Consider the following 57,671-nt stretch of genomic DNA (forward strand, 5'->3'; position numbering starts at 1 on the left):
TGCTTGTGTTTCATCATCATCACTACAAGATGTGAACACTGATGCTCCAATTACCAATGCACAAAGTGCAAGTTTTGAAAATTTAGTCATAGCATTTATATTTAAAGATTAATTAAAAAATTGATTGTACTAATTTGGTAAACTTATAACTCAAGCCATCTTTTTTGATAACTGGACACACTTGCTTGTTGGCAAGATTGGCTGGTAATACAAAACGTTCTGCTTTATAATTGCCTTTACTCATTAATTCGTTATACACTTTTTCTGAGTTGGCTATGGTGTTGTCGTGAAAGTAAACTACCACATTGTTTTTAACAATAATGTCACTTTTTACACCTTTAATAGCGTGTAGTTTTTCTCTTATTTCAACTGTTCCGATAGAATCAAATGGTTTGTCAAAATCAATTCGACTGATTTGGATGGTTGCATTTTCAATAGGTCTAGCATTAGCTATGTGATAGACTAATATTGCAAAAAATAATAGTCCGATTCCCAGAAGACTGAGTAGAGCGATTTTTACTTTCTTGTTAATTTTCATGACGTTCTTGATTTGTTTATAGAGTCATGTACGAGAATAAAAAAGTTTTGGTTTTATTGGGTATAAAAAAAGTTCCAATTAAGGAACTTTAGTTTTTAGTTTTTCAATCAGCGCATCTTCTATTGGCGCCTTTATTTTTGTAACTTCATCAGAGTTGTCGTTGGGTATGGTCATGGATAAAACGTAGTGCTTTATTTTCCAAGTGTTTTTTACTTTTACGAGTACGCCAGAACCTCTACAGATTTTCATTTGGGTGTTTAAAAGTTCGTCAAACCAAGCTGTTTTTCCGTCTTTTGAGAAATAGATGTTTCTTTCTAATGCTGTGAAACTCCATGCGCGACCTTTATCGAAATAAGGTTTAGCGAACGCCTGAAATTGTTTTTTATTCCAGTTTTCTGTAGCATCGGTTCCTATGTAGATAGCGTCATCGGTTAGGTAACTGAAGTAGCTGTCAAATTGAACGTCGGCTGCTGCTTTGTGCCAATTGTCTAACATGGTGTTTATTGTTTGCTTGTCTTGGGCAAAGGACAATTGTGTTATAAGTGCTAGTGTGAAGAGTAGTTTTTTCATGGGATTTGTTTTTGATAAAAATAGGAAAAATTTTATCAAATACACTTATTTTTTTGGAACACAGATTAAAGAAATTATAATAATTTTAAAAATTTCTTTAATCTGTGTTGCGATCTTTTAATTTTGAGTTAGAACTTCTCACCATGCTGAGATAAGTCTAACCCTAAGTCTTCTGATTCTTCTGTGACGCGGATTGGGATGATGAGGTTGGTTAGTTTGAAAAGTAAATAGGCACCACCAAAAGTGAAGGCTGAAACTAAAACCAAGGCCATCATGTGGTGACCAAAAACACTCCAACCGCCGTGCAGTAAGCTTGCGTTTTCTCCTTGAGCGAAGATGGCTGTTAGAATCATACCCATAATTCCGCCTACGCCGTGACAGGCGAAAACGTCTAGCGTGTCGTCTATTTGCTTTAGCTTTTTCCAGTAAACCATTTTGTTGGAAACTATGGCGCCAATGAATCCGAAGAAGATGCTTTGTGGAATGGTTATGTAACCTGCCGATGGTGTGATGACTACTAAACCAACTACTGCACCAATACAAGCTCCGAGTGCGGAAACTTTTCTTCCGTTTAATCTATCAAAAAATACCCACGTCATCATTGCTGAAGCTGACGCGATGGTGGTTGTTGCAAATGCCATGGCTGCTGTTGCGTTGGCTGCAAGTGCCGAACCTGCATTGAAACCAAACCAGCCAAACCATAGCAATCCGGTTCCTAGAAGAACGAAAGGAATGTTGGTTGGTATGTGTTCGCTGTTTTTTCTTTTGCCCAAAACAATGACTCCTGCTAATGCTGCGAAACCTGCGCTCATGTGCACCACTGTACCTCCTGCGAAATCCTTTACACCGAAATAGCTACCTAATAGGCCGTGAGGATGCCAAATCATGTGGCATAACGGTGCGTAAATACAAACTGTAAACAAACAAATAAACAAGAGGAAAGAGATAAAGCGAATACGCTCGGCTAAAGCGCCGGTTATGATTGCAGGCGTAATCACAGCAAATTTCATTTGAAAAAGGGCAAACAATATGAAAGGAATACTAGAACCTAACGCCTTGTGAGGCAAAAGTTCTACTTGATCGAAGAAGGCAAAATCTAGCGGATTGCCTATAATACCATAATAAGTTCCGTTGAGGTTGATTCCTATTGGGCTTCCGAAGGAGAGACTGAATCCTACGGTTACCCATAGTAAACTTATGACTCCAAGGCAGATGAAACTTTTGAGCATGGTAGAAATAACGTTTTTCTTACCGACCATTCCGCCATAAAAAAAAGATAATCCAGGTGTCATTAATAAAACTAAGCACGATGCTGTAAGTAACCAAGCTACATCGGCAAAGTTAATGGTGTTGGCTTCGTTGAAATTGGTAGTTGGCGGTTGGTGTTGCCAAAACAAACCTGTCACTGCTACTACAGTAATAATTACAAAAGCCGATATCCAACGTTTTTCTAAACCCATTTTTATTTATTTTTACAATATACCCTAAAAATAATAGGGTAAAATTATAAAAATAGTAGTATTTTAATTCTAAATTGATTAAAAAAATAGGGTTGTAATTTTATTTTTATTAAATAATGAGTTATAACGCTCTTTTTTTAAAATTAATAAAATTATATTGGGTAATTTTGATAATGCGTTAAGTTTTAAGTTGTTTGGTGGTTTATTTAGGGTACCACAACCATGCCTTTGCTATACCTCTTCTATACTTCATCCATACTTCTAGCATACACTCGGCATACATAAAGGATACACTCGCCATACACTAAGCATACACTAAGGTATTATTTATGAATTATGAATTATGAGTTATGAGTTAATTCTTGTACTAAACGTTAAATAAAGACTTTACTGGTTTTTATAGCACTACCTTTCGGCATCTTGTCTAATCAAGTTTGGGGAATGTAGTATGGATGCGAATTTTGAAACCTTGATTGCGAGTTATATTGCAGATAAAGTAGGCATTGCCGATCATTTTTTGAGTGATGATTTGTGTTATCATTTGAAAGCCAATTTGCTTGCTTTGAGTGAAGACCAACAAATGATTACGGCTGGTGTTGGCAACGACGGAAAAATGGTTTTTGACGATTTGATAAGAAACGACAAGATTTATTGGCTAGACAAAGCCCACAACAACCGCCACGAAACGGAGTTTCTAGAAAAGATTGAAGCCTTTATTGAGTACTTAAACGAAAGTTGTTTTACCAACATAAAAAGCTATGAATTTCATTACTCGCTGTATGAAATTGGAAGTTTTTACCGAGCGCATTTAGACCAATTTGAAGACGACAATAAACGCCAATTCTCGATGGTGAGTTACCTGAACCCGCATTGGAAAACCCAAGATGGTGGCGAACTCTTTATACACCAAAAACCCAAAAACCAAGCCATTGCACCCATGCAAGGTAAAACCGTTTTCTTTAAAAGCGACGAACTGCAACACGAAGTTTTAGTTACCAATGAAAGAAGGTTTAGTGTTACAGGTTGGTTGAAGAGAGGTTAGGTATAAACTAAATAGTCTTTAATAAAATCGTTTTCTATCTCATTTTTTGAATCAAATTTCAATATGAATTTTATCATGAAAAAGAAAAATTATAGTTAAGTTTATAAAAAAATTTAATGATGATTAATGTTACATGCGCAATCATTTTAATTGAAGATAAAATTTTAGTAACTCAACGAAGTGAAAAAATGAAATTGCCATTAAAATGGGAATTTCCTGGAGGAAAATTAGAAGAGGATGAGAATGAAATTGATTGTATACAAAGAGAAATAAAAGAAGAAATAAATATTGAAATTGAAATTTTAGAGAAATTATCAAATAGTATTTATGATTATGGTACTTTTAAAATCAACTTGATTCCTTTTATCTCAAATTATGTTTCTGGAGAAATCATTTTGTCCGAACATAAAGATTATAAACTACTTGATAAATCAGAATTATTAAATTTAGATTGGGCAGAAGCAGATTTGCCAATTGTGGAAGAATTTTTAAAACTTGAACTATGAACCAAGGATTATATGAAGAATTAGTCACGAAACTAATTAACTATAAATTAAACGAATTAGATAAAGATACTTTTCAAGTTAAGAAAACTTCAATTGATAAAGCCGAAGCGGCTCAATTATTATCTCAACATATTGGTAAAACCATAAAACAAGCTTTTAACTTAATTAAAGGCGAAGATATTCTTGAAACTCAAATTGCGATTGCCAATAAAATTATTCTTTTTTTAAAAGAAGAATTGAAAAAAGAAGAGTTTGAAGATGATTTAATTGAAACTGAGGGTAAAATTTTGAAAGCAGTTTTCACTAAAGTTGACAGCCATTTTACAGATTTAGATTTACACTTAAAAGAAATTACACCTTATACAAGATTAATTCATAGTGAACTTTTTACTGGCGGAAATTCAGGAACAACTTTAGAAAGTGAGTTGCGAAAAGAAATTTTATCATCTGATGAAATCGATTTATTAGTTTCTTTTATAAAATGGAAAGGAATTAGAATTCTTGAACGTGAGTTAATAGAATTTACGGAGCGAGGCGGAAAATTAAGAGTAATTACAACCACATATATTGGCGCAACAGATGCAAAAGCAGTTGAATTTTTATCTTCATTAAAAAACACAGAAGTTAAAGTTTCTTATAATACTGGAAATGAAAGGCTACATGCAAAAGCTTATTTGTTTCAAAGAAAAACAGGTTTTCACACTGGATATATTGGTTCTTCAAATTTTTCTCGTTCTGCATTAACAGATGGATTAGAATGGAATCTAAAAATAACAACCAAAGAAGTTGGCCATATTATAGATAAATTCAAGAAAACTTTTGAAGCTTATTGGCAAAATTCTGAGTTTGAATTATATGATAAAAATATTCATTCAGTAAAGTTAGTTGAAGCTTTAAAACAAGGAAAATTTTCTAAAGAATACACTTTTACAACATCTTATTTTGATTTAAAACCGTTTCATTATCAGAGTGAAATCCTTGAAAAATTAGAAGTTGAAAGATCAGTTCATAATAGATATAGAAACCTTTTAGTTGCCGCAACAGGAACTGGAAAAACAGTTATTTCTGCTTTTGATTATAAAAATTTTAGAAATAATAATCAATCATCAAAGTTACTTTTTGTCGCTCATAGAAAAGAAATTTTACAACAAGCGAAAGCAACTTTTCAAGGAATTTTAAAAGACAATAATTTTGGTGATTTATGGGTTGATGGATTAGAACCAAACTCAAATGAATATGTTTTTGCTTCGGTTCAAACTTTAAATAATCGACTTAAAGAAATTAAACTTTCACCAGAGTATTATGATTTTATAATTGTTGATGAAGTTCATCATATCTCGGCATCAACATATAGACCTATAATAAATTACTTTAAACCTAAAGTTCTTTTGGGATTAACAGCAACTCCTGAAAGAATGGATGGAGAAGATATTTTAGAAGATTTCTGTAATCGTATTGCTGCTGAAATTAGACTTCCTGAAGCTTTAAATAAGAAATTATTAAGTCCGTTCCAATATTTTGGAATTACAGATAGTATAGATTTAACAAATGTTAAATGGGAAAAAGGAAAGTATGTCGCAAGTGAATTGACAAGTTTATATACAAAAAATGATGTGCGTGTTGGTCAAATAATTTCAAATCTTGAAAAATACACAAACGACCTAAATGATGTTAGAGCTATTGGATTTTGTGTTACACAAGAGCATGCTCTTTTTATGACAGAAAAGTTCAATTTAGCGGGAATAAAAGCAGAATGTTTGACAAGTAAAAATTCAAATGAAAGAGAAAGAATTAGAGCTCAATTCAAGAAAAAAGAATTCAATTATTTGTTTGTAGTTGACATTTTTAATGAAGGCGTAGATATTCCAGAAATTGATACCGTTTTATTTTTAAGACCTACAGAAAGTTTAACAATTTTTCTTCAACAATTAGGTCGTGGATTGCGTTTGGCAGAAGGAAAAGATTGTTTGACAGTTTTAGATTTTGTTGGAAATTCAAGACCTGAATATGATTTTGAAAGTAAATTTAGAGCATTAATAGGAAAAACAACAACATCAGTTCAAAAAGAAATTGAAGATGATTTTCCTCATTTACCTTTAGGATGTTCAATTATTTTAGAAAAGAAAGCAAAAGAAACGATCCTTGAAAATATCAAAAGAGCTACATCATTGAATGTAAATCAATTGATAAAAAAAATTATTGACTTTCAACATCAAACAACATTACCATTCTCGTTGAAAAATTTTATGGAGCTCAATCATATTTCAATTGAGATGATTTATTCTAAAAAAGAAACATGGTCAAGATTATGTCAAAAAGCAAAAGTTATTGTTGATTTCGAAAACACGAATGAAAAGCAGATTTATTCCGGTATAAGTAAAAAATGGTTATCTACAAATTCAACCAGTTATTTCAACTTTATTTTAAAGATTGCAAAAAAAGGTTTCAATATTAGCATCAAAGATTTTGACGAAAATGAAAAAACCATGTTACTTATGCTACATTATGATATATGGCAAAATGCAGGTGGATTTAATTCTTTGGAAGAAAGCATAAAACAAATTGGAAAAAATAAGACACTTGTTAATGAAATCATTGAAGTATTAGAAATTTTAATTGACAAAATTGGATTTAAGGAAATTGACATTAAACTTCCTTATGAACAGCCATTAAAGTTACATGCACGATATACAAGAGATCAAATCTTAGTCGCTTTTGGCTTGAGTACTTTTGATAAAAAATCATCTAACAGAGAAGGTGCGGCTTTTAATGAAAGATTGAATACAGAAATTCTTTTTATTAATCTGATAAAATCAGAAGAAAATTTCTCACCAACAACAATGTATGATGATTATGCAATTAGTGAAACTTTATTTCATTGGCAATCTCATAATGCTTATGGTCCGGAAACGCCAAAAGGATTATCATACATAAATCATCATAAAATCAATAAAAAGATACTTCTTTTTGTTAGAGAAAAAGCAAATGATGAAAACGGAAATACTCTTGGTTATGTTTTTATAGGTGAAGCTAATTTTAGAGAAACAGAAGGATCAAAACCAATGAGTATTAAATGAGAACTTAATGAACCAATGCCTAATTATTTGTGGAAAGAATCTGCAAAAATGTCAATAGGTTAAAACAAAAAAAACCTCCAACTTTTGTCAGAGGTTTTTAAAAAGGTAGTGTTTTCCACCTCGTCCTTCAGACACTCCACCAAAGGAGGAGAATGTTGAGGAAGTATTTTTTATTGGTATTGTATATAAATCGGTTTTGGTGTGAATTGAAGTAATTCTTGTGGTGTGTACATTTCGGCGTTGCCTTCGTTGTCGTTTTTGTAGAAGAGTTTGAAGCCCGTGAATTGTACTGGTTCTGGGTAGATGGTTCGCATCCAAGTGGCTTTTTTTAGTTCTTTGCTGCCAAAGCCGTCCATATCTATTACTACTTGTACTTGAGCGGTTGGTTTTATTTGGTCGTAGTCGGTAATCATTTTTTTGGTAAAACGATGGACTACCAATACTTTTGGTGGTAGGTTGTTTTCTGTAACCAACGTAGTAAGAAAATTGATAGCATCATTGATATCGGTAGCCGACATAGTTCCAATTTTGGCACCAGGAACTTCGCCACCTTTCATAGAAAATTCGGGATCAATACCTAAGTGAACGTTGGGAAGTTTTAAATAATCGGTTAGTGTTGCAATTTCTTCTTTCACAGTGCTGTGTCCCACTTGAACGTCTAGAAAAACTAAGGCATCAATTTCTTTTGCCCAAGCCATCACGGTATCAATTTGTTTGAACGGCATTCTTAGTCGGTAGTTGCTACCGCTACCATTTTTGCCTTGAGCGGTAACAGCAATATAATGCAACGCAGGTACAGTTTCTACAGTAGAATCGGCTGCTTTCCAAAGTGCTACTTCTTCTTTTAGTTTGTTGAGCATTTCTGTTTTAGGAAGTTCGCCTAATATTCCCATTCGTTTAGAATAGAGATTTCCGTAAAAAGCGATGATGCGTTTGTAAGGCAAAAGTGCTCCAGGCAAAGGATGTACGGTTTTTACTGGCCATTTTCCTGTGGTGTCGCCATTGCTTAATGCTACCATTCTCTTTTGATAATCGACGGTATCTAAAGTGATGACTTTGGCTACTTTGACAGTATCTACTTTGGCTTTTGCTGGCTTATTTTCCTTAGATTGCGATTGGTTGCAACTTGAGGTAAGTACAAGTAATGACAAAAGCAGCAGCGTGTATTTGGCGACAGACATAGTATTATTTTAGGAGGTATAAATATAGTGATTTTTTAGCTGGAGTAACGATTAGAATTTTTTAAAATGACAGCCAGTTTGTTGTTTTGTTTTATAAAACTTGTATATTTGATGTTATCAAAAAAAGTATTGTTATGAAGAATATAGTATCATGTATAGTTTTAGTGGCTTTAGGATTTGTTTCATGTAAGCAGGAAGAGGAAACTAATGTAGTTTCTACTAATCCAGAAACCTCTGCCTTTTCGGATGATTTTAAAGGTCCAACTGCTGAGCCTACAACGCCATCAACTGCTGCTGCGCAACCTGGTGCACCTATGATGACTACACCAAATGGCATGGTAACGCCAACAACGGCTCAACCAGTAAAAGTTGGAAAAGGAATGAATCCGGCGCATGGTCAACCAGGACATCGTTGTGATGTTGCTGTTGGTGCTCCATTGAATTCGGCTCCAGCCAAAACTACAACAGCTTCAACGCAATCGGCAACTATTACTTCGGCAGGTTCAACACCTGGTACGGTAACTCAAAATGGTGCTACAATTACAACTACAAATAATAACATACCTGCAACTATTGCGGCTCCAGTAGAAACAGCTCCAGGAATGAATCCACCACACGGTCAAGAAGGACATGTTTGTTCTGTTGCTGTTGGTGCGCCTTTGCCTAAGAAGGAGTAGGGTTTAGTGTTCAGTGTTCAGTGTTCAGTGTTCAGTGTTCAGTTTTCAGTGTTCAGTGTTCAGCACTAAGTTAGTGTAATTAATTTCATTTTGAGTGTTTTCTGATTTTTAAAATGATGTTTTATCTAAGAAAATCAAAAGCCACCTCGGCTTTCAGCCACTCCTCCAAAGGAGGAGAAATCTAAAAAAGACATTTAGTTTTATCAGTGCTGAGTGTTCAGTTAACATAAATACTGAACACTGAGCACTGATTACTGAATACTGACTAAGGAAGTTTTGTTATTCCCATATTGTATAGTGTGAAAGCCATAATATCTACACTTTCTTGGATGGATGCTGCTACTGATTTTCCAGCTCCGTGTCCGGCGTTTATGTCTATTCTTATTAATGTTGGATTGTCACCGGCTTGTTTGTCTTGCAACTCGGCAGCAAATTTAAAACTGTGTGCCGGAACTACTCTGTCATCATGGTCGCCAGTGGTTACCATAGTTGCAGGATATTTGGTATTTGGTTTTACGTTGTGTACTGGTGAATAGCCTTTAATGTATTCGAACATTTCTTTACTGTCTTCGGCTGTTCCATAATCGTATGCCCAACCTGCTCCTGCAGTAAAAGTGTGGTAACGTAACATGTCCATTACACCAACCGCTGGCAGTGCAACTTTCATTAAATCTGGTCTTTGCGTCATGGTTGCGCCTACTAGCAATCCGCCATTAGAACCACCACGAATGGCTAGGAAATCAGAAGAAGTATATTTTTCAGATATTAGATATTCTGCAGCAGCAATGAAATCGTTGAATACATTTTGTTTTTGCATTTTAGTTCCGGCTACGTGCCATTTTTTTCCGTATTCGCCACCACCACGAAGGTTGGCTACTGCATAAATACCACCATTTTCCATCCAAACAGCATTTGAAATACTAAAACTTGGTGTCAAACTAATATTAAAACCACCATATCCATAAAGAATAGTTGGATTTTTACCATCCAATTTCAATCCTTTTTTGTGGGTAATAATCATTGGGATTTTAGTACCATCTTTGGAAGTATAAAACACTTGTTTAGATTCGTAATCGTTGGAATTGAAATCAATTTTAGGTGTTTGATATACTTTAGAATCACCAGATTTTGGGTCAAATGAATACGTTGAACCCGGCGTAGTATAATTTGTAAAAGAGTAATAAAGTACCTTTTCTGTTTTTTTACCGCCAAAACCACCAGCAGTTCCTATTCCTGGCAATTGGATGTTTCTTACTAATTTTCCAGAATAATCATATTGTTTGATAGCCGAAACAGCATCAATCATGTAGTTGGCAAAAAGATAACCACTTCCTGTTGAAACATTAAGAACGTTTTCGGTTTCTGGAATAAGGTCTTTCCAATTTTCAGGCTTCGGATTGCTAACATCAACGGTTACAACGCGTGTGTTTGGAGCATTTAAATCGGTAGCAATAAATAATTTAGAACCTTGATTGTCAATGATAGAATTATCGCTATTGAAATTATCTACAATAGTCACAATCGGACTGTTTGGTTTGGTTAAATCTTGAATATACAATTCATTTCCATAAGTGGATGTAGAAGCCGTAATCACTAAATAATGATTGTCTTCTGTTACATAACCACCAACATATCTTCTTTTTTGGTCTAAGCCAAAAATTACTTTATCGTCTTTTTGACGTGTTCCTACTTTGTGATAATACAATTTGTGTTGGTCGGTTTTTGCCGAAAGTTCGCTTCCGTCTGGTTTGTCATAACTTGAATAATAGAAGCCTTCGTTTCCTTTCCAAGACACGCCACTGAATTTAATGTCTTCCAAAGTTGGTTCCAATATTTTTTTGGTAACGGCATCCATAACGATTACTTTTCTCCAATCGCTACCACCTACAGAAATAGAGTAGGCCACTTTAGAACCATCTTCTGAAAAATTTACACCACCAAGTGATGAGGTTCCGTCTTTAGAAAAAGTATTTGGGTCAAGAAATACGCTTTCTTCTCCTTTAGCATCTTTTCTGTAAAGCACCGATTGGTTTTGAAGTCCGTTGTTTTTATAGTAATACGTAAAGTTACCTTCTTTGAAAGGCGCGCTTATTTTTTCGTAGTTCCATAGTTTCTCAAGTCTTGATTTTAGGGCATCACGGTAAGGAATTTTACTAAGATAATCGTAAGTAAGACGGTTTTGTTCTTTTACCCACGAGCCAGTTTCCTCAGACCTGTCGTCTTCAAGCCAACGATAAGGATCGGCTACTTTTGTATCAAAATAAGTATCGGTTACTTGACCTTTTTTTGTAGTTGGATATTGCATTTTGTTTTGACTCATTAGTGTAATTGGGAGTGCCAAAGCCATTATTAGAATTGATTTTTTCATTTTTTGATTGTGTTGAAGTGTTTGCAAAACAAAAATAGTGAATTTATTTGTTAAGATTTTTTTAATTTTCCTGTTAGAATTTAAAGCTAAAAAACCCAACATTGCTGCTGGGTTTTATTATTGATTTGAATTTGATTACCAAATTTTAACTCGTTTCTCTGGAGCTAAATAAAGCGAATCTGTTGGTTTTACGTTGAATGCTTCGTAGAATTCTGGGATGTTTCTAACCACACCATTAATTCTAAATTTAGCAGGTGAATGAGGATCACTAGCTACTTGATTTCGCAATGCCTCTTCACGAGTTTTGTCTAACCAAACTTGTCCCCAACCAAGGAATACTCTTTGAATTCCTGTGTAACCGTCCATTTTTGGAGCTTCTTTTCCGTTAAGTGACATTTTGTAAGCTTTAAGAGCGATGCTCAATCCACCTAAGTCACCAATGTTTTCACCAAGAGTAAAACTTCCGTTAAGGTTTAAATCTGGAAATGCTTTAAAACTGTTGTATTGGTCAACAAGCGCTTTTGTTCTTGTTTGAAAAGCTGTTAAATCTTGTGGAGTCCACCAATTTCTCATTACACCTTCACCATCAAAAGTACTTCCTTGATCGTCAAATCCATGACCGATTTCGTGTCCGATTACAGCTCCAATTCCACCATAATTTACTGCATCATCAGCTGCCAAATTAAAGAAAGGTGGTTGAAGAATTGCTGCTGGAAAAACAATTTCATTAAGTGTTGGATTGTAATAAGCATTCACTGTTTGAGGTGTCATTCCCCATTCAGCTCTATCAACAGGTTTTCCTAATTTGCTTAGCATACGGTTGTATTCAAATTCGGTAGCTCTAGTTGCATTTCCGTACAAATCGTTTTTAGCAACTTTTAATGCTGAGTAGTCTCTCCATTTGTCTGGATATCCAATTTTAATCATGAATTTATCTACTTTAGCAAGAGCTTCTTTTTTTGTATTAGCACTCATCCAATCTAATTCTTTGATGCTTGCTGCGTATGCTTTAAGTAGATTTTTCACCATAGCTGTCATGCGTTCTTTAGCTTCTGGAGTAAAGTGTTTTTTTACATATACTTTACCAACAATTTCGCCTAAACCACCATTTACAGCACTAACCGCTCTTTTCCAATCTTCTTCTTGTTGCTCTGTTCCGTATAATGTTTTTCCGTAGAATTCGAAGTTTTGTTTATCTAAAGCAGTGTTTAAGTAACCAGCAGTGTTGTTAATTAAACTCCATTTTAAATACGTTTTCCAAGTATCAATAGGTGTATTTTTAATGATATTGTTTAAACTTTTTGTATAAGCTACTTGAGCAATTACAATATTTTTTTCGTTAGCAACACCAGCATTTTTTAACATAGCAGTCCAATCAAAATCTGGCATTAATGATTTTAAATCGGTTAAAGCATATTTGTTGTAAAGCGCTGCTGTGTTACGAGTGTCTTCTTTTTTCATATGGTTGGTTGCCAAAGTAGTTTCTAAAGCCATAACTTTAGCTGCACTTTCAGCGCCATTTGGTAATCCAACTAGTTGCCACATTTTTTCGATATGTGCTACATATTTCTTACGAATGTCCGACATTTTGGCATCGTTCTGTAGGTAGTATTCTCTTTCAGGAAGTCCTAAACCACCTTGCCAAGTCATTAAAGTGTATTTTTTTGGATCTTTGAAATCTTCTGTAACAGCAACTGAAAAAGGAATTGATACTCCAGTTCTGTTAGCTTTTCCGAAATAAGTTGCTAAGTCCGTATAATTCGCAATAGCATCAATAGCTTTTAATTCCGATTGAATAGGAGTTACGCCTTTAGCATCACGGTCTTTACGATTTGTATAAGAGCTGTAGTAGTCTCCAATTTTTTGCTCGTCTGAACCTTCAGAAAAACTTCCTTTCGAAGCTTCTTCAATGATAGCTTTAACGTCTTTTTGCGATTTGTCATACAGCATATCAAAAGCACCATAGGATGCTTTATCTGAAGGAATTTTGTTATTTTTTGCCCAAGTTCCATTAACGAAACGGTCGAAGTTATCGCCTGGTTTTACTAGGGTATCCATATTCTTTTTGGTAATACCTGATACCAATTCTTCTTTTTTGCTACAAGATGCCAAAAGCACGGTTGCTGCTAGAAGAGAGATTTTGATGTTTTTCATATGTTTAAATTTTATTTTTTAGAGGTAACATATGGTATCGCCTTTTTAATCATTGGTGTTTGTTTGCAACAAACTTGTTGTTAGTGGCGATTTCATATTTTAGTTTAATTTGTTAAAAGTCTAGTTTACGGAATTTTAGTTATTACTATTGGTTGTCTTTTTATAATATTTGTTACAGTTATCTTGTTAGAATTCGTTTGAACATATGTTAAATTTTATAAAATGTAGTTTTCAATCCAAAAGTTATGTCTAGTTTTGTGCCATCAAAATAAAACAATGAACACGATTATTTCACAATTACATCATCATCATTCTTGCAACCAGGCGAGTTAATGATGTATTGTAGCTAATCAAAAAACATAATTAAAAACCCGTCTGAGTATATCAAGACGGGTTTTTTGTATTTATACACTTCGTGATATACTCAGATTTTATTCTAAATTAAAAAATGAGTACTTTAAAAATTGCGGTTCAAAAAAGTGGCCGACTGAGTGAAAAATCACTCCAACTTCTAGAAGAATGTGGTATCAAAATTTCTAATGGCGAACGTAAACTAAAAGCCGTTGCACAAAACTTTCCAGTCGAAATTTTATTCTTGCGTGACGATGATATTCCGCAATACGTTGAACAAGGTGTTGCCGATATCGGAATTCTTGGTGAAAATGAAGTTTGGGAAAAAGTCAAAGAAGTTAACATCATCCAACAATTAGGCTTTGCAGGTTGTAGAATGTCACTAGCAATCCCAAAAGATGAAGTTTACACTGATTTAAATTATTTTCAAGGCAAACGTATTGCTACAAGTTATCCTAAAATTCTGATTGATTTTTTTGCCAAAAACAACATTACCGTTTTCATAGAAGAAATTAGCGGAAGCGTTGAAATTGCTACAAGTATTGGTCTTGCTGATGCCGTTTTTGATATTGTAAGTACAGGAAGTACACTTTTAATGAACGGATTGAAAGAAGTGGCAACAGTTACAAAAAGTGAAGCGGTTTTAATTTCAAATCCAAATCTAACACCAGAAAATCAAGCCATTTTAGATAAATTATTGTTCAGAATGCAAGCCGTTCGCGAAGGTAAACAGAACAAATATATTTTGCTAAATGCACCAAATTCTGCAATCGAACGTATTTGTTCTTTGTTACCCGGAATGAAATCACCAACTATTTTGCCACTAGTAAATAAAGATTGGAGCAGTTTGCATTCGGTTATAAAAGAAGACGATTATTGGGAAATTATTGAACAACTCAAAAATCTCGGTGCGGAAGGAATTTTAATTATTCCAATAGAAAAAATGATTCGATAAAATAGTAGAAATTATGAAAACTTACATAAATCCAAATGCAGAACAATGGAATGAATTGGCACAACGCAAAACCGTTGCAACTGCCGATTTAAACGAAACCGTGAAAGCTGTTTTTAATGACATTCAAAAAAACGGAAGCAAAGCTGTAAACAAATACACGAGTTACTTTGATGGCGTATCGATAGAAAATTTCGCAGTAACATCATCAGAAATTGAAAATGCGGTTGCCCAAATTCCATCTGATTTAAAAAATGCTATTCAAGTTGCAGCCAATAATATTTCGAAATTTCACAGTTCACAAAAAGAAATTCCGACAAAGATAGAAACTACTTCGGGAGTTTTTTGTTGGAGAGAAAGTCGTGCCATCGATACCATCGGAATTTATATTCCAGGCGGAACAGCACCACTTTTTTCAACAGTTTTAATGTTGGCAATTCCGGCAAAATTGGCAGGTTGCAAAAACATAATTTTATGTTCTCCACCAGACAAAAACGGCAACATTAATCCAGCGATTTTGTATGCAGCCCAATTAACTGGCGTAACGCAAATGTATAAAGTTGGAGGTATTCAAGCCATTGCAGCAATGACTTTTGGAACCGATGAAATTCCGAAAGTTTCTAAAATATTCGGACCTGGAAATCAATATGTAACTGCGGCAAAACAATATGCGCAACAATTAGGATTAGCTATCGATATGCCAGCTGGACCAAGTGAGTTATTAGTGATTGCTGACGAAACGTGTGATCCAGAATTCGTGGCTTCCGATTTACTTTCGCAAGCCGAACATGGTGGTGATAGTCAAGTAATTTTGGTTACAAATTCAGAAGAAATTGTTTCAAAAGTGACATTAGCTATTGAAAATCAGAAAGCTATTTTACCACGACAAGCAACAGTTGAAAAAGCATTAGAAAACAGTCGTGCTTTGATATTTGAAGACATTCAAACAGCAATTGAATTCAGCAATTTTTACGCACCAGAACATTTAATTTTGGCTATTGACGATGCTGAAAATAAAATAGAATTTATAGAAAATGCAGGTTCAATTTTCATTGGAAATTACAGTTGTGAAAGTGCCGGAGATTATGCCAGCGGAACGAATCACACCTTGCCAACCAATGGTTATGCTAAAAATTACAGTGGCGTTTCGTTAGACAGTTTTGTAAAGAAAATTACGATTCAAAAATTAACATCACAAGGCATTCAAAATCTCGGACCAACAATAGAAATTATGGCTGCTGCCGAACAATTAGACGCACACAAAAACGCTGTTTCCATCCGATTAAAAAAATTACAAAATGGATAATATCACTAATTTAATTCGAAAAAATATTCTTTCGCTTACGCCTTATTCGAGTGCGCGTGACGAATACAAAAGCAATCAAGGCATTTTTTTGGATGCGAATGAAAATCCGTTTGGGAAATTAAATCGTTATCCTGATCCATACCAATGGCGATTGAAACAAATTTTAAGTAGTCAGAAAAAAGTCGGAATTGAAAACATCCTAATTGGAAATGGAAGTGACGAAATTATCGATTTAGTACAACGTGTTTTTTGCGAACCGAACGAAGATAAAATCATTATTTGTCCACCAACGTATGGCATGTATGAAGTGTATGCGAACATCAATAATTTAGAGATAATTTCGATTCCATTAACCGAAGATTTTCAGTTGAATACTGAAGCGATTTTAGTACAAAACGCCAAAATTTTATACTTGTGTTCGCCAAACAATCCGACTGGAAATTCATTGGAAAATTTGGAATACATTATTGAAAACTTCAAAGGAATTGTGTTTTTAGACGAAGCGTATATCGATTTTAGTGAACAACCTTCTTTGGTTTCCAAAATCAAACAATTTCCGAATTTAATTGTTTCACAAACCTTTAGTAAAGCACGAGGTTTGGCAGCAGTTCGAGTTGGAATTGCTTATGCAAATGAAACCATAATTTCAGTGATGAATAAGGTGAAACCGCCTTATAATGTGAGTCAATTGAATCAAGAAGCGGCAGTGCAATCATTAGCAAGCGATGACGAATTTAAATCGAATGTACAACTGATAAAATCGGAACGTGAGTTGCTGAAACAATCACTTTTAGCATTGGATTTTGTTACTAAAATTTATCCTTCAGATGCTAATTTTTTATTGGTCGAAATGGAAAATGCAACCGCCATTTACAACAGTTTAATCGAACAACAAATCATTACACGCAACCGAAGTTCGGTAGTTGAAAATACTATTCGAATTACCATTGGAACACCACGAGAAAACCAACAATTATTGTATGCTTTAAATTTAGTTATGTCATGAAAAAAGTATTATTTATAGATAGAGACGGCACGTTAATCATCGAACCGCCAGTAGATTTTCAGGTTGATAGTTTGGAAAAATTGGAGTTTTATCCACAGGTTTTTCAGTACTTATCACGAATTGCAAAAGAACTCGATTATGAGTTGGTCATGGTAACCAATCAAGACGGAATGGGAACCGATTCGTTTCCGGAAAACACGTTTTGGCCAGCACAAAATAAAATGATGAAAGCATTCGAAAATGAAGGAATTCAATTTTCTGATGTTATTATTGATGTGTCATTTCCAGAGCAAAATTTGCCAACAAGAAAACCCGGAACTGCGTTATTGCAACAATATGTGAAAGGCAATTACGATTTAAAAAATTCCTTCGTAATTGGAGATAGAGTTACTGATATTCAACTCGCAGAAAATTTAGGAAGTCAGGCGATTTTTATTTCTGCTACAGCAAATGAACGAGCTACTTTATCAACAACTTCTTGGGAAACAATTTATCAATTTCTAAAAGAACAACCACGTGTAGCTGAATTAATTAGAAAAACTAAAGAAACCGAAATTGCAGTAGAAATCAATTTAGATGGAAGCGGAAAAAGCAACATCAGCACTGGTTTAGGATTTTTTGATCACATGCTAGACCAAATTGCCAAACACGGAAACATTGATTTGAACATCAATGTCAAAGGCGATTTATATGTTGACGAACACCACACAATTGAAGATGTCGGAATTGCTTTAGGCGACGTTTTTGCACAAGCTTTGGGTTCTAAAAAAGGCATTACTCGTTACGGTTTTTTACTTCCGATGGACGATTGTTTGTCGCAAGTTGCCTTAGATTTTGGCGGACGTTCGTGGTTAGTTTGGGAGGCAAAATTCAGCAGAGAAAAAATCGGCGAAATGCCTACTGAAATGTTCTCCCACTTTTTTAAATCGTTTTGTGATGGTGCCAAATGCAATTTGAACATCAAAAGTGAAGGCGAAAACGAGCACCACAAAATTGAATCCATTTTCAAAGCTTTCGCAAAAGCAATAAAAATGGCAGTTCAAAAAGATGGAACAAACGGCATACCAAGTACAAAAGGAATCCTATGATAGCAATAGTAAAATATAATGCAGGCAACATTACTTCGGTGAAAAATGCCATCGAACGATTGGGTTATTCGTGCATTGTTACCGATGATGAAACGATTTTGAAATTAGCCGAAAAAGTCATTTTTCCTGGTGTTGGTGAAGCAAGTTCGGCGATGAAATATTTAAAAGAAAAAGGGTTGGATTATGTCATAAAAAACCTCACGCAACCGGTTTTAGGAATTTGTCTTGGCCAACAATTATTATGTAACTTTTCAGAAGAAGGAAATACGGAATGTTTAGGAATATTTGAAGCAACAGTAAAGAAATTTGAACCCAAATTAAAAGTGCCACACATGGGTTGGAACAACATTTCAAAGTTAAATTCTGAATTGTATAATGGAATTTCAGCCGATGAAAACTTCTATTTTGTGCACAGTTTTTATGCCGAAATCAGTAAAGAAACCACAGCGGTTTGCGATTATATTGTTCCGTTTAGTGCTTCGATGCAAAAGGATAATTTCTACGCTACACAATTTCATCCTGAAAAATCATCTAGCGTAGGCGAACAACTTTTACTAAACTTTTTGAAATTATGAGAATCATTCCAGCCATAGACATCATCAACGGAAAATGCGTCCGATTGACCAAAGGCGATTATGCCACGCAAAAAATATATAACGAAAATCCGTTAGAAGTCGCCAAATATTTTGAAGACAACGGAATCCAATATTTGCATTTAGTGGATTTGGATGGAGCAAAATCCAACCAAATTGTCAATCACAAAATATTATATCAAATTGCAACAAAAACCAATTTAAAAATCGATTTTGGTGGCGGATTGAAGAAACGAAAAGACCTAGAAATCGCCTTTGAAAACGGAGCAAATCAAATTACCGGGGGAAGCATTGCTGCAAAAAATCCAACCGAATTTTTAGAATGGTTGACTGAATTTGGAAGCGACAAAATCATTTTAGGTGCCGATTGTTTGAACCGAAAGATTGCCACTCATGGTTGGTTGGAAACTTCTGAATTGGATGTTGTTGATTACATTTCTGATTACGTTTCCAAAGGAATTTCGACTGTAATTTGCACCGATATTTCAAAAGATGGAATGCTACAAGGAACTTCTAATGAATTGTATCAAAGCATTTTAGAAAAGACAAAAGTCAACTTAATTGCAAGTGGTGGCGTTACAACCATCTCCGATTTAGAACTTTTAAAAACTATAGGTTGCGAAGGTGCAATCATCGGAAAAGCATTGTATGAAAGCACCATAAAAATTGAAAACTTACGCGAATTATGTTAAAGAAAAGAATCATTCCGTGCTTAGATATTAAAGACGGACGCGTCGTAAAAGGTGTTCAATTTTTGGAACTAAAAGATGCTGGAAATCCAATAGAATTAGCTTCGTTTTATTCGAAAAACGGTGCTGATGAATTAGTGTTTTTAGACATTAGTGCAACTTTGGAAAAACGTAGAACTTTAGCCGAAATGGTTACGCAATTGTCGAAAGAAATCAATATTCCGTTTACTGTTGGCGGTGGCATTCAATCGGTTGAAGATGCGCGATTATTATTGCAATCTGGCGCGGATAAAGTGAGTATTAATTCGGCTGCCGTTTTAAATCCGGATTTGATTACCCAAATTTCAGATGCTTTTGGAAGTCAAAGTTTAGTGGTTGCCATCGACATCAAAAAAGTTGAAAATGATTGGTTTGTTTTCATCAAAGGCGGAACAGTATCAACAGGAATTTTAGCTGTTGATTGGGCGAAAAAAGTAGAAGAATTAGGCGCTGGAGAATTACTAATAACGTCAATGAACAACGATGGTTCCAAAGATGGATTTGCATTAGAAATTACAAATGAAATTAGTAAAGTGGTTTCTATTCCAGTTATCGCTTCTGGTGGCGCAGGAAATTCGCAGCATTTTATAGATTTATTCACCAAAACTGAAGTCAGCGCCGGATTAGCAGCAAGTATTTTTCACTTTAATGAAGTGCCGATTTCCGAATTAAAAAACGTTTTAAAAACCAAAAATATTCCTATCCGATGAATTTAGATTTCTCAAAAAACAACGGATTAATTCCAGTAATTATCCAAAATAAAGAAACGCAACAGGTTTTAATGTTAGGTTACATGAACGAAGAAGCGTTGCAAAAAACACAAAATGAAAATGTGGTAACATTCTTCAGTAGAAGTAAAAACAGACTTTGGACCAAAGGTGAAACATCTGGAAATTTTCTAAAAGTAGTTTCAATAAAAGAAGATTGCGATCAAGATGCCTTGCTCATTCAAGTAATTCCAAATGGACCAACTTGCCACAAAGGAACAATTTCTTGCTTTGCAACGGAACCTCAAATTTCTTTTCTAAACGAATTGGAAAATGTGATAGAAAATCGCATTGCAAACCCAAGTTCAGAATCGTATGTTGCGTCACTTTATCAAAAAGGAATCAATAAAATTGCACAAAAAGTTGGTGAAGAAGCAGTTGAATTGGTAATTGAAGCTAAAGATGATAATCAAGATTTGTTTGTTGGTGAAGCTGCCGATTTGTTGTTTCATTATTTGATTTTACTTCAAGCTAAAAACTTGAAATTAAATAATATAGAACAAGAATTTGCACGAAGAATGAAAAAATAATTTCATAGAACAAATGTTAAAATTTAAAAAATAATGCTATTACAACAAAATAATTCAATACGTTTGTACCCATTATGATGAACAAAATACAAAATACAAATTGGTGGCACATGACTAACTCCGTTCTTGGAATTGGTTGGTAACTGCTATTTGTAAATCTCTACAATATCGTCAAACCCGCTTTTCCAAGCGGGTTTTTTTTATGTCCAAATTTTTTTTAAATCAATTATCATGTTATATAATTTTAAAACCAAAGTAATCAAAACCCTGAGCGATACGCATACGCCAGTTGGTTTATATTTAAAAATTCGCGATCAGTTTTCCAATAGTTTTCTCTTGGAAAGCTCCGATTATAAAAGCAAAGAAAACAGCTATTCCTACATTTGTTTTGATCCAATTGCATCGTTTATTGTAGATGCGAAGCAAACCACAATTACTTTTCCCGATAAAAAAACTGTTGTAAAACCAACATCAGAAATTGAAATAGCAACCGAACTCCATCAGTTTTCAAAATCCTTTTCAGTGTCGGATTTAAACCTAGGATTTGAAACATTGGGATTGTTTGGCTACGCCAGTTACGATGCAATTCCGTTGTTTGAAGACATCACTTTTACTAACAACGATTTCGATTTGCCTCTAATTCAATACCATTTGTTTCGTTATACGATCGTCTTCAATCACTTCAACAACGAACTCTTTTTGTTGGAACATTTGCAAGAAAATGAGGTTTCTAATTTGGATAAAATTCAGGAAATCATCAACAATCGTTCGGTGACACAGTTTAAATTTTCACTTCAAAATGAAGAAGAATCTAATTTCACCAACGATGATTTTTTAGAAGCAATTAAAAAAGGTCAAGAACATTGTTTTGTTGGCGATGTGTTTCAAATCGTACTTTCTAGAAAATACAAGCAGCAATTTAAAGGCGATGAATTCAATGTTTACAGAGCGTTGCGTTCTATCAATCCATCACCTTATTTATTTTATTTTGATTACGGAAATTTTAAATTATTTGGTTCTTCTCCCGAAGCACAACTGACCATAAACGACCAAAAAGCCATCATCAATCCGATTGCTGGAACGTTCAAACGAACTGGAGACGATGCGCAAGATGTAATTTTAGCCGAAGCACTTTTGGCCGATCCAAAGGAAAACGCCGAGCATATTATGTTAGTCGATTTGGCAAGAAACGACTTGAGCAAATCGAGTAAAAAAGTCGTGGTCGAGAGTTTCAAAAAAATCGAATATTACTCGCACGTGATTCACATGGTTTCTAAAGTTAGTGCCGAATTACAACCTGAATACAATCCGATACAAATTTTAGGCGACACTTATCCAGCCGGAACTTTATCTGGCGCACCAAAACACAAAGCGATGCAATTAATAGATCACTACGAACCACAATCACGCGGATTTTATGGCGGAACAGTTGGAATAATTGGACTCAATGGTGGATTTAATCATGCGATTTTTATTCGTTCGTTCGTCAGCAGAAACAATCAATTGACGTATCAAGCAGGTTGCGGAATTGTAACAAAATCAGATGTTAACAGCGAATTGAATGAAGTAGAAACTAAACTTTCGGCACTTCGAAAAGCGATTCAACTTGCGCAAAATATATAATTTATGAAAGTATTAGTAGTAGATAATTACGATTCGTTTGTGTACAATATTGTGCATTTGCTTTATGAAATTGGTGTTGCAGAAATTGATGTAGTCAAAAACGATCAACTCGATTTTTCGTATATCAATCAATACGATAAAATAGTGCTTTCGCCTGGACCAGGAATTCCGAAAGACGCTGGAATGATGCCACAATTATTGTCTGAATTTGCTTCCACAAAAAGCATACTCGGAATTTGTTTAGGTCATCAAGCCATTGCAGAACATTTCGGAACTAATTTAATCAATTTATCAGAACCATTTCACGGAGTTGCTTCAGAAATTGAAATTCTAAAAGAGGATTATTTATTTGAAAATCTTCCGAAAAATTTTAAGATTGGACATTATCATTCTTGGGTGGTTTCTGAAGCAATTTCAGATGATATAGAAATTCTTGCCAAAGACGCATTGGGAAATATCATGGCAATAAAACATAAAAAATACGATGTACGTGGATTGCAATTTCATCCTGAATCAATTCTCACAGAAAACGGAAAAACGATACTTACTAATTGGATAAATAATTAAAATGAAAACAATATTAGAACCTTTATTCAAGCATAAAACCCTAACGAAAGACGAAGCGAAACAAGTGCTAACCGACATTGCTTTAGGGAAATACAATCCAAGTCAGATTGCTTCATTCTTGACCGTTTTTATCATGCGAAATATTACGCTAGATGAGCTTTTAGGATTTAGAGAAGCGTTGTTGAACTTGTGTCATAAAATCGATTTGTCAGCCTACAATCCGATGGATGTATGTGGCACTGGTGGCGATGGAAAAAATACGTTTAACATTTCAACGCTGACTTCTTTTGTGGTTGCTGGTGCAGGAATTCCAGTGGCCAAACATGGGAATTATGGTGTTTCGTCTATTTCGGGTTCGTCTAATGTTTTAGAAACTTTGGGTGTTGTTTTTCAAACCGATGAAACTGTTTTGAAACAACAAATTGAGGAAACCAATATCTGTTTCTTACACGCACCATTGTTTCATCCAGCCATGAAAGCCGTAGGCCCGATTCGTAAAGAATTAGGTGTTAAAACTTTCTTTAACATGCTTGGACCACTTGTAAATCCAGCTTTTCCAAAGGTTCAAATGACTGGCGTTTTTAGTTTAGAATTGGCGCGAATGTATCAGTATTTGTTGCAAGAAGAAAACAGTCAATACACCGTAATTTATGGTTTGGATGGTTTCGACGAAGTAACGCTGACCGATAAAACCAAGTTGATTACAAATACAGGCGAACGTTTTATAGAAGCCAAAGATTTTGGTTTTAAAAATATAGCTTTTTCAGAATTGTATGGTGGCGAAACTTTAGAAGAAGCAGCAGCAATTTTTACCACAATTATTGACGGAAAAGGAACCGACTCGCAAAACAATGTAGTTTTAGTAAATGCCGCTTTGGCGATTCAAACGTATCATCCAAATCTGAATTTTGAAGAAGCATTTGATCAAGCAAAAGAATCACTTTTCGGATTGAAAGCTAAGAATTCGTTTAACCGATTAAAAGAAATTCAATGAACATTTTAGATACAATAAAAGCACAAAAATTAAAAGAAGTTGCCAATTTAAAAGCGCAATTTTCTACCACTTTTTTAGAAGAACAACCTTTGTTTAATTCGGCGACACATTCTTTGAGAAAAGCTATAGAAAGTTCGGTAACTGGCGGAATTATTGCCGAATTTAAACGAAAATCTCCAGCTAAAGGAAACATAAATTTGGATGCCAATGTAGTTGAAGTTACGGAAGGTTATGCTAACGCCGCAGTTTCTGGATTATCGGTTTTGACTGATGTAGATTTTTTTGGAGCAAGAACTAACGACTTTGAATTGGCGCGAAAAAACAACACCATTCCGATGTTACGAAAGGATTTTATGGTCGATGAATACCAAATCATTCAATCGAAAGCGATGGGCGCGGATGTGATTTTGTTGATTGCTAAAATTTTGACCAAAAAACAAATGCAATCGTATACCAATTTAGCTCACGAATTAGGAATGGAAGTATTTCTAGAAACCCAAAACGAAGTCGAAATTTTGGAAAACATGGATATGAATTTTGATTTAATCGGAATCAACAATCGCAATCTAAATTCTTTTGAAGTTTCCGTTGAAAACAGCATAAAATTGGCGCAATTGTTACCTAAATCGAGTATTAAAATTGCTGAAAGTGGAATCAATTCTTTAGAAACAATTCAGCTTTTGCAAGCCAATGGATTTAATGGATTTTTAATGGGAGAATATTTTATGGCAGCCGAAAATCCGTCAGAAAAATGTAAAAATTTAATTCGACAATTACTATGAAAATAAAGATTTGCGGAATGAAATTTCCGAAAAACATACTTGAAGTCGGCGCCTTGCAACCCGATTATATGGGATTTATTTTTTATCCAAAATCGAAGCGTTATGTTGGTGAAGATTTTTCATCTAAATCGTTAGAAAAATTGCCTGAAAACATAAAAAAAGTCGCTGTTTTTGTAAATGAAGATATTAATCGAATTATTGAAATTCAAAAGCAATTTTCGTTTGATTTTATTCAATTACACGGAAATGAATCGGTTGCTGATTGTAAAGTTTTAAAAGAAAATAATATCAATGTTATCAAAGTATTTTCGGTAGATCCTTATTTCAATTTTAATGAAGTGGTGGCTTATGAAAAAGTATGCGATTACTTTTTATTTGATACTAAAACGCCTAAATATGGTGGAAGCGGAAAAACATTTGATTGGGAATTATTAGAAAATTATACTTTATCAAAACCATTTATTTTAAGTGGCGGATTAAGCATTCATACTATCGGTAAGCTTAAATTTAATAAGTATCCGATGTTAGCTGGATTGGATTTCAACAGCAGATTAGAAGATTCAAATACTAAAAAAATTACTGAAGAAGTTAGTGAATTAATAGAAAAAATAAGAAGACGATGAAAACGACTTTACAACCAGATGAAAATGGATTTTATGGCGAATTTGGTGGTGCATTTGTACCCGAAATGTTGTATCCAAACGTATTGGAATTGCAACAAAATTACTTGCAAATTATAGCAACTGAAGACTTTCAAAAAGAATTCAAATTGTTATTAAAAGATTATGTTGGTCGACCAACACCATTGTATTTTTCCAAGAATTTATCGGAACAATTCCAGGCGCAAATTTATTTGAAAAGAGAAGATTTGAATCACACTGGCGCACACAAAATTAACAACGCCATTGGTCAGGTTTTGTTAGCCAAAAGATTAAATAAAAAAAGAATTATTGCTGAAACTGGCGCAGGTCAACATGGCGTTGCAACTGCTACTGCTTGTGCATTGTTAGGTTTGGATTGCACGATTTACATGGGCGAAATCGACATTGAACGCCAAAAACCAAATGTAGAACGTATGCGTCTTTTAGGTGCAAAAATTCAACCTGCAACTAGCGGAAGTAAAACGCTAAAAGATGCTACAAATGAAGCCATCAGAGCTTGGATAAACGATCCTGTCGGAACGCATTATATTATTGGTTCGGTGGTTGGTCCGCATCCTTATCCCGATTTGGTGGCACAATTTCAATCGGTGATCAGTGAAGAAATTAAAATCCAATTGAAAGAAAAAACAGGCGATGAAAATCCGGATTACGTTGTAGCGTGTCTTGGCGGAGGAAGCAATGCGATTGGAGCTTTTTATCATTTTATTGATAATGGAAAAACTCAATTAATTGCTGTTGAAGCTGGAGGTTTAGGAGTTCATTCTGGTAAAACAGCAGCAACAATAGCTTTAGGAAAAAAAGGAATCATTCACGGAAGTAAAACCTACTTAATTCAAACTGATGACGGACAAATTGTCGAACCACATTCGATTTCGGCAGGATTGGATTATCCTGGAATTGGTCCGATTCATTCTTATTTGCATGATACTAATAAAGCAGAAGTAGTTTCAATAACCGATGATGAAGCTATGCAAGCGGCTTATGATTTGTCACGAATAGAAGGAATTATTCCCGCAATTGAATCGGCACATGCTTTGGCGTATTTGCATAAAATGAAATTGAAAACTACCGATGTTGTGGTCGTGAATTTATCAGGAAGAGGCGACAAAGATTTGGCAACATTACAAAATTACAGAACAGATGAAAAATAGAATCCAAAACTTATTTGAAACCAAAAAAGAGAACATTTTGTCGTTGTACTTTACGGCAGGATTTCCAAATTTGAACGACACGCTTACCATTTTAAAACATATAGATGAAAGCGATGTTGATATGATTGAAATTGGATTTCCGTATTCTGATCCTTTAGCAGATGGACCAGTTATTCAAGAAAGCAGTGGACAAGCGATTGAAAACGGAATGACTTTAAATCTTTTATTCGAACAATTGCAATCCCTTCGAAATATCACTCAAAAACCAATTGTATTGATGGGTTATTTGAACGTAGTTTTACAATTTGGCGAAGCAGCATTCTTAGAAAAATGTGCTGAAGTTGGTGTTGATGGAATCATAATTCCTGACATGCCATTGTATTATTATCTTTCCAATTTTAAAAACTTATGCGAAGTAAATCAAGTTTCAAATGTGTTGTTAATAACACCAGAAACTTCGGAAGAACGCATTAAACAATTGGATAGTTATTCGTCCGGATTTATTTATTTGGTTTCTTCTAATAGCATAACAGGAAGCACCAATGCGATTACTTTTCAAACTGATTATTATCAACGTATTCAGAATATGAAGTTGCAAAATCCGCATTTAATAGGTTTTGGTGTTCATGATAAAAAGACTTTTGAAACGGTTTGCGAATTTGGTTCAGGAGCAATTATTGGAAGTGCTTTTATTAAGCATTTAAAAGAGAAAGGAACGAGTAAAGAATCTATTCAAGGATTTGTTGAAGGAATAAGGAAATAATCCTTTATAGTCGGAATAAAAGGTATGCTGAAGAGTATGCCTTTTTTTATTGCTGTTTACGAAACAAAGAAACTACTAAATAAACATCTTTTATAAAATCTTCTCATAAACAATGGATATTCCTAAAAACAAAAAAATCCAGTCTAAATAAATAAACTGGATTTTTTATCATTAGTATTCATAAACTTCGTAGCCCCAAGGTTTGATTTTCCTTTCACTACCACTTAAAGTTTCTACTTTTTCGCTAAAGACATTGTGAGTTTTTCCTAATAGTGTTTTATCAGAAATTTTGATACTTTGCTCTTTATCAGAAAAATTTAAAATAACAAGGATTTTTTTGTTGTCTTTTTCTCTGGTATAAGCATAAATCATATTTTTATCTCCTAAATCAACTTTTTTGAAAGATGCATTGGCTGAGAGCGCTACATTTCTTTTTCTTAGATGAAGTAATGTTTTGTAGAATTTCTCTCGTTTAAGATTTTTAAATTCCATCGGATCTTTGTCAAAGAATTTTATAGCTCTTAAAGTAGGTTCTTCTTGTCCGCTGTAAATTAATGGAACACTGTTTTTCATTGTTTGAGTAAATACTGCAAAAGGTGCATGCACTTCATTTGGAAAAGTGCCATAATCGGCATGATTCCAACTGTTTTCATCGTGGTTGCTTGTGAAATACATTTGGATGGTATTCTTTGGGTAACGCGTTTCATTCTCTTTGTTGATACTGTCTAAACTAAACGCAGGTCTTTTTCCTTTGGCCACTTTTTCCATCATTTTGAACATGTGCCAAGGATAAACTGCGTCAAAACCACTTTTTGGAAGATACGTGCTATCACCTTCAGCAAGCATAAAAACATTCTTCATTTTTTTCAATTGTGGAATGGATTTTTTCCAAAAATTAGCTGGAACATTCCAAGCAACATCACAACGAAAACCATCGATATCGGTATCTTTAATCCAAAATTTCATAGCAGCAACCATACTATCTTGTAAGACAGGATTTTTAAAATCTAATTGTCTAACGTCAGCCCAATCAAAAGCTACTGCTGCTTTTCCTGTACTATCTTTTACATAAAAATCAGGATGTTGTTTAAGCCAACGATGGTCTGCTCCAGTATGATTTGGAACCCAATCAATAATGACTTTCATTCCTCTATCATGAATAGCTTTCACTACATTTTTAAAATCTTCCATGGTGCCAAATTCTGGATTAATAGAAGTAAAATCGGAAACCGCATAGTAGCTTCCTAAAGAACCTTTTCTATCTACTTTACTAATTGGATTTATGGGCATGAACCAAATAGTTTCAACTCCCATTGCTTTGAGTCGGTCAAGATGTTTAGCAAAAGCATTTAGAGTGCCTTCTGGAGTATATTGTCTAACATTAACCTCATAGATGTTGCTTTGCATAATCCACGCAGGATGACTATCAATAAGTTCATTGTTTACTATCTCTGGTTTGCTTTTTTTACAACAAACAAAAGAAAGCAGAACAATTATCAAAAGTATTGGAATACGAATTTTCTTCATTACGAAATGAATTTGATAGTTAGAAAAAGTAAATATAAAAAAAATCTTGAAATAGCTACCAATTTGGTTTTGATTTTTTGGTATGATTTGAAAGAAATTGGTAATTTATAGGAATAAAAAAAGCCTCTACAAAAAATGTAAAGGCTTTAAAAAGCTCCCCCTCTTGGGCTCGAACCAAGGACCCTCTGATTAACAGTCAGATGCTCTAACCAACTGAGCTAAGGAGGAAACTGTATATTTTTAATTTTATAAGAACTTTTCTATTGCTTTTCTATTTCTAGAGCAGATTGTTTATCTGTTAAGCGGTTGCAAATATAGGGTGTTTTTTATTTTAAGCAAATTATTTTTTAATTTTTTTTAATGATTTGCAAAAAATTTATCCATCACTAATTGGTAAATATCTTTTCCGAAAGTTAAAGCCATTAGACTCAGCAAGATAATCATTCCAAACGTTTGAACGTAACCTGCTGTTTTTTCGTTTAAAGTTTTACCGGTTATCATTTCTACAATTGTAAAAAGTGCATGTCCTCCATCTAATCCTGGAATTGGAAGTAAGTTCATAAAGGCTAAACCAATTGAAAAAAGTGCTGTGAAGCTCCAAATAAACTCCCAGTTCCATTCGTCTGGTAACATTCTTGCAATACCGATTGGACTTTTTACTTGTTTGTAAGCTTGAGTTTTTGGTTTTAATATTAATTTGAATTGTTTTACATTATAAACAAGTAATTCCCATGATTCTTTCATAGCTTGTGGCAGTGCACTGCTAAAAGAAAGTTTGTTAACAACTTCAAATTTTTCTTTGTTAGTTGTAAGACTTAAACCTGGTAGAAAACCTAATTTACTATTTTTATCAAGTTTAGCTTTAAGGTTTACGATTTGATTTTCTCTTTGAACCTTTAGAGCAATTGAATCGTTAGGTTTATTAGAAATTAGTTCTGAGAATTCGTCAAAATATTTAAATTCTTTATTGTCAACTGAAATAATTTGGTCGTTTACTTTTAAACCTGCATTGAATGCTCCTGATTTTGGTAAAATAGAATCGATTTTAAATCCTTCAATTCTTGAAGCCATAAAGTTTTTACCTTCTGCGCCTAATATTTTTGCTTTATCTTCATCTGATAAAGTAATTTCTTTGTTTTGTCCGTCGCGATTTACAATTAATTTATCACTTAAAAGAACGTCAATAATTAATCTGTTGAATTTGTTTTGAACTAATTCGCCGTCTACTGAAACAATTTTGTCTCCATTTTTAAAGCCTACATCTTTTCCTACTTGGCTAAAACTTAGTCCATTTTTTTGTACTACATCAGTTGCAATGTATTTCTGTCCAACTGTAGAAAACATTATAGTATAAATTGTTATCGCTAGAACAATGTTTACAAATATTCCTCCCAACATGATTATTAAACGTTGCCAAGCTGGTTTCGAACGAAATTCCCATGGTTGAGCTGGTTGTTTCATTTGCTCTGTGTCCATGCTTTCATCAATCATTCCTGAAAGTTTCACGTATCCTCCAATTGGTAACCATCCAATACCCCATTCTGTTTCTCCGATTTTTTTCTTAATTAGTGAAAAACCAGCATCCATAAAAAGGTAGAATTTTTCAACTCTTACTTTAAAAATTTTTGCAGCAATGTAGTGACCGAACTCGTGAAGTATAACTAATACTGAAAGTATAAAAATAATTTGTGCAACTTGTATCATTTAATCTTGTAATCTAATGTTTCTAAAAAAAGCAAAAGTAAGGTTTTCACCTTACTTTTTACTAATTATGTTGTTTATGTCTAATTTTTTATAATTTTTTTATGAAATGTCCCTTCAGATGTTTGAATTTGAACGAAATGTACACCAGATGATAATTGGTTAACGGAGAAATCTAATTCATTACTCTCAATTGTTTTTTGTCCTAAACTATTAAAAATGATTACTTTTTCTATAGAAATATTACTTGGTATTTGTATGTGTAATTCATTTGACACAGGATTTGGGTAAAGAGCAATAGCTTTTTCTAAATCGAAATTTTCATTACCTAATGTGACCGTGTTGTTTTTAGAGATTATATCTTTTTCAGGGTCGAAATTTGCTCCAGTAATAGCAAAAGGAACAGATATGATGAACTCTTGATTATTGGTTGTATTTTCTAAAATTGTATCAAATGTTTGCCCTCCGGCGCCAGTTAATCTTACTGGAATTGGCATTTCAAAGAACGAAACACTACTGTGAGATTGTGTTTGGCTTACAGTAATCTTGGCTTGTCCAGCACCCCAATTTTGTGCAGTAATATTATAAGTTGGATATCCTTGATTAAAAACCCAATCATTAAAAAATTCGGTTAAACTACTTCCATATACGGCTTCTAAATGATATTTTAAATCGCTAGTTACGGCATATTTAAATGCTAAATTAGTGTCAGCTAGATAATTTCTTAAAGCTTGAAAGAACATTGTATCACCCATTTTTAGTCTCAACATGTTTAAAACCATCGCGCCTTTGTTGTAGGATAATCTTGAACTGAATATACGTCCTACATTTTGAGCCTCGGTATCTGTTAAATAAACAGAACCATTTGTTTGCGAGGTTATATTGTTAATTAAACTGTTTTTATTTGCAATAAAAGCGGTATTTCCGTCAAAATTTTCAATCACTAGTGATGATAAATAGGTTGCAAATCCTTCATTTAACCAAATGTCTTTCCAGGTCCCACAGGTAATTTTATCACCAAACCATTGGTGTGCTAGTTCATGAGCAATTAAACCACGACTAAAATTTTGCATAAAGGAAACTGTAGTATGTTCCATTCCTCCTCCCCAGCCGAATTGTGCATGTCCATACTTTTCGTTATGAAAAGGATATACTTCAAATAACGTTTCAAACAAATTCATAATTAAAGGTGTTTGTGCTAATTGAGTTTGAACAGCAGGTGTAAGAGTTTCAGGATAAATGTAATTTACTATGGGAAAATCATTTGGAGCGGTTCCTGCAGTTTGATTAAAAATAGAATAATTAGTAACTGCAATAGCTACTAAATAAGCAGGAATTGGATAGTTGTGCTGAAAATGCGTTATTTTATTAGAACCCGTAATAACTTGGCTAATTTCAAGACCATTAGATACACTAACGTATTGAGAAGGCGCTGTAATATAAACGTCGATAGAATTTATTTTATCATTTAAATCTTGTTTACATGGCCACCAATCTCTAGCTCCAAATGGTTCAGATAAAGTATAAATAACTGGAGTTCCACTGTGAGTTGAAGCCGTAAATGCTTGTTCCCCAGTTGCAGGTGCGCCTGAATAATTTATTTCAATTGTTTGTGATGTTCCTGCTAATTGTGTCGAAGGAAGCGTAATAACAAGTTCATCATTTGTATTTTGCAAGAAAGTAAGATTTGTAGTGCCTAATTTTACCGAACTCACGACTAATACGTTAGTTAAGTCAAAAGTTACAGTTGACATATTAGATAATGCTGTATAAGTTGTAGTGACTTTTCCAACAATGTTATAAACAGCTGGATTTACAGTGAATTCTAATTTTGATAAGTAACATCATAATTTAATGTATTCGGATTAACTGCTAATTCCATTAAACCTGAGGCCGATTTCATCTCAGCTTCAACGATTTCATTTAACTCTTTTTCATTGGTTTGGGAAAATGAAAAGCTTATTGAAAAAAGGAAAAATAATAGGTAGGTTTTTTTCATGACAAATGGTAATTTTTTGCGAATATAGTAATTATTTGGCTTTGCAATTTGTAAAGTTTCATCTTAAATAGAATTAAGTTGCTAAAACAGATAACTTTACATACAATAATAGAAACTCATTGTAATATTCTATTAATAAAAATCAATTCCTTAAATTTGCACCCGAGCCTGAAAGGCGAACTGAGCGAAAGCTAATCTTATAAAATTTAAGTCATGTTGCAGATAGCATTTATTAGAGAAAACCAAGAGAAAGTTGTTAAAGCTTTAGCTAAAAAACACATGGATGCCAAAGCCATTGTGGAAGAAATTGTTCAAACTGATGATTTGAGAAGAAGTTCTCAAGCTGAATTAGAAAACACTCTTGCCGAATCCAATAAATTATCTAAAGATATTGGCGAAATGATGAAGAATGGTGAGAAATCTAAAGCCGAAATATTAAAGCAAAAAACGGTTCAACTTAGAGAACTTGGAAAAGAGTTGTCTGAAAAAGTGGATGCCTTAGCTAACGAAATCACCCAGAAACTTTATTTATTACCAAATCTTCCAGCGGATATTGTACCAGAAGGAAAAACTCCAGAAGAAAACTTAAATGTTTTTGAAGAAGGTGATGTGCCAAAATTACATGAAGGCGCTTTACCACATTGGGAATTGGTAAAAAAGTATGACATCATCGATTTTGAATTAGGAAATAAAATTACAGGTGCAGGATTTCCTGTTTATAAAGGAAAAGGAGCAAAATTGCAACGTGCTTTAATTACCTATTTCTTAGATAAAAATACTGATGCAGGTTATTTTGAATATCAGGTGCCTCATTTAGTAAATGAAGCGTCTGCTTATGGAACGGGACAATTGCCTGATAAAGATGGTCAGATGTATCATGATGCAACTGATGATTTGTATTTAATTCCTACAGCAGAAGTTCCAGTAACTAATATTTTTAGAGATGTAATTTTATCTGAAAACGAATTACCAGTAAAATGTACAGGTTATACGCCATGTTTCCGTAGAGAAGCAGGTTCGTATGGCGCACACGTTCGTGGATTGAATCGTTTGCATCAATTTGATAAAGTAGAAATAGTACGTGTGGAACATCCAGAGAAATCTTATGAAGCATTAGATGAAATGGTTGAACATGTAAAAGATATTATGCGTGAATTGAAATTGCCTTATAGAATTTTACGTCTTTGTGGAGGTGATATGAGTTTTGCTTCAGCATTAACTTACGATTTTGAAGTGTTTTCAACGGCTCAAGACAGATGGTTAGAAATTTCATCAGTTTCTAATTTTGAAACTTTTCAAGCGAATCGTTTGAAATTAAGATTTAAAGATAAAGACGGAAAAAATCAATTGGCCCATACGTTGAACGGAAGTTCTTTAGCGTTACCAAGAGTTTTAGCTGGAATTTTAGAAAATTACCAAACACCAGAAGGAATTGTAGTTCCTGAAGTGTTGCGTAAATACACAGGATTTGACATTATTAACTAAAAGTTAATCTTATATAAATAATGTACTAAATTGGCACAAAATGTGTTACTTTAGTACATTGTTTTTTAAAGGTAGTTTATGAAAAAAATCATTGCTTTATTATTTATATTCTTATCACTATTTGTTCATGGTCAAAACGAACAATTGGCGCTAAACTACTTTGATAGAGGTGAGTTTGAAAAGGCTTTGGTAAGTTATGAAGAACTACTAAAAGCACAGCCTAATAATTTCAATTATTTTCAGAAAGCAGTAGAATGTTATCAGCAGTTACAGCAATTTGATAAGGCAGAAAAAGCCATTCAAGAACGATTAGACAAATACAAACAAGGCAATTTCTTAGTTGAATTAGGGTATAATTATCAGCTCCAAAAAAATCAAGAAAAGGCCAACAAGTATTACGATCAAGCTATTGATAAAATTAAGAAGAATCCAAGTGAGGTGTATCAAATAGCCTATGTTTTTGATAGAAAAGCTTTGGTGGATTATGCTTTATTGGCTTATCAAACAGCAGTTTCGTTGGAACCTAAGTTCAATTTTAATTTCCAAATGGCTTTGCTTTATGGTCAGAAAGGCGAAACAGATAAAATGATTGACATGTTCTTGACAGAAGCATATACCAATCCTCAAAACTTGATTATGATTCAAAATCAGTTATCTCGTTTTACAACAGAAGAAACAGATGTAACTTTTAACGATGCTTTGAAAAAAGCTTTATTAATTAGAATTCAAAAAAATCAAGATATTTTTTGGAATGAATTTTTGAGTTGGTTTTATGTTCAACAAAAGGAGTATGGAAAAGCTTTTATTCAAGAAAAAGCTATTTACAAAAGAAATCCAGAATCTTTTTCAAACATTGTAAATTTAGGTCAATTAGCTATTGAAGAAAATGATCAAGAAGCGGCAAAAGAAATATTAGGTTTTGTATTAGAAAACACTAAAGATTTGGATTTGCAAATTCAATCACATTCCTATTTAATGGAAATGAAAATTGCTAAAGCGCTTCCTAAAGATTATCCATTAATTAATCTTGAATTGGATAATTTGATAAAGGAGTTTGGTGTTAGTCCGTTTTCTTTATCTCTTTTGAAAATTAAAGCACATTTTGTGACATTTAACATGAAAGATGCAGAAACTGGAAAAGTCATTTTGAAGAACGTTTTAGAAATGACATTGAATAGAGATCAAGCAGCAGAAGTTAAAATGGAATTGGCAGATATTTTATTATTTGAAGAAAAATTCAATCAAGCCTTAATTTATTATTCGCAAATTGAGAATGACGCTAACAATAGTCCTATTGGACAAGAAGCAAGCCTAAAAACAGCCAAAACTAGTTATTTTAAAGCTGACTTTAAATGGGCAGAACACCAATTGAAAGTTTTAAAATCGGCTTCAACCCAGTTGATTGCTAATGACGCTTTAGATTTATTTCTTTTAATTTCGGATAACACTGTAGAAGATTCGACACAAGTTGCTTTAAAGAAATTTGCTCGCGCCGATTTTTTATTATATCAAGAAAAAAAACAAGATGCCTTAATCGCTTTCCAAGCTATTTTAAAAGAAAATAAAGGTGATGCTATCGAACCCGTAACCTTATTAAGAATTGGAAAAATCTATGAAGAATTAGGTGAAACTAATGCTGCTTTGGCAAATTATAAGTTGATTTTAGATAATTTTAAAGAATGTATCTATATAGATGAGGCATTATTTTATTCTGCTGAAATTTACAATCAATTGAATGATATTGAAAAAGCAAAACCACTTTATGAAGAAGTTATCACTAAGCATGAAGACAGTATTCACTATGTAACTTCGCAGAAAAAATACAGGAAACTTCGAGGCGATTCAATTTAGTTTTTAGATAGCAGTAATTAAAAATAGCAATTTATTATCATATGATATTATACAACGTAACAGTAAACATCCATGAAAGCGTCCACAATCAATGGATGAATTGGATGCTAACCAAACACATAAATGACGTTCTTGCCACTGGAAAATTCTCTTCAGCAAGAATGGTAAAAGTTTTAGTTGAAGAAGAGATGGGCGGAACAACCTACGCCATTCAATACACTACTGATAGTAAAGAAACTTTGCAACGCTATTACGATGAAGATGCGCCAAGATTAAGAGAAGAAGGAGCAAGACTTTTTGGGGACAAAATGTTAGCTTTCAGAACGGAGTTGGAAATGATCTCGGAATTTTTTCAGACGAATTAGTTTTTAGATTATGCTGCGTCTTTTCCGCGCAGGCGGAAATCCAAAATAGAGCGATATGTATAATAACTTAAATCAGTATTACATTTATATTTTGGCAAGTAAAAAAAACGGAACACTCTACATAGGGGTTACTAATGATTTAGAAAGAAGAGTTTTTGAACATAAGAATAAAATCAATCCGGGTTTTACTTCAAAATACAATGTTGACAAATTGGTTTATTTTGAAGCATTTGGATTTATTAAAGATGCGATTGCAAGAGAAAAGCAATTAAAAAAATGGAACCGACAATGGAAAATAAATTTAATTGAAGAAGAAAATCAAGATTGGAAAGATTTAGCATTTGATTGGTATGATTAAGTAATTTTGTAAAAATGGATTCCCGCCTGCGCGGGAAAGACGTAGAATTTATAACTTTATTTAATTTTTCTTTAAAATAAAAACCTTAGCGACTTAGCGCCTTCGTGGCAAACAACATGGAAAAAGTAAAAGCAAAAAAACACCTCGGACAACATTTCTTAAAAGACGAATCTATCGCTAAAGCCATTGCCGATACTTTAAATCTTGAAGGTTATGATGACGTATTAGAAATTGGTCCAGGAATGGGTGTTTTGACCAAATATTTATTGGAAAAACCAATTACGACATATGTTATTGAAATCGATACAGAATCGGTAGCGTATCTTGATGCCAATTATCCAAAACTGAAAGATAAGATTATTTCTAAAGATTTCTTGAAATACAATATCAACGAGGTTTTTGACGGAAAGCAATTCGCAATCATTGGTAACTTTCCTTACAATATTTCCACACAAATAGTTTTCCGAACTTTAGAATATCGCAATCAGATTCCGGAGTTTTCTGGAATGTTTCAAAAAGAAGTTGCCGAACGAATTTGCTCCAAAAAAGGAAGTAAAGTCTACGGAATTCTATCGGTTTTAGCCCAAGCATTTTATGATGTAGAATATCTTTTTACCGTTGATGAAACCGTTTTTGATCCACCACCAAAAGTAAAATCGGGCGTTATGCGTATGCGTAGAAAAGAAAATTATACTTTGCCTTGTAGCGAAAAATTACTTTTTACTGTAGTGAAAACTGCTTTTCAACAACGCAGAAAAACTATGCGAAACAGTTTAAAATCACTAAATTTGTCCGATAATTTAAGAGAAGATACTATTTTTGATCTTCGACCAGAGCAATTATCGGTAGAACAATTTATTGAACTTACCCAAAAAATAGAGGCCAATGCAGTTTAAAATCAGCAAAGAACTTTTAGTTCAAATAGAGCAATTAATTCATCAAAAGAACGACCAAGAGTTGGAAATTTTGTTGAACGACTTGCACCATGCTGATATTGCCGAAATTTTTGATGAGTTAGAAACCAATGAAGCCATATATATTTTCAAAATATTAGATAGCGAAATTACTGCCGAAATTCTAACCGAACTTGAAGACGACGTTCGTGAAAAAATACTTCGCGGACTTTCTGCCAAAGAAATTGCTGAAGAGCTTGATGAACTTGACACCGATGACGCAGCAGATATTATTGCCGAACTATCACAAAGCAAAAAAGAAGAAGTAATTTCTGAGCTTGAAGACGTTGAGCATGCTAAAGATATTGTTGATTTATTACGCTATGACGAAGATACCGCCGGAGGTTTGATGGGAAAAGAGTTGGTAAAAGTCAATGAAAATTGGAACGTACTAACTTGCGTAAAAGAAATGCGAATTCAAGCCGAAAACGTTACAAGAGTTCATTCTATTTATGTTGTCGATGATGAAAATCGTCTTAAAGGAAGATTGTCACTAAAAGATTTATTAACAACATCAACTAAAACACCAATTAGCGAAGTTTATATCAAAAAAGTAGATTCTGTTAGAGTTAACGCATCTAATGTTGAGGTTGCACGAATCATGCAGAAATACGACTTAGAAGCCATTCCAGTGGTTGATGAAATGGGACGATTAGTTGGTCGAATTACCATCGATGATATCGTTGACGTAATCAAGGAAGAAGCCGACAAAGATTACCAATTAGCTGCCGGTATCTCGCAAGACGTAGAAGCTGATGATAGCATTCTTGAACTTACCAAAGCGCGTTTGCCTTGGTTAGTCCTTGCACTTTTTGGAGGTTTTATAAGCGTAACATTACTTGAAAGTTTTCAAGGAGCGATGCAATTTCACAAAGAATTATTCTTTTTCACACCACTAATTGCCGCTATGGCAGGAAATGTTGGCGTTCAATCATCAGCAATTATTGTTCAAGGTTTGGCTAATCACACCATCAGCGGCACCATATTTAATCGATTGTTAAAAGAAATCTCCTTGAGTTTGTTCAATGGATTAATTTTAGCAACAATATTATTTGTAGGAAGTCATTTTTTATTAGGTGTTGAAACCAAAATAGGAATAATAGTAACCATTGCCTTAGTTTCAGTGATTATTATTGCCTCATTAATTGGAACTTCCATTCCACTTATCTTAGATAAATTTGGTATAGATCCTGCACTTGCCACAGGTCCATTTATTACAACTAGTAACGACATTTTCGGAATATTAATTTACTTTTCAATTGCTAAATTAATTTTAGGGTTTTAGGAGCGAATGGCTTGGTCATTATTTATAAACCATTTTCCTGCTTTACGTCATGCACGGCATTTCCTCCAATCAGGGCTAGATTGTATTTGTCTTTTCCTTTTGTTTCGGTTTTCAAAAAATAATTGACGTGAGTTCGACATAGGATTTTATAAATTTAGACACGAATTGCAAGAATTTACACTAATTATTTTTTAATAATTATATTTCACGAATTAAAATCTGATTTTATCGGTGTATTTTTTTCCATCTTCAATTCGTGTAAATTAGTGCAATTCGTGTAAAAAGATGAATTTTTATTCGGTTTATATATCGAACTCACGTTAATTAATTTACTTTTTGCGTCAAGTTTGTCATTTCTACGAAGGAGAACTCACATCCTAAATTATGTTTATTTTTTTAATGCGATTTCTCCTTCGTCGAAATGACAAAATTCCTGAAACAATTTCTTTTCGAAACACATTTTTCTTAATGAACCTTTATAACTTAATGGTTTCAAAAATTAGTTTTATATTTAACCTTCAAAAATTAGTAACCCGAAACCCGAAACCTTGAAACCCGAAACTATAAAAATCCTCTACATCGACAGTAATCATCCGTTATTATGGAATCAACTTGAACAAGCAGGTTTCACTAACGAAGAAGATTTCACTTCCACCAAAGAAGAAGTCGAAGCAAAAATCCAAAACTATAACGGAATTGTAATTCGTTCACGTTTTAAAATCGACAAAACATTTCTTGATAAAGCAGTCAATTTGCAATTTATTGCACGAGTTGGCGCAGGTTTGGAAAGCATCGATTGTGATTATGCTATCGAAAAAGGAGTTCATTTAATCGCAGCTCCAGAAGGCAATAGCAATGCTGTTGGCGAACACGCACTAGGAATGTTATTGTCTTTAATGAATAAATTAAATCGTGCCGACAAGTTAGTTCGCGAAGGAAAATGGATTCGTGAAGGCAATCGAGGTTACGAACTAGAAGGTAAAACAGTTGGAATAATTGGTTATGGAAATATGGGAAAATCATTTGCCAAAAAACTACGTGGATTTGATGTAAAAGTACTCTGTCACGATATTTTAGAAAATGTTTCCGATGAAAACGCTACTCAAGTTTCGCTGCAAGAACTTCAAAAACAAGCCGATGTATTGAGTTTGCACCTTCCATGGACACCAGAAACCGATAAAATGGTAGATTCAGAATTCATCAATGCGTTTTCAAAACCGTTTTGGCTCATCAACACCTCAAGAGGAAAAAATGTAGTAACTACCGATTTAGTGAATGCATTAGAATCAGGAAAAGTTCTCGGCGCAGGTTTAGACGTTTTAGAATATGAAAAACTTTCGTTTGAAAACTTATTCATCGACACTGAGAAACCAGCAGCTTTTCAGTATTTATTAGATTCAGATAAAGTTCTTCTTACGCCACATATTGCTGGTTGGACCTTTGAAAGTCATGAAAAATTAGCACAAGTTATTGTCGATAAAATCATCAAGTTTTATAAAGGATAACTTTTTAGTAACTTTTGTAGTAATTGTTCGTCTTATTATTAAAATTTTATATTTTAGTAAAATTAAAAATCAATAACACTAACCAACAAAACAAAACATGGAAGTAATCAATCCGAATGAGCCTCATTGGAATAAACCAAACAATATTCCTGAGTTTAAAGTAGATCCAATAATAGTTTTATTATTAAGCTTCATAACTTGTGGACTTTATTTAATTTATTGGAATATAAAAGTCGCGGAAGTGCTAAATGCAGTTGCTGAAAGAGAAATTATATCAACACCAATTGCAGTTTTTGCTGGATGTTGTTTACCTGTGAACCTTTATTTTTACTATATCGCTGGTAAAGATGGTTTGCCAAAAGTGTATCAAATTACAGGTGAATTGCAAAAAGACCAATCAACCTTGTTGTTGGTTCTAGGATTGTTTTTTCCTTTTGCAGCAGCAATGATTGTTCAAGGTGACATCAACAGACTTTACCGATAGAAAAAAGAACTAAATATAAAATTTACGGTATTATTGGTGCATTAATTACACTAATAATACCGTTGTTTTTGATGCTTACCAACAAAAACAATCATTTAGAAACGGATCAATCTTTATGTCCGTTTAAAGTCTTAACCGGAATGCCTTGTCCATCGTGCGGAATCACAAAATCTATTGTGTATTTTTATGATGGAAACCTAGTAAAAAGTTTTTACTATCATTTATTAGGTCCGATTGTAGTTATGTTTTGTTGTTTTATTATTGTTTTGTTTATAATAGAAATAAAAACAAAAAAGGACTATTTCAAAAACTATTTCTATAACAGAAAACTAGCCTACGGATTAGCACTATTTTTACTTATTTATCACATTTTTAGATTGTTTTATTTTCTCAAAAACCACTCATTTGATGATGTTTTAAAGGAATCAATTTGGAAATAATTTGCTTTTTAAACAAAAAAGCTTCCTTTATTTTATAAAAGAAGCCAATTATTTTTAACAAGCAACATGATCCCGAATATTGAGAAAAAACTGGAAACTATTCTTGTTTCTCGCTCAATTTTCTTTCCAATTCCGCTTGAAATTCTTCCATTACAGGTTTCATAGTGCTTTCTGGGATGTCGGCAATTCTTATGTACATTAAACCATCGATGGCGTTGTTGAATAAAGGATCAACATTGAAGGCAACCAAGCGTGCATTTTGCTTGATATATTTTTTAATTAAAACTGGTAATCTTAAATTTCCTGGTTCTAATTCATCAATGATTTTATCAAATTTATTTAAATCGGCTTCTGCTTCATCGAAGATAAAATCCTTATCGGCATCTTTTAATTTTACTTTAAATTCCTTTTTAGGATGCACATATTGCGCAATGTAAGGATCGTAATAATTGGATTTCATAAACTCAATCATCAACGACTTTGAGAAATCGGTAAATTGATTACTGATACTCACGCCACCAAGTAAAAATTTATGTTCAGGATAACGTAAGGTAGTATGAATAATTCCGCGCCAAAGTAAAAACAACGGCATTGGTTTTTGTTGGTATTCTTTTACGATAAAAGCTCGTCCCATTTCGATAGACTGCTTCATCATATCGTGCAATTCAGTTTCAAATCGGAATAAGTCATTTAAATAAAAACCATCCATTCCATATTTAGGAAAAATCTCCGAACCTAATCCCATTCGATAAGCACCAGCAACTTTTTTTGTATCTTCATCCCATAAAAACATGTGATGATAATATTTGTCGTATTTATCTAAATCGATAGATTCGTTTGTTCCTTCACCAACTTCACGGAAGGTGATTTCTCTCAAACGTCCAATTTCATGAAGAATATTTGGAATTTTATTGGCTTCTGTAAAAAACACTTCATAGTTCTTACTTTGAAAAAATCTTGAATCGGTTTTACGCAATTCTTCCACTTCAGCAATCATTTTTTCCTGACTTGCAGGCGTAACGATTTTCTTTGGACTTTTTGGTGTTTTTAAATTTGGAACCGTCAACAATTTACTTTCTTCATTGAAAGAATTTGCCAACATATAGGTCTTCTTTCTCAAGAATTCAGAATATTCATCAATTGATTTATATTCATTTTGTTCGGCAACAGAAATAGGTTTTCCAATTCTAACTTTAATAATTCTATCTTTTTGAGAAAATAATTCTGAAGGTAATTTTGCTGTTCTAAGTGTACCGCCAATTTTAGAAAGAAAATAAAATAATCGGCTATTCTTCGCATGAAAGTATATTGGAACAACAGGAACTTGAGCTTTTCTAATTACTTTAATTGCGCCTTCTTCCCAAGCTTTGTCAACTACTAATTTGCCATCTTTATACGTAGAAACTTCACCAGCAGGAAACATTCCCAAAGGTTTTCCATCACTCAAATGACGTAACGTTTCTTTAATTCCAATAACGCTAGATTTAGCATCTTTATGATTTTCAAACGGATTTACCGGCATGATGTATTGCTTCATTGGCTCAATTCTGTGCAATAAAAAATTGGCAATAATTTTGAAATTGGGTTCTTTTTCCAACATCAATTTCAATAACAAAATACCGTCGATTCCACCAAGTGGATGATTGGAAATAGTAATATACGCACCTTCTTTTGGAAGACGTTTAAAATCTTCTTCAGGGATTTCAAATTTAATTTCTAAATCGTTTAGAATTGCATTCAAAAACTCAACGTCTTTTATGTGCTTATTTCTATCATAAATTTTATTTAAGGTAGAAATTTTTAAAATTTTCATCAGCAACCAACCCGAAAAAGTACCGAAAACTCCGTACTTATCAGCGTTTATTGCTTTTGCAACTTCTTTAGCAGTGACTAAACCCATTCAGTTATTTGTTTATTGAGCAAGAAACAAAGATAGTAATTCTATTTGAATGGATTTTTGAAAAAATGCAGAAATCAAAAAAAGGTTAAACAAAACTTATAATTTAGATTTTTCATGGATAGATTTCAGGTTTTTGGTTATTTTTGAAAAACTATAAAATTCAATTATGAGAATCATATCCTATAATGTAAATGGCATTCGAGCCGCAATAACAAAAGGTTTTTTAGATTGGTTGCAACAAGCAAATCCCGATGTAATTTGTTTACAAGAAATTAAAGCTCAAGAAGATCAAATTCCGATTCTTCAAATTGCAGAAGCAGGTTATCCTTTCCAATATTATTTTCCAGCTGAGAAAAAAGGATATTCTGGCGTTGCTATTTTGTGTAAAACGGAACCTAAAAATATAGTTTACGGAACCGGAATTCAACACATGGATTTTGAAGGAAGAAACCTTAGAGTTGATTTTGACGACGTTTCCATTATGAGTTTATACTTGCCTTCAGGAACCAATATTGATAGATTGGATTTCAAATTTCAATATATGGATGAGTTTCAAAATTACATAAATCATTTAAAAAAAGAAGTTCCAAATTTGATTATTTGTGGCGATTACAACATTTGTCACGAAGCTATTGATATTCATGATCCAATAAGAAATGCAACGGTTTCAGGATTTTTGCCATCAGAAAGAAAATGGTTGGATGGTTTTATGAAATCGGGATTTGTGGATAGTTTTCGTCACTTCAATAAAGAACCACACAATTATTCGTGGTGGAGTTACAGAGCAGGAGCAAGAGGAAATAATAAAGGATGGAGAATCGATTATAATTTAGTTTCTGAAACTATAAAAGAAAGAATGACAAGAGCAGTAATTTTACCTGAAGCCAAACATTCTGATCATTGTCCGATTATGGTTGAGATTGATTAACAGTTCAATGGCAATTTTAATAACCAATACAATATGAACTACAATGAATTTGTAACAAATTGCTTTAATCAACTAGCAAGAAAGCAAGAAGAGCTTACAGATAAATATGATTTAAACTCCTATCCAAATTGGTTTTATGATCAAGCAAGTGGATTAATAACTTTTTCAGATGATGAAAGAGAACTAAATTTTCGATATCATGAAGTTGGGACATTCTCAAAAGGCACTAATACTTGGAAATGGTCTTGGGACAACGAGAATACCTTAAAAAAAGTTAAGCAAAATTTAGAAGTTGTTAAACAATTTGGAATTGAGTATGGTTTTGACAAACTAACACAAGGACTTTTTGAAAGTAGTATGGAAGAAGTTTGGGATTTCACTTCAATAACTACAAAGTTGTTAAACGGAATTGGAGCATATAGACCTGAAACAGAAAGGCATTTTATTTTTATGGTTTTATATGAACTTGTTGAGAACGAACAAGCAAGTGAAGAAAAAGAAAAATATATTGATTGCGAAAAACATGAAAGAAGAAGACGAGCTTTTGTGTGTCAACATTTAAAAAAAAATAGCAAAAATGGTTTTGAAGAAGCATTTGAAACCTATGAAGATATGGAATTTGAATATGAAGATGATGATTTTCAAGCTTGGTGTTATGAATGTGAAAAAGTAAGAGTTGAGCATGATGGTTGGAATGATGAATCAATGGAGTTTTCAGATATTAAATTAGTATGTGAAAAATGTTATTTTGAAATAAAAGAATCGAATAAATAAGGGTATTTTTTTACAAAAAAATTGTCAATAACAATGTCAATAACAAATAAAACCAATAGACCAAAAACCAATTTGATGCTTTAATTTTGATTCGATTCAAAAAAATAAATTTAAAATGATTAAAAGAATTTCCTTAGGATTATTGATTGTGGCACTTTCAACATCGTGTGTTTCTAAAAAAATATACAACGATTTGGAAAACAAGTTTGCCGAATTGAAAAAAGAAAACAGAAGTTTAGCTGATAGTAATGAAGATTTAACTAAATCCAAAAACCAATTGGAAGCCGATAAATCTAAATTACAATCGGAATATGATAAGTTGAAAGTAGAGCGTGATAAACTTCTTGCTGATTTTACTGCTTCGGATAAAAACTTGAAAACACTTCAAGCATCCTACAATGCTTTAGAAAAAGATAGTAACGAAGCGTTAACGGCTAACATCAATAAAAACAGAGAATTACTTGCAAAATTGGAAGCTAAAGAAAAATCTATGGCTGCTGAGCAAGAACGTTTGAATAAATTGAAAGCCGAATTAGATGCAAGTTCAAAACGTTTAAGCGAATTAGAAGCCTACATTGCAGCTAAAGAGGCAAGCATGAAAAAATTGAAAGAAACACTTTCTAAATCGTTGAAAGCATTTGAAGGAAAAGGATTAACCGTAGAACAACGCAACGGAAAAGTATATGTTTCAATGGAAAATAAATTACTTTTTGGAACAGGAAGTTGGGCAGTTGGAACTGAAGGAAAAACAGCTGTTGTTGCTGTAGGAAAAGTGCTTGCCGATAATCCAGATATTTCAGTTTTGATTGAAGGTCACACCGATGACGACAAGATTCTTGGAAATATTGGTGGCGGAATTGAAAATAATTGGGATTTATCTACCAAAAGAGCAACAGCAATTGTAAATATTCTTTCAGAAAATAAAGGTGTTAAAAAAGATAATTTAACTGCTGCCGGAAGAGGAGAATATGCACCATTAATGAGCAACGACACACCAGAAGGAAAAGCAAAAAATAGAAGAATCGAAATTATTTTAACTCCAAAATTAGACGAAATTTCTAAAATGTTGAATGAACTTTAAAAAGGTTTAAAAGTTTATTAATGTTTAAAAGGTTAAAAGTAAAAGTTCAGAAATTTCTTTGAACTTTTTTCTTTTTAAAACCCTTTCTTACTTTGTATCTTTGCATTTTCAAATAAATAAAATGAACTACACAACACTTCCAAATTCCGATATAAAAATCAGCAAGATCTGTTTAGGCACAATGACTTTTGGTAATCAAAATTCTGAAGCCGAAGCACATTCACAATTGGATTATGCCGTTGAAAGAGGAATAAATTTTCTTGATACTGCAGAGATGTATCCCATTGGTGGAAATGCTCAAATCTTTGGAAGCACAGAACGACATATTGGAAGTTGGTTGCATAAAATTGGAGCTTCTGAAAGAGAAAAATTGGTTGTAGCAACTAAAATTGCAGGTCCAAATCGTGGCATGGAATACATTCGTCAACCTTTAGATTTTTCCAAAAAAAGCATTCACGAAGCGGTAGAATTGAGTTTGAAAAATCTTCAAACGGATTACATTGATTTGTATCAAATGCATTGGCCAGAACGAGTAATGAATATGTTTGGAAAACGTGGTGTTACCGAATTGGATACCAAATGGCAGGACAATTTCTTCGAAGTTTTATCTGTTTATGATGGATTAATCAAAGAAGGAAAGATAAAACATATTGGAGTTTCTAACGAAAACCCATATGGTGTAATGAAGTTTTTAAACGAAAGCGAAAAGCATAATTTACCAAGAATTGCAACCATTCAAAATCCGTATTCTTTGTTGAATCGTCTTTTTGAAGTTGGACTTTCTGAAATTTGTATGCGAGAAAATGTTGGATTATTAGCGTATTCTCCTCTTGCTTTCGGATTTTTATCAGGTAAATATTTGAACGGATATCCTGAAAATTCTCGTTTGAAATTGTTTCCAAATTTCACTAGATACAATAACGAAAATTGCTTTAAAGCAACAAAATTATACAAAGATTTAGCCGAAGCAAATGGATTAACAATTACTCAAATGGCATTGTCTTTTGTAAACCAACAGCGTTTAGTGATGTCAACGATTATCGGAGCAACATCATTGGAACAATTAAAAGAAAACATTGATGCGTTCGAAGTAGTTCTATCTAAAGAAATTTTATCTGAAATTGAAAGAATTCAAGAGATTCATCCTAATCCAGCACCCTAGTTCAGTGTTCAGTGATCAGTGATCAGTTGTCAGTGTTCAGTTTGATTACAACTTAATATGAATTGCTTCTAGGATTTCATTGCCAATTACACTTGCTTTGTGACCGTGAATTTTGTTGTCGAAAAGTACATTTTCAGGTAAATTATCTTTTGCTATAAATGAATTTCCTGCAGAAAATGTTTTGAATTCGCCATTTTGTAATTCAATTTTCAAAGTTCCTTTCAAGATAATTATTAAAGTTGGGTCACCACTTAAATGAAATTCGGTTTCGTAACCCAAATCACTTTTCCGAATTCTGAAATTCTTGGAGGCAATTTGATCCGTTAAGAACATTCCTCCACGTTGATGCACTTCAAAATCAGTTTCAGTAAAAACAGAAATTCCGGTTTCGTTTGTTGTAATTGTTGTTACGATAAATGGTTCGAGCATATTATTCGATAATCAATTTTGTGGTATAACTCGTTCCATTTTTAGTTTCCAAAGTAACCAAATACATTCCTTTAGAAAGTAAAGTTGTGGCAATAGTATTTTCAGGATTATTTTCTAATTTTTTTGTCAAAAGTAATTTCCCAGTAAGGTCGAATAAATCGATTTTTGTTGCTAAATTTTCATCAGAACTTTTAATTGTAAACGACTCTTTTGACGGATTTGGAAACAGTGAAAAACCACTTTTTTCAAAATCTGAATTAGCTAAAGAAGTGTCTACGATTTTAAAAATCGTTCCAGATGATAAACCTGCTGCATATAATTCTCCAAGATGGTCTTCACCAAAACTTGCAAAATCATTACCAGAGAACACCGCCGAAGTTACTAAAACCCCATTATTGTCTATTACTCTTATTCTATTATCACAATAATCGCCAAAAACATATTTGTTTTGTAAATTTGGATAGCTAGATCCTGTATAAACATAGCCTCCAGTTATAGAGCAAGTACCATTACTATAAAAAGGATATTGATAAAATGGAAAAGTCATGGTGCTTGCTGCTGCACAACCTGTAGTATTGTAGGTTTCATTTCCTTCATAACATTTCCAACCAAAATTAATTCCGGTATTAGGTAACGGACTCTGTATTCTATTAAGTTCTTCGAAAGCATTTTGTCCTACATCTGCAATCCATAAATCTCCATTTAATCTGTTGAATGAAAATTTCCACGGATTTCTTAAACCTATTGCCCAAATTTCTTGTTTTCCAGCTTCGTTTACATACGGATTTGTAGAAGGAAATCCATAATTTAATCCAGGTGCTGTTGTATTAACATCAATGCGAAGCATTTTTCCTAAATAAATTCTAGACGGATTTGACACAACGTTTGAATTCGTTAAACTTAAATTTTGAGAATAACCTTGAGGATCGCCACCACTTCCACCATCTCCCATACCGATATATAGAAATCCATCAGAACCAAATTTTATACTTCCACCATTGTGATTTGTATAAGGTTGATTTATGGTCATTAAAATAGTTCCAGTTGTGTTGGCAATATTTGGATTACCAGAATTTACAGAATATCTTGCAATCACCGTATTTCCAGCAGTATTGGTGTAATTAACAAAGAAAAAACCATTTGTAGCATAGTTTGGATGAAAGGCTAGACCAAGTAATCCACGTTCGCCTCCAGAACTAATTAAGGATGATAAATTTAAAAATGGGGTTGCATTTATAGTCCCATTTGAATTCAAAATGCGAATTAATCCACCTTTTTGTACTACAAATAATCTTGAATCTCCTGCATGTGCAATTTCTACAGGACTACTGAAACCGGTTGCGAATGATTGTAAAGCAATGGTTTGAGTATATCCAAAAAAGGATAATAATGTTATTCCTAAAAGTAAAATCTTTTTCATAGCGATTAGTTTAGTTTTGGTAAATTTAAAAAATAATTTCTAAAGTATTTCATTCATAGTGATTTACAAAAACAAAAAAGCGCAAAGAGTTTTAAATTCTTTACGCTTTTCCTCTGCTTGAGTTAGTTATGCTATAAATTGTCGATTACTTTATCCTTTGGATATTTCACTTTATAACTGATTCTGATTTTCTTGGTTTCATTTGGAGCGAGTTTCAGTTCCCATGTTAGAATTCCGGTTTCGCTATTTACTTTTGCTTTTCCGTCTTCCAATAATTCTATTGTAACTTCTTTATCGGTACTCAATGGATATTGATCTTTCAATAACATGAAAATCTCTTCTTTTTTGTTGTTTCTCACTGTCAAATCATAGGTAAACGTTTGCTCTTTGTAAGAAGATAAAAATTTAGTTCCGCTTTTATCCACTACTTTTTCGCGTTTGATATTGATTTTTTTATCTCTTCCCATACTTAAATTTAAAGTATCGGCTGTTTGATTTGGATTGATTGTTGTTTTTCCAACATACAAACCTTCAAAGATGATATTGGCTTCACCAGGCAATAAATTATATTTAGAATAATCATTGATTTCTGCTAATAAAAATGCTTCTTTATCCACTCTTGGCGCTGCATAATATTTGTAAGTTGCAGGTAATTTAATTTCTTTTAACGCTACAGAGTGTGCTTTTCCGTTTGATAAAATATCATAAGGAATATCAATATCGAAAGAAACGTTGAGTTGGTTTTCGTTGATGGAAGTGTAATCGTCCATTTGTTTTGTTGTAATAACAATTACACCATTTACACCTTCTGAACCATACAAAGCCGCACCTTCTGCTCCTTTGATAACATTTACAGATTTTATAGTGTTTGGAGGCAATTGTTTATAGGTTTCATTATCTGAAACTGCACCATCAATTACTACTAATGGTTGATTGTTTCCAGTTATAGATCTATTTCCTCTTAAAACAACTCTTGAATCGGCCTCTTTTTTGTCATTAATTGCTAATCCAGCAACCCTTCCTTCTAAAGATTGAATAGTGTTTGAAGTACTATCTCCATCTCTAAATTTATAAGTATTTCCTCTATAATAATTAAAGTCATTTCCCTCTTCTTTAAATCTCAAAAACCAAGAATTTAAAATTGGCTGTTGATTATTTTGATTCGGATTTCCACTTGATAAAGTTAGTTTTACTTTTTTCCAATCAATTCCTGTAGTTTGCGAAACTTGTGCTTTATACATCATGTTTATTGGATCTTTCACGTTGTCCACTCGTAAATCATAAAACGGATTCCAAGTTGCAGAATTCGTTATGTAGTTGATGTCAAGATTTACGTTTCCTGCAATTTCGTTCATTACTTGAAGTACCAATTTTCCTTGAGATGATTTTTCTTCTTTTTTAGTATTTATTTCGAGTTTATCGTTTAGTGCTTTGAGTTTTACGTTCCACTTTGCTTCTTTTTCTTGAAGTGAAACTACAGCATTGTCTAATTCGGTTCTTTTGGCTTTATAATAGTCAACCAATTTTATTAATTCGGTTACACTTAATCCCGAATTAGCTCCAGCAACCGTTTGATTATTGTCTAATAATCCAATAGTTTGTTGGTGCGAATAGGTTTCAATTTGAATTTTCTTAATCTCTTTTTGAACCAAAGTAATACTATCGCGCACTTTTTTTATCGCAGGATTGCTTTCGTCAATTTCATATTCTGAAATATAATTTTGAGTGAATTGTACTGATAAAACGGTCACCGAACTTGGTGCTCCAATTTGAATGGTGTTTTCATTCAAATAATCAGCGACATTTTTAATTACGATTTCGCTTGTTCACACTGGAAGATTTACGGTTGTCGTTTGTTGTAATTCGGCAGCGTTGAAATATACGGTTGCTGATTTTACTTTTGCCGAAGTAAAAATAGGTTTCTGTGCAAAAGAAATTGCCGAAATTAGTATGGTGAGTAAGAGTATTTTTTTCATTTTATGAGTTTTTCATTTTTTTATTGTCAATATAATTCACACCCAAACCACCCAAAATTTGGTGATTTTGCATTTCGCTTTCTGAATCAATTGACAGGTTTAAAATTAGACTATTATTTCTGATTTTTGATAAATCAATTTTCATACTTTTAGAATAACTTGAATCATTGGAGTTTATTGTAACAAACAGTTCAGTAGTCTTTTTATCCAAAAGTAATGGAATAGAATAAGCGCCTGTTTTTGGATTTACTTTTATAGAAATATTAGAACCTGAAACAAAAATGGTAAGTTCAGGATATTTTTTATTTGACAAAGGTTTTTTAGTTGATTTTTCTAAAATTTTTCCACTCAAAATAAATGAAACCATTTTTCCTTCTTGATAAGCAATTTTTCCATGTTTAAAACCCGTAGGTTCGGAACAACCAACTTCAGTTTTTACTGGTTGTTTTTCTTGACCAACAACATTGGAAGTCAATAAAACTGAGGCAGCAACTGCAACAGCATATTTAAAATTGTTGCTTTTAGAAATTTCGTTTATTTCAAATTCTTCTTCAAGTTGCGAAGTTTTCAATCTGGCACAAATGCTTTTGTTTTTATTTTCAGCTATAAATCTTGCTACTTCCGAATTGGTTTTTTTACTTAAATCGATAACATTTTTAGCACAAGAACTACAAAATGAACCCTTCGAATTTGGAATCATTTTATCGAAGTTTTCGCTGCAAGGTGTTTTTATTTCTAAAGAAAATTTCTTTTTCATATATGTAAAATTTCTTTTTTAGCGGTCATATATGGTATCGCCTTTTTATTTATTGGTGTTTGCTTGCGCAAACTTGTTGTTAATGGCGATTTCATAAAATTTAGTAATTAGTTATAAATATAAAGAGTACTATTTTCATGAAAAGGTTGGGAAGCAATGTAAATTATTTTGATTGTGTTACTTTAATTCCAACTCCAATAACATTCGGAAGGTATGGTCCATTAAAATCATGACCTACTTTTATTTGATATTTTCCTTTTAGAAGTTTAGTTTTTTCAATAACGTTCATCGACATATCACAAATATCGCCACCACAATCGGCTAATGGTTTGCCTTTACTGTCTTTTATGTTGAAATCAATGTTGTGAAATTCTTCTTCACCTGATGGATTTTTAACATCAATTTTTATAGGAACACTTGCAAATTGATAATCATAAATATGACTAAACTCAAAGGTAACATCATATAACTTTGTGTCATCGTCAATGGTAAATTCAAAAATTTTGGAATCTGTTTTTAGCCATCTGTGATCTTCAGGAAGCTTGATGAATTTATTATAATCTGTTTTTTCTGAACAAGAAATTAGTAAGAAAATAGCGAAGATTGGGAAAATAAATTTTGGTTTCATGGTTTGGTTTTTTAGATAACGTAATTGATAACCAAATTATTATCCAAACAAATGTTCTACAACTTCTTCAATTTTAGATACTAAAATCACTTTTATTCCTGGAAATTTTGTAGAAAGTTTATTATATTTAGAAACAAAAATAGTTGCAAAACCAAGTTTTTCTGCTTCTTGAATGCGTTGTTCGACTCTGTTTACAGGACGAATTTCACCCGAAAGACCAACCTCGCCAGCAAAGCAAACGTCTTTACCAACGGCGATATCTTCATTTGACGAAAGTATCGAAGCCACAACAGCCAAATCAATTGCCGGATCATCAACCGATATTCCTCCAGTAACGTTCAAAAAAACATCTTTTGTTCCTAGTCTGAAACCAGCGCGTTTTTCTAAAACAGCCAAAAGCATGTTCAATCTTTTTGCATTATAACCTGTTGTACTTCGTTGAGGTGTTCCATAAACTGCTGTTGAAACCAATGCTTGAATTTCAATCATCAACGGACGCATTCCTTCTAAAGTGGAGGCAATGGCTGTTCCAGAAAGTTCTTCTTCACGATGCGAAAGCAATATTTCAGATGGATTGGAAACTTCTCTCAATCCGGAACCTTGCATTTCATATATTCCGAGTTCGGCTGTTGAACCAAATCGGTTTTTTAAACTGCGTAAAATTCGGTACACGTGATTTCTGTCGCCTTCAAATTGCAAAACCGTATCGACCATGTGTTCCAATATTTTTGGTCCAGCGATAGTTCCATCTTTGGTAATATGTCCAATTAAAATTACTGGAACATTGGTTTCTTTAGCAAATTTTATCAATTCTGCTGTACATTCTCTAATTTGTGAAATACTTCCTGCAGTCGATTCAATATAATCGGTATGAAGTGTTTGTATTGAATCAATGATTACAATTTCGGGTTCAATTTCTTGAATTTGACGAAAGATATTTTGGGTTTTAGTTTCTGTCAAGATATAGCAATTGTCTCCATTTGGAGTAATCCTTTCGGCACGCATTTTTATCTGCTTCTGACTTTCTTCTCCAGAAACATATAAAGTTTTGTATGGTAATTTTAAAGATATTTGAAGTAATAAAGTACTTTTTCCAATTCCAGGTTCGCCACCAAGAAGAATTAATGAACCAGGTACAATTCCGCCACCAAGAACACGATTTAATTCGCCATCAAGAGTGTTCATTCGAACTTCTTCAGACGAATCAATTTCGGTTACTTTTAATGGTTTTGGCGCTTTTTTAACTTCAGATGTTGGCTTCCAATTTGATTTTTCTTCTTTTTGAATTACTTCTTCAACAATAGTATTCCATTCTTTACACGCGTTACATTGTCCTTGCCATTTGGCATATTGAGTACCACAATTTTGACAAAAGAAAGAAGTTTTAAGCTTAGCCATTAGTTAATTTCTGAATCTGAATATTTGTTATTTCTTTTTAATTTGCACTCTTAATTCGTCAGCTTTACCAAGCATCATGTCTTTGGTTAAATCACCAATTTCTTGCATTTGAAAACCATTTTGGTAATATCTTACTGCATTTTTAATATCACCAGTATTTTCGTAAAACATTGCCATATGATAATCTCCAAGCATTGATTTTGGGTACATTTTTTTAGAAAGTTGTGCTAATAGTTCAAATTCATTGTAGGCTTTGTTTTTAAGAATTGCTGCTTCAATAGCTTTGAAATCATTAAGACGAATATTCATTTTAATTCCTAATGCTTTTTCTAAAATTTCATACTTATTTTTTAGATAATCCACATAACCTGATTCCAATTTGACAATTTTTTCTTGAAATTCAGAAGTTGAAATTGGTTGGTAAGCAGCAAAAAACTGATACAAAGCACTTGGAATAGAATACAAAACTAGTGAATAGTGTGAAGCTCCTTTAAAATCGTCGTATTTGTAGTTTAGATTAGGATTGTTTGCTGCTTTAATATTTTCATCTAGTGTTGCTATTTTTGATCTCATTTTTTTGATATCTCCATCGGCGGAGGATTGATAATAGAACATATTTTGTTTGAATGTTCCTAATCGTTCGGCAACTCTTACCTCCATTTCAGTAGCAAGTTCTGGACTTAATGATATATAGGCATTGAATAAAGGATTGTCTTTATATAAAAATAAATTCATGTATCCAGCGGTGACATCATGTCCTGCAATCATTTTGAAAGGAGAAATTCTATATTTATTTTGTAGAAACGGTAAAAGTTCGCCTCCAATAAATTCGAAAAAACTTTCACCTTTTCCTTCAGGTAAACCTGTGCTGTCATCAAATGTACAATCTGAATCACGCTCGTTTTCTCTGTTTTGAGCTAAGCCTACAATGATTACTTCTGGCAAATCATCCCAGTAATTACCATAGCTTATGGCACCTTGAAAAGGATCAAATAAATAATCACCATCTAATAAAAAAAGTAAAGGATAGACTTTCTTAGTTTCTCTATCGTATGAAGGAGGAAGCGATATTGTTAAATGTCTGTAAGTATCTAATTTTTTTGAAAGGATACTATCTTTTAATTTTTGACCAAAACCGCTAAAGCTAAGTGTCATTAATAAGAATAAAATAATTTTTTTCATATTTTGGTTGTTTTGATTGACTTAAAGAAAGTTTTTAAAAACAAGCAATATAATAAATTATTTTCTATTTAAGATAGGTAGTAATAAAAATGATAACAATCCCAAAAGTAAAACTAATAGCATTTGAGAGGTCCAAATAATCCAACCAAAGGCTGTTCCTGCTGGTTCTGCAATAGCATAAAACAATAGCACTTTAGATGTTAGAAACGGATAAGCGCCAAATCCACTATTAGTAAACGCAATCGCTATACTTCCTACAACAAAACATGTTATAATGGCTTCAAATGTTAGGGTTGAAGTTTCAGGAATTACTTTAGTAGCTATATAATAGGTGATTAAATAGGATATCCAAATTAAGATGGTTTGAAAGAAGTACTTCCATTTTTCTTTCATGTGAATGATACTTAACAATCCTTCTTTCAATCCTGAAATTTTTTCTTTAAAAACAGCAACTATTTTCAATTTTGAGTACTTGTAAATTAAAACAAATACAATTAAAAACAAGATTCCAAAAATGGAGAGAAGTGTCATTAGTTGTAACGGAATTTTGTCTAAAATAAAGGCTTTTACTATTTTAAACTGAAGGACAACAGATAGTAACATAAAGAATAATAGAAAAATCATATCTATCAATCTTTCGGCGACAATGGTTCCAAATCCTTTGTCGAAAGGGATGTTGTTGTATTTTTTTACAATTAGAGCTCTTGAAATTTCTCCTGATTTTGGGACGGTCAAGTTTAGTAAGTAACCAATATTCACTGCCATGAAATTGTTTTGGAAAGAAGAGTCATAACCCAAATGGTCTAACATATATTTCCATCGGTAAGCTCGAATGGCATTGCCTATAAATCCAACAAAAACAGCTAGGCAAACATAAAAATAATCGGCATTTTTGAAGTAACCAATTATTTCATTGATTTGAGCATCAGTAAATTTTGAGTATTGATATACGATTATTCCAATTCCTAAAAGTATAGGAATTACTATCGACAACCATTTACTTACTTGATTTTTCAAAAGACTATTTCAAAGTGTTATCGTTTTCGTTTGGGAAAACAAGCCAAGGTTTGAATGTTTTTGCTTCTTCGAAATCTAAAGTAGCATACGAAATAATGATAATAATATCGCCAGCATGTACTTTTCTTGCGGCAGGACCATTTAAAGTGATTTCGCCAGAATTTCTTGCACCTTTGATAGCGTAAGTTTCAAAACGCTCTCCGTTATTGATATTAACAATAGAAACTTTTTCGCCTTCAATTAAGTTTGAGGCATCCATTAAAGCTTCATCGATAGTAATGCTACCGATATAGTTTAAATCTGCGCCAGTTACTTTGACGCGATGAATTTTTGATTTTACAACTTGAATTTGCATGGGCAAAGTTAAATTAATTTAGTGAAATAGTATCTATCAATCTTATTTTGTTAACAAAAACTGCAATAAAAGCTCTATATTTTTTCTTTTTGTTTTTTCTTTTACAAGTTAACAAGCTAGCTTCATCTGCAATTTCGAAATATTCCAATTCAAATATTGGATGATTTAAAAAGGTTTTTGTTACATACTCAGCAACCTCTTTAGCAGATTTCGTGCCAAAAAGATGTTTTACTTCATTTAATGTTTTAAAAATAATTGAGGCTTCCTTTTTTTCGTTTTCAGAAAGGCGTTCATTTCGAGAACTCATCGCTAATCCGTTTTGCTCTCTAAAAATTGGACATCCAATTATGGTTACAGAAAGTTTTTCTTTTTCAACTAGTTTTTTCACAATTTGTAGTTGTTGAAAATCTTTTTCACCAAAATAGGCATTGCTTGGATTTACAATTTCAAATAATCTTTTTACAACAGTTCCAACTCCGTCAAAATGTCCTGGACGAAATTTACCTTCCATTTGATTTTCTAAACCATCAAAATTGTAATGTTGTGATTTTGTATTTCCATCATAAATATCTTCAACAGTTGGAGCATAGATGAGAATTTTTTCAGAAATTGTTTTAATTTTTTCTACATCACTTTCTAATGTTCTAGGATATTTTTTTAAATCTTCGGGATTATTAAATTGAGTTGGGTTTACAAAAATACTTATTACTGTTGTTGCATTATTTTCAATAGATTTTTTAAGCAGAGAGAGATGTCCTGCGTGTAATGCTCCCATAGTTGGGACAAATCCTACTGTGGATTTATCGAGGTTATTCTCTTTCAGATGATTGATTAAATCTGCCTTTTTACTGAAAATGTGCATGTGTTTTTTTATTAAATAGGGTACAAACTTACTACTTTAGTAATTATCTGCATAAATTTTTGTAATTTTGCATGTTTTTTATTGCCAATAAATACATACATAACATAATGGAAGATAAGAGGATATTATATGTATCATCTGAAGTGGTGCCTTATTTAGCAGAGAATGAAGTTTCTCTAATGTCATATGACGTGCCAAAAATGATTAATGATCAAGGCGGACAAATCAGAATTTTCATGCCTAGATATGGAAATATAAATGAAAGAAGACACCAATTGCACGAAGTAATTCGTCTATCTGGAATGAATTTAGTTGTAAATGATGTCGACATGCCTTTGATTATCAAAGTAGCATCAATACCTAAAGAACGAATTCAAGTTTATTTTATAGATAATGACGAATATTTCAAAAGA

The 57,671-nt window shown here is 33.0% G+C and carries 56 protein-coding genes and 1 tRNA gene (2 of these 57 only partly in view); 33 read left to right on the forward strand and 24 right to left on the reverse strand.

Annotated elements, in window-relative coordinates:
* The 4 genes from ABD766_RS06635 to ABD766_RS06650 all read right to left on the reverse strand — a co-directional run.
* A protein-coding gene (locus tag ABD766_RS06635) for a globin family protein (RefSeq protein ID WP_344815922.1) crosses the window boundary here: on the reverse strand, positions 1-90 show its 5' portion. Its footprint begins 501 nt before the window's first position; 90 of the gene's 591 nt are visible here — the first part of the coding sequence; it begins with the start codon at positions 88-90; its stop codon lies beyond the left edge, outside the window.
* Positions 91-112: 22 nt separating this feature from the next.
* Complete coding sequence (locus ABD766_RS06640; RefSeq protein WP_344815923.1) at positions 113-538, reverse strand: hypothetical protein; 426 nt, start codon at positions 536-538, stop codon at positions 113-115.
* Between the two features lie 78 nt (positions 539-616).
* The gene (locus ABD766_RS06645; RefSeq protein ID WP_344815924.1) at positions 617-1,108 is read right to left on the reverse strand and encodes a nuclear transport factor 2 family protein; all 492 of its coding nucleotides are present in this window, start codon (positions 1,106-1,108) and stop codon (positions 617-619) included.
* A 128-nt stretch (positions 1,109-1,236) separates the two neighbouring features.
* Positions 1,237-2,568, reverse strand: coding sequence for an ammonium transporter (locus ABD766_RS06650; protein WP_344815925.1), 1,332 nt, complete (start codon positions 2,566-2,568; stop codon positions 1,237-1,239).
* Positions 2,569-3,016: 448 nt separating this feature from the next.
* Here ABD766_RS06650 and ABD766_RS06655 point away from each other — a divergent pair, with 448 nt between their 5' ends.
* The 3 genes from ABD766_RS06655 (at position 3,017) to ABD766_RS06665 (ending at position 7,193) form a co-directional block, all read left to right on the forward strand.
* Positions 3,017-3,610 carry a 2OG-Fe(II) oxygenase gene (locus ABD766_RS06655; protein ID WP_344815926.1) on the forward strand — a complete coding sequence of 198 codons (594 nt, stop codon included), beginning with the start codon at positions 3,017-3,019 and terminating at the stop codon, positions 3,608-3,610.
* A 116-nt stretch (positions 3,611-3,726) separates the two neighbouring features.
* Positions 3,727-4,116: a (deoxy)nucleoside triphosphate pyrophosphohydrolase gene (locus tag ABD766_RS06660; RefSeq protein ID WP_344815927.1), complete on the forward strand. Its 390-nt coding sequence runs from the start codon at positions 3,727-3,729 to the stop codon at positions 4,114-4,116.
* On the forward strand, positions 4,113-7,193 hold the full coding sequence (locus ABD766_RS06665; RefSeq protein ID WP_344815928.1) for a DEAD/DEAH box helicase: 3,081 nt from the start codon (positions 4,113-4,115) through the stop codon (positions 7,191-7,193). The genes ABD766_RS06660 and ABD766_RS06665 overlap by 4 nt, the downstream gene beginning before the upstream one ends.
* 170 nt (positions 7,194-7,363) lie before the next feature.
* Here ABD766_RS06665 and ABD766_RS06670 read toward each other — a convergent pair whose 3' ends face one another.
* Positions 7,364-8,374, reverse strand: a complete 1,011-nt coding sequence (locus ABD766_RS06670) for a hypothetical protein (protein ID WP_344815929.1) — start codon at positions 8,372-8,374, stop codon at positions 7,364-7,366.
* Positions 8,375-8,508: 134 nt separating this feature from the next.
* Between ABD766_RS06670 and ABD766_RS06675 the strand changes: the two genes are divergently transcribed.
* Positions 8,509-9,051: a hypothetical protein gene (locus ABD766_RS06675; RefSeq protein ID WP_298309240.1), complete on the forward strand. Its 543-nt coding sequence runs from the start codon at positions 8,509-8,511 to the stop codon at positions 9,049-9,051.
* Positions 9,052-9,316: 265 nt separating this feature from the next.
* Here the strand turns inward: ABD766_RS06675 and ABD766_RS06680 are convergent, their stop codons facing one another.
* The gene (locus ABD766_RS06680) at positions 9,317-11,419 is read right to left on the reverse strand and encodes a prolyl oligopeptidase family serine peptidase (protein ID WP_344815930.1); all 2,103 of its coding nucleotides are present in this window, start codon (positions 11,417-11,419) and stop codon (positions 9,317-9,319) included.
* A gap of 135 nt (positions 11,420-11,554) precedes the next feature.
* Complete coding sequence (locus ABD766_RS06685) at positions 11,555-13,573, reverse strand: M13 family metallopeptidase (protein WP_344815931.1); 2,019 nt, start codon at positions 13,571-13,573, stop codon at positions 11,555-11,557.
* A 448-nt stretch (positions 13,574-14,021) separates the two neighbouring features.
* Between ABD766_RS06685 and hisG the strand changes: the two genes are divergently transcribed.
* From hisG to trpA, 15 genes are all read left to right on the forward strand, one after another.
* Positions 14,022-14,879: an ATP phosphoribosyltransferase gene (hisG, locus tag ABD766_RS06690; RefSeq protein WP_344815932.1), complete on the forward strand. Its 858-nt coding sequence runs from the start codon at positions 14,022-14,024 to the stop codon at positions 14,877-14,879.
* Between the two features lie 13 nt (positions 14,880-14,892).
* Positions 14,893-16,182: a histidinol dehydrogenase gene (gene hisD / locus ABD766_RS06695; protein ID WP_344815933.1), complete on the forward strand. Its 1,290-nt coding sequence runs from the start codon at positions 14,893-14,895 to the stop codon at positions 16,180-16,182.
* The gene (gene hisC, locus ABD766_RS06700; protein ID WP_344815934.1) at positions 16,175-17,188 is read left to right on the forward strand and encodes a histidinol-phosphate transaminase; all 1,014 of its coding nucleotides are present in this window, start codon (positions 16,175-16,177) and stop codon (positions 17,186-17,188) included. Before hisD ends, hisC begins: the two co-directional genes overlap by 8 nt.
* On the forward strand, positions 17,185-18,276 hold the full coding sequence (gene hisB / locus ABD766_RS06705) for a bifunctional histidinol-phosphatase/imidazoleglycerol-phosphate dehydratase HisB (protein ID WP_344815935.1): 1,092 nt from the start codon (positions 17,185-17,187) through the stop codon (positions 18,274-18,276). Before hisC ends, hisB begins: the two co-directional genes overlap by 4 nt.
* Entirely contained in the window at positions 18,273-18,851 is a 579-nt protein-coding gene (gene hisH / locus ABD766_RS06710) for an imidazole glycerol phosphate synthase subunit HisH (protein WP_344815936.1), read from the forward strand. Before hisB ends, hisH begins: the two co-directional genes overlap by 4 nt.
* Positions 18,848-19,561, forward strand: coding sequence for a 1-(5-phosphoribosyl)-5-[(5-phosphoribosylamino)methylideneamino]imidazole-4-carboxamide isomerase (gene hisA / locus ABD766_RS06715; protein ID WP_344815937.1), 714 nt, complete (start codon positions 18,848-18,850; stop codon positions 19,559-19,561). The genes hisH and hisA overlap by 4 nt, the downstream gene beginning before the upstream one ends.
* Complete coding sequence (gene hisF / locus ABD766_RS06720; protein ID WP_344815938.1) at positions 19,555-20,307, forward strand: imidazole glycerol phosphate synthase subunit HisF; 753 nt, start codon at positions 19,555-19,557, stop codon at positions 20,305-20,307. The genes hisA and hisF overlap by 7 nt, the downstream gene beginning before the upstream one ends.
* Positions 20,304-20,894, forward strand: coding sequence for a bifunctional phosphoribosyl-AMP cyclohydrolase/phosphoribosyl-ATP diphosphatase HisIE (hisIE, locus tag ABD766_RS06725; RefSeq protein ID WP_344815939.1), 591 nt, complete (start codon positions 20,304-20,306; stop codon positions 20,892-20,894). Before hisF ends, hisIE begins: the two co-directional genes overlap by 4 nt.
* A 231-nt stretch (positions 20,895-21,125) precedes the next feature.
* Positions 21,126-22,517, forward strand: coding sequence for an anthranilate synthase component I family protein (locus ABD766_RS06730; RefSeq protein WP_344815940.1), 1,392 nt, complete (start codon positions 21,126-21,128; stop codon positions 22,515-22,517).
* Between the two features lie 3 nt (positions 22,518-22,520).
* Positions 22,521-23,084, forward strand: coding sequence for an anthranilate synthase component II (locus tag ABD766_RS06735; RefSeq protein ID WP_344815941.1), 564 nt, complete (start codon positions 22,521-22,523; stop codon positions 23,082-23,084).
* A gap of 1 nt (position 23,085) precedes the next feature.
* On the forward strand, positions 23,086-24,078 hold the full coding sequence (gene trpD / locus ABD766_RS06740) for an anthranilate phosphoribosyltransferase (RefSeq protein WP_344815942.1): 993 nt from the start codon (positions 23,086-23,088) through the stop codon (positions 24,076-24,078).
* Entirely contained in the window at positions 24,075-24,860 is a 786-nt protein-coding gene (locus tag ABD766_RS06745; RefSeq protein ID WP_344815943.1) for an indole-3-glycerol phosphate synthase TrpC, read from the forward strand. Before trpD ends, ABD766_RS06745 begins: the two co-directional genes overlap by 4 nt.
* Positions 24,857-25,483: a phosphoribosylanthranilate isomerase gene (locus ABD766_RS06750; RefSeq protein WP_344815944.1), complete on the forward strand. Its 627-nt coding sequence runs from the start codon at positions 24,857-24,859 to the stop codon at positions 25,481-25,483. The genes ABD766_RS06745 and ABD766_RS06750 overlap by 4 nt, the downstream gene beginning before the upstream one ends.
* A complete protein-coding gene (gene trpB, locus ABD766_RS06755) occupies positions 25,480-26,673 on the forward strand; it encodes a tryptophan synthase subunit beta (protein WP_344815945.1) in 1,194 nt (397 codons plus the stop codon). Before ABD766_RS06750 ends, trpB begins: the two co-directional genes overlap by 4 nt.
* Complete coding sequence (trpA, locus tag ABD766_RS06760; protein ID WP_344815946.1) at positions 26,663-27,436, forward strand: tryptophan synthase subunit alpha; 774 nt, start codon at positions 26,663-26,665, stop codon at positions 27,434-27,436. Before trpB ends, trpA begins: the two co-directional genes overlap by 11 nt.
* A 171-nt stretch (positions 27,437-27,607) precedes the next feature.
* Here trpA and ABD766_RS06765 read toward each other — a convergent pair whose 3' ends face one another.
* The 5 genes from ABD766_RS06765 to ABD766_RS06785 all read right to left on the reverse strand — a co-directional run bounded on the left by ABD766_RS06765 (position 27,608) and on the right by ABD766_RS06785 (position 32,663).
* Entirely contained in the window at positions 27,608-28,963 is a 1,356-nt protein-coding gene (locus ABD766_RS06765; RefSeq protein ID WP_344815947.1) for an alpha-amylase family glycosyl hydrolase, read from the reverse strand.
* 154 nt (positions 28,964-29,117) lie between these two features.
* Positions 29,118-29,191 (reverse strand) — tRNA-Asn (locus ABD766_RS06770).
* A gap of 129 nt (positions 29,192-29,320) precedes the next feature.
* Positions 29,321-30,667, reverse strand: coding sequence for an RIP metalloprotease RseP (rseP, locus tag ABD766_RS06775; RefSeq protein WP_344815948.1), 1,347 nt, complete (start codon positions 30,665-30,667; stop codon positions 29,321-29,323).
* A gap of 80 nt (positions 30,668-30,747) precedes the next feature.
* Entirely contained in the window at positions 30,748-32,460 is a 1,713-nt protein-coding gene (locus ABD766_RS06780) for a M1 family metallopeptidase (RefSeq protein WP_344815988.1), read from the reverse strand.
* A gap of 29 nt (positions 32,461-32,489) precedes the next feature.
* On the reverse strand, positions 32,490-32,663 hold the full coding sequence (locus tag ABD766_RS06785) for a hypothetical protein (protein WP_344815949.1): 174 nt from the start codon (positions 32,661-32,663) through the stop codon (positions 32,490-32,492).
* A gap of 213 nt (positions 32,664-32,876) precedes the next feature.
* On the opposite strand from ABD766_RS06785, the gene serS reads away from it, so the two are divergent.
* The 9 genes from serS to ABD766_RS06830 all read left to right on the forward strand — a co-directional run bounded on the left by serS (position 32,877) and on the right by ABD766_RS06830 (position 41,389).
* Positions 32,877-34,148 (forward strand): serine--tRNA ligase, encoded by a 1,272-nt coding sequence (gene serS, locus ABD766_RS06790; protein WP_344815950.1) that lies wholly within the window; start codon positions 32,877-32,879, stop codon positions 34,146-34,148.
* 78 nt (positions 34,149-34,226) lie between these two features.
* Positions 34,227-35,999, forward strand: a complete 1,773-nt coding sequence (locus tag ABD766_RS06795) for a tetratricopeptide repeat protein (RefSeq protein ID WP_344815951.1) — start codon at positions 34,227-34,229, stop codon at positions 35,997-35,999.
* Between the two features lie 41 nt (positions 36,000-36,040).
* Positions 36,041-36,364, forward strand: coding sequence for a DUF4286 family protein (locus ABD766_RS06800; protein WP_344815952.1), 324 nt, complete (start codon positions 36,041-36,043; stop codon positions 36,362-36,364).
* Between the two features lie 55 nt (positions 36,365-36,419).
* Positions 36,420-36,722 (forward strand): GIY-YIG nuclease family protein, encoded by a 303-nt coding sequence (locus tag ABD766_RS06805; RefSeq protein ID WP_298309307.1) that lies wholly within the window; start codon positions 36,420-36,422, stop codon positions 36,720-36,722.
* A gap of 116 nt (positions 36,723-36,838) precedes the next feature.
* Positions 36,839-37,618 carry a 16S rRNA (adenine(1518)-N(6)/adenine(1519)-N(6))-dimethyltransferase RsmA gene (gene rsmA, locus ABD766_RS06810; protein WP_298309309.1) on the forward strand — a complete coding sequence of 260 codons (780 nt, stop codon included), beginning with the start codon at positions 36,839-36,841 and terminating at the stop codon, positions 37,616-37,618.
* The gene (gene mgtE, locus ABD766_RS06815; protein ID WP_344815954.1) at positions 37,608-38,960 is read left to right on the forward strand and encodes a magnesium transporter; all 1,353 of its coding nucleotides are present in this window, start codon (positions 37,608-37,610) and stop codon (positions 38,958-38,960) included. The genes rsmA and mgtE overlap by 11 nt, the downstream gene beginning before the upstream one ends.
* Before the next feature lie 548 nt (positions 38,961-39,508).
* Positions 39,509-40,465, forward strand: a complete 957-nt coding sequence (locus tag ABD766_RS06820) for a 2-hydroxyacid dehydrogenase (RefSeq protein WP_344815955.1) — start codon at positions 39,509-39,511, stop codon at positions 40,463-40,465.
* Positions 40,466-40,562: 97 nt separating this feature from the next.
* Positions 40,563-40,949 (forward strand): DUF4234 domain-containing protein, encoded by a 387-nt coding sequence (locus tag ABD766_RS06825; protein WP_298307345.1) that lies wholly within the window; start codon positions 40,563-40,565, stop codon positions 40,947-40,949.
* A 140-nt stretch (positions 40,950-41,089) separates the two neighbouring features.
* Positions 41,090-41,389, forward strand: coding sequence for a DUF2752 domain-containing protein (locus ABD766_RS06830; protein ID WP_344815989.1), 300 nt, complete (start codon positions 41,090-41,092; stop codon positions 41,387-41,389).
* A 97-nt stretch (positions 41,390-41,486) separates the two neighbouring features.
* Here the strand turns inward: ABD766_RS06830 and ABD766_RS06835 are convergent, their stop codons facing one another.
* Positions 41,487-43,289 (reverse strand): GNAT family N-acyltransferase, encoded by a 1,803-nt coding sequence (locus ABD766_RS06835; protein ID WP_344815956.1) that lies wholly within the window; start codon positions 43,287-43,289, stop codon positions 41,487-41,489.
* 166 nt (positions 43,290-43,455) lie between these two features.
* Between ABD766_RS06835 and ABD766_RS06840 the strand changes: the two genes are divergently transcribed.
* The 4 genes from ABD766_RS06840 to ABD766_RS06855 all read left to right on the forward strand — a co-directional run bounded on the left by ABD766_RS06840 (position 43,456) and on the right by ABD766_RS06855 (position 47,234).
* Positions 43,456-44,217: an exodeoxyribonuclease III gene (locus ABD766_RS06840; RefSeq protein WP_344815957.1), complete on the forward strand. Its 762-nt coding sequence runs from the start codon at positions 43,456-43,458 to the stop codon at positions 44,215-44,217.
* A gap of 33 nt (positions 44,218-44,250) precedes the next feature.
* Positions 44,251-44,991 (forward strand): DUF6882 domain-containing protein, encoded by a 741-nt coding sequence (locus ABD766_RS06845; protein ID WP_344815958.1) that lies wholly within the window; start codon positions 44,251-44,253, stop codon positions 44,989-44,991.
* A gap of 115 nt (positions 44,992-45,106) precedes the next feature.
* Complete coding sequence (locus ABD766_RS06850) at positions 45,107-46,072, forward strand: OmpA family protein (RefSeq protein WP_344815959.1); 966 nt, start codon at positions 45,107-45,109, stop codon at positions 46,070-46,072.
* Positions 46,073-46,193: 121 nt separating this feature from the next.
* Positions 46,194-47,234 (forward strand): aldo/keto reductase, encoded by a 1,041-nt coding sequence (locus ABD766_RS06855; RefSeq protein WP_344815960.1) that lies wholly within the window; start codon positions 46,194-46,196, stop codon positions 47,232-47,234.
* Between the two features lie 45 nt (positions 47,235-47,279).
* Here ABD766_RS06855 and ABD766_RS06860 read toward each other — a convergent pair whose 3' ends face one another.
* The 11 genes from ABD766_RS06860 to panC all read right to left on the reverse strand — a co-directional run bounded on the left by ABD766_RS06860 (position 47,280) and on the right by panC (position 57,258).
* Complete coding sequence (locus ABD766_RS06860; RefSeq protein WP_344815961.1) at positions 47,280-47,663, reverse strand: cupin domain-containing protein; 384 nt, start codon at positions 47,661-47,663, stop codon at positions 47,280-47,282.
* 1 nt (position 47,664) lies between these two features.
* On the reverse strand, positions 47,665-49,083 hold the full coding sequence (locus ABD766_RS06865; protein WP_344815962.1) for a PQQ-dependent sugar dehydrogenase: 1,419 nt from the start codon (positions 49,081-49,083) through the stop codon (positions 47,665-47,667).
* 131 nt (positions 49,084-49,214) lie between these two features.
* Positions 49,215-50,900 carry a mucoidy inhibitor MuiA family protein gene (locus tag ABD766_RS06870; RefSeq protein WP_344815990.1) on the reverse strand — a complete coding sequence of 562 codons (1,686 nt, stop codon included), beginning with the start codon at positions 50,898-50,900 and terminating at the stop codon, positions 49,215-49,217.
* Between the two features lie 9 nt (positions 50,901-50,909).
* The gene (locus ABD766_RS06875) at positions 50,910-51,059 is read right to left on the reverse strand and encodes a hypothetical protein (RefSeq protein WP_344815963.1); all 150 of its coding nucleotides are present in this window, start codon (positions 51,057-51,059) and stop codon (positions 50,910-50,912) included.
* A gap of 1 nt (position 51,060) precedes the next feature.
* Positions 51,061-51,816, reverse strand: a complete 756-nt coding sequence (locus tag ABD766_RS06880) for a hypothetical protein (RefSeq protein ID WP_344815964.1) — start codon at positions 51,814-51,816, stop codon at positions 51,061-51,063.
* Between the two features lie 163 nt (positions 51,817-51,979).
* Positions 51,980-52,444 carry a gliding motility lipoprotein GldH family protein gene (locus tag ABD766_RS06885; protein WP_344815965.1) on the reverse strand — a complete coding sequence of 155 codons (465 nt, stop codon included), beginning with the start codon at positions 52,442-52,444 and terminating at the stop codon, positions 51,980-51,982.
* A 39-nt stretch (positions 52,445-52,483) separates the two neighbouring features.
* Entirely contained in the window at positions 52,484-53,842 is a 1,359-nt protein-coding gene (gene radA, locus ABD766_RS06890; protein ID WP_344815966.1) for a DNA repair protein RadA, read from the reverse strand.
* Between the two features lie 27 nt (positions 53,843-53,869).
* On the reverse strand, positions 53,870-55,024 hold the full coding sequence (locus tag ABD766_RS06895) for an alpha/beta hydrolase (protein ID WP_344815967.1): 1,155 nt from the start codon (positions 55,022-55,024) through the stop codon (positions 53,870-53,872).
* A gap of 57 nt (positions 55,025-55,081) precedes the next feature.
* Positions 55,082-56,041: a lysylphosphatidylglycerol synthase transmembrane domain-containing protein gene (locus tag ABD766_RS06900; protein ID WP_344815968.1), complete on the reverse strand. Its 960-nt coding sequence runs from the start codon at positions 56,039-56,041 to the stop codon at positions 55,082-55,084.
* Positions 56,042-56,045: 4 nt separating this feature from the next.
* The gene (gene panD / locus ABD766_RS06905) at positions 56,046-56,396 is read right to left on the reverse strand and encodes an aspartate 1-decarboxylase (protein ID WP_344815969.1); all 351 of its coding nucleotides are present in this window, start codon (positions 56,394-56,396) and stop codon (positions 56,046-56,048) included.
* A gap of 13 nt (positions 56,397-56,409) precedes the next feature.
* Positions 56,410-57,258: a pantoate--beta-alanine ligase gene (panC, locus tag ABD766_RS06910; RefSeq protein WP_344815970.1), complete on the reverse strand. Its 849-nt coding sequence runs from the start codon at positions 57,256-57,258 to the stop codon at positions 56,410-56,412.
* Between the two features lie 107 nt (positions 57,259-57,365).
* Here panC and ABD766_RS06915 point away from each other — a divergent pair, with 107 nt between their 5' ends.
* Positions 57,366-57,671: the start of a glycogen/starch synthase gene (locus ABD766_RS06915; RefSeq protein WP_344815971.1), read on the forward strand. It continues 498 nt past the right edge of the window; only the first 306 of its 804 coding nucleotides appear in the window; the start codon lies at positions 57,366-57,368; its stop codon lies off the right edge, out of view.

Origin of the sequence: Flavobacterium cheonanense (genome assembly GCF_039539185.1) — a bacterium.
Lineage (GTDB): Bacteria > Bacteroidota > Bacteroidia > Flavobacteriales > Flavobacteriaceae > Flavobacterium > Flavobacterium cheonanense.

Bases quoted from the DNA above. Each gene is read 5' to 3' on its own strand.
- ABD766_RS06835 (WP_344815956.1), bottom strand. From the start codon at position 43,289: ATGGGTTTAGTCACTGCTAAAGAAGTTGCAAAAGCAATAAACGCTGAT.
- ABD766_RS06640 (WP_344815923.1), bottom strand. From the start codon at position 538: ATGAAAATTAACAAGAAAGTAAAAATCGCTCTACTCAGTCTTCTGGGA.
- ABD766_RS06765 (WP_344815947.1), bottom strand. From the start codon at position 28,963: ATGAAGAAAATTCGTATTCCAATACTTTTGATAATTGTTCTGCTTTCT.
- ABD766_RS06880 (WP_344815964.1), bottom strand. From the start codon at position 51,816: ATGAAAAAGAAATTTTCTTTAGAAATAAAAACACCTTGCAGCGAAAAC.
- mgtE (WP_344815954.1), top strand. From the start codon at position 37,608: ATGCAGTTTAAAATCAGCAAAGAACTTTTAGTTCAAATAGAGCAATTA.
- ABD766_RS06795 (WP_344815951.1), top strand. From the start codon at position 34,227: ATGAAAAAAATCATTGCTTTATTATTTATATTCTTATCACTATTTGTT.
- ABD766_RS06785 (WP_344815949.1), bottom strand. From the start codon at position 32,663: ATGAAAAAAACCTACCTATTATTTTTCCTTTTTTCAATAAGCTTTTCA.
- ABD766_RS06865 (WP_344815962.1), bottom strand. From the start codon at position 49,083: ATGAAAAAGATTTTACTTTTAGGAATAACATTATTATCCTTTTTTGGA.
- rsmA (WP_298309309.1), top strand. From the start codon at position 36,839: ATGGAAAAAGTAAAAGCAAAAAAACACCTCGGACAACATTTCTTAAAA.
- ABD766_RS06680 (WP_344815930.1), bottom strand. From the start codon at position 11,419: ATGAAAAAATCAATTCTAATAATGGCTTTGGCACTCCCAATTACACTA.
- ABD766_RS06850 (WP_344815959.1), top strand. From the start codon at position 45,107: ATGATTAAAAGAATTTCCTTAGGATTATTGATTGTGGCACTTTCAACA.
- ABD766_RS06895 (WP_344815967.1), bottom strand. From the start codon at position 55,024: ATGAAAAAAATTATTTTATTCTTATTAATGACACTTAGCTTTAGCGGT.
- hisB (WP_344815935.1), top strand. From the start codon at position 17,185: ATGAAAAAAGTATTATTTATAGATAGAGACGGCACGTTAATCATCGAA.
- ABD766_RS06650 (WP_344815925.1), bottom strand. From the start codon at position 2,568: ATGGGTTTAGAAAAACGTTGGATATCGGCTTTTGTAATTATTACTGTA.
- ABD766_RS06885 (WP_344815965.1), bottom strand. From the start codon at position 52,444: ATGAAACCAAAATTTATTTTCCCAATCTTCGCTATTTTCTTACTAATT.
- serS (WP_344815950.1), top strand. From the start codon at position 32,877: ATGTTGCAGATAGCATTTATTAGAGAAAACCAAGAGAAAGTTGTTAAA.
- ABD766_RS06655 (WP_344815926.1), top strand. From the start codon at position 3,017: ATGGATGCGAATTTTGAAACCTTGATTGCGAGTTATATTGCAGATAAA.
- panD (WP_344815969.1), bottom strand. From the start codon at position 56,396: ATGCAAATTCAAGTTGTAAAATCAAAAATTCATCGCGTCAAAGTAACT.
- ABD766_RS06805 (WP_298309307.1), top strand. From the start codon at position 36,420: ATGTATAATAACTTAAATCAGTATTACATTTATATTTTGGCAAGTAAA.
- ABD766_RS06855 (WP_344815960.1), top strand. From the start codon at position 46,194: ATGAACTACACAACACTTCCAAATTCCGATATAAAAATCAGCAAGATC.
- ABD766_RS06845 (WP_344815958.1), top strand. From the start codon at position 44,251: ATGAACTACAATGAATTTGTAACAAATTGCTTTAATCAACTAGCAAGA.
- ABD766_RS06875 (WP_344815963.1), bottom strand. From the start codon at position 51,059: ATGAAAAAAATACTCTTACTCACCATACTAATTTCGGCAATTTCTTTT.
- radA (WP_344815966.1), bottom strand. From the start codon at position 53,842: ATGGCTAAGCTTAAAACTTCTTTCTTTTGTCAAAATTGTGGTACTCAA.
- ABD766_RS06750 (WP_344815944.1), top strand. From the start codon at position 24,857: ATGAAAATAAAGATTTGCGGAATGAAATTTCCGAAAAACATACTTGAA.
- hisF (WP_344815938.1), top strand. From the start codon at position 19,555: ATGTTAAAGAAAAGAATCATTCCGTGCTTAGATATTAAAGACGGACGC.
- ABD766_RS06830 (WP_344815989.1), top strand. From the start codon at position 41,090: ATGCCTTGTCCATCGTGCGGAATCACAAAATCTATTGTGTATTTTTAT.
- hisC (WP_344815934.1), top strand. From the start codon at position 16,175: ATGGATAATATCACTAATTTAATTCGAAAAAATATTCTTTCGCTTACG.
- ABD766_RS06860 (WP_344815961.1), bottom strand. From the start codon at position 47,663: ATGCTCGAACCATTTATCGTAACAACAATTACAACAAACGAAACCGGA.
- rseP (WP_344815948.1), bottom strand. From the start codon at position 30,667: ATGATACAAGTTGCACAAATTATTTTTATACTTTCAGTATTAGTTATA.
- ABD766_RS06645 (WP_344815924.1), bottom strand. From the start codon at position 1,108: ATGAAAAAACTACTCTTCACACTAGCACTTATAACACAATTGTCCTTT.
- ABD766_RS06800 (WP_344815952.1), top strand. From the start codon at position 36,041: ATGATATTATACAACGTAACAGTAAACATCCATGAAAGCGTCCACAAT.
- ABD766_RS06675 (WP_298309240.1), top strand. From the start codon at position 8,509: ATGAAGAATATAGTATCATGTATAGTTTTAGTGGCTTTAGGATTTGTT.
- ABD766_RS06685 (WP_344815931.1), bottom strand. From the start codon at position 13,573: ATGAAAAACATCAAAATCTCTCTTCTAGCAGCAACCGTGCTTTTGGCA.
- ABD766_RS06825 (WP_298307345.1), top strand. From the start codon at position 40,563: ATGGAAGTAATCAATCCGAATGAGCCTCATTGGAATAAACCAAACAAT.
- hisH (WP_344815936.1), top strand. From the start codon at position 18,273: ATGATAGCAATAGTAAAATATAATGCAGGCAACATTACTTCGGTGAAA.
- ABD766_RS06660 (WP_344815927.1), top strand. From the start codon at position 3,727: ATGATGATTAATGTTACATGCGCAATCATTTTAATTGAAGATAAAATT.
- ABD766_RS06735 (WP_344815941.1), top strand. From the start codon at position 22,521: ATGAAAGTATTAGTAGTAGATAATTACGATTCGTTTGTGTACAATATT.
- ABD766_RS06670 (WP_344815929.1), bottom strand. From the start codon at position 8,374: ATGTCTGTCGCCAAATACACGCTGCTGCTTTTGTCATTACTTGTACTT.
- ABD766_RS06840 (WP_344815957.1), top strand. From the start codon at position 43,456: ATGAGAATCATATCCTATAATGTAAATGGCATTCGAGCCGCAATAACA.
- hisA (WP_344815937.1), top strand. From the start codon at position 18,848: ATGAGAATCATTCCAGCCATAGACATCATCAACGGAAAATGCGTCCGA.
- ABD766_RS06730 (WP_344815940.1), top strand. From the start codon at position 21,126: ATGTTATATAATTTTAAAACCAAAGTAATCAAAACCCTGAGCGATACG.
- hisIE (WP_344815939.1), top strand. From the start codon at position 20,304: ATGAATTTAGATTTCTCAAAAAACAACGGATTAATTCCAGTAATTATC.
- trpD (WP_344815942.1), top strand. From the start codon at position 23,086: ATGAAAACAATATTAGAACCTTTATTCAAGCATAAAACCCTAACGAAA.
- panC (WP_344815970.1), bottom strand. From the start codon at position 57,258: ATGCACATTTTCAGTAAAAAGGCAGATTTAATCAATCATCTGAAAGAG.
- ABD766_RS06665 (WP_344815928.1), top strand. From the start codon at position 4,113: ATGAACCAAGGATTATATGAAGAATTAGTCACGAAACTAATTAACTAT.
- hisG (WP_344815932.1), top strand. From the start codon at position 14,022: ATGAGTACTTTAAAAATTGCGGTTCAAAAAAGTGGCCGACTGAGTGAA.
- ABD766_RS06745 (WP_344815943.1), top strand. From the start codon at position 24,075: ATGAACATTTTAGATACAATAAAAGCACAAAAATTAAAAGAAGTTGCC.
- trpB (WP_344815945.1), top strand. From the start codon at position 25,480: ATGAAAACGACTTTACAACCAGATGAAAATGGATTTTATGGCGAATTT.
- hisD (WP_344815933.1), top strand. From the start codon at position 14,893: ATGAAAACTTACATAAATCCAAATGCAGAACAATGGAATGAATTGGCA.
- trpA (WP_344815946.1), top strand. From the start codon at position 26,663: ATGAAAAATAGAATCCAAAACTTATTTGAAACCAAAAAAGAGAACATT.